At 55.0% G+C, this 57,671-nt stretch carries 54 protein-coding genes, 1 tRNA gene and 1 other RNA gene (1 of these 56 running past the window's edge); 13 read left to right on the plus strand and 43 right to left on the minus strand.

Annotated elements, in window-relative coordinates; genetic code table 11:
- Nucleotides 1-170: 170 nt before the first annotated feature.
- Nucleotides 171-719 carry a hypothetical protein gene (locus tag BOW52_RS11235; protein WP_078484170.1) on the plus strand — a complete coding sequence of 183 codons (549 nt, stop codon included), beginning with the start codon at nt 171-173 and terminating at the stop codon, nt 717-719.
- A gap of 4 nt (nt 720-723) precedes the next feature.
- Here the strand turns inward: BOW52_RS11235 and BOW52_RS11240 are convergent, their stop codons facing one another.
- The 5 genes from BOW52_RS11240 to BOW52_RS11260 are packed head-to-tail and all read right to left on the minus strand — an operon-like array spanning nt 724 to nt 5,624.
- Entirely contained in the window at nt 724-1,923 is a 1,200-nt protein-coding gene (locus BOW52_RS11240; protein WP_078484171.1) for a class I SAM-dependent rRNA methyltransferase, read from the minus strand.
- Nucleotides 1,920-2,537: a phosphatase PAP2 family protein gene (locus tag BOW52_RS11245; protein WP_078484172.1), complete on the minus strand. Its 618-nt coding sequence runs from the start codon at nt 2,535-2,537 to the stop codon at nt 1,920-1,922. The genes BOW52_RS11240 and BOW52_RS11245 overlap by 4 nt, the downstream gene beginning before the upstream one ends.
- Nucleotides 2,534-4,150, minus strand: coding sequence for an ArnT family glycosyltransferase (locus tag BOW52_RS11250; protein WP_078484173.1), 1,617 nt, complete (start codon nt 4,148-4,150; stop codon nt 2,534-2,536). The genes BOW52_RS11245 and BOW52_RS11250 overlap by 4 nt, the downstream gene beginning before the upstream one ends.
- Nucleotides 4,151-4,864 (minus strand): TVP38/TMEM64 family protein, encoded by a 714-nt coding sequence (locus BOW52_RS11255; protein ID WP_078484174.1) that lies wholly within the window; start codon nt 4,862-4,864, stop codon nt 4,151-4,153.
- Between the two features lie 19 nt (nt 4,865-4,883).
- On the minus strand, nt 4,884-5,624 hold the full coding sequence (locus tag BOW52_RS11260) for a glycosyltransferase family 2 protein (RefSeq protein WP_078484175.1): 741 nt from the start codon (nt 5,622-5,624) through the stop codon (nt 4,884-4,886).
- Nucleotides 5,625-5,807: 183 nt separating this feature from the next.
- On the opposite strand from BOW52_RS11260, the gene BOW52_RS18005 reads away from it, so the two are divergent.
- From BOW52_RS18005 to BOW52_RS11270, 3 genes are all read left to right on the plus strand, one after another.
- Nucleotides 5,808-6,134, plus strand: a complete 327-nt coding sequence (locus tag BOW52_RS18005) for a DUF255 domain-containing protein (protein ID WP_408021570.1) — start codon at nt 5,808-5,810, stop codon at nt 6,132-6,134.
- A complete protein-coding gene (locus tag BOW52_RS11265) occupies nt 6,103-7,980 on the plus strand; it encodes a thioredoxin domain-containing protein (protein ID WP_269087652.1) in 1,878 nt (625 codons plus the stop codon). The genes BOW52_RS18005 and BOW52_RS11265 overlap by 32 nt, the downstream gene beginning before the upstream one ends.
- 124 nt (nt 7,981-8,104) lie before the next feature.
- Nucleotides 8,105-10,681: a putative bifunctional diguanylate cyclase/phosphodiesterase gene (locus tag BOW52_RS11270; RefSeq protein ID WP_078484176.1), complete on the plus strand. Its 2,577-nt coding sequence runs from the start codon at nt 8,105-8,107 to the stop codon at nt 10,679-10,681.
- Nucleotides 10,682-10,762: 81 nt separating this feature from the next.
- Here the strand turns inward: BOW52_RS11270 and BOW52_RS11275 are convergent, their stop codons facing one another.
- The 13 genes from BOW52_RS11275 to BOW52_RS11335 all read right to left on the minus strand — a co-directional run bounded on the left by BOW52_RS11275 (nt 10,763) and on the right by BOW52_RS11335 (nt 24,762).
- The gene (locus tag BOW52_RS11275; RefSeq protein ID WP_078484177.1) at nt 10,763-11,695 is read right to left on the minus strand and encodes a carbohydrate kinase family protein; all 933 of its coding nucleotides are present in this window, start codon (nt 11,693-11,695) and stop codon (nt 10,763-10,765) included.
- Between the two features lie 232 nt (nt 11,696-11,927).
- A complete protein-coding gene (locus BOW52_RS11280; RefSeq protein WP_078484178.1) occupies nt 11,928-12,935 on the minus strand; it encodes a DUF5666 domain-containing protein in 1,008 nt (335 codons plus the stop codon).
- Between the two features lie 2 nt (nt 12,936-12,937).
- Nucleotides 12,938-13,759, minus strand: coding sequence for a DUF6502 family protein (locus tag BOW52_RS11285; protein WP_078484179.1), 822 nt, complete (start codon nt 13,757-13,759; stop codon nt 12,938-12,940).
- Between the two features lie 87 nt (nt 13,760-13,846).
- Entirely contained in the window at nt 13,847-15,292 is a 1,446-nt protein-coding gene (locus BOW52_RS11290; RefSeq protein WP_078484180.1) for a DUF5666 domain-containing protein, read from the minus strand.
- A 244-nt stretch (nt 15,293-15,536) separates the two neighbouring features.
- Nucleotides 15,537-15,911, minus strand: coding sequence for a diacylglycerol kinase (locus tag BOW52_RS11295; RefSeq protein WP_078484181.1), 375 nt, complete (start codon nt 15,909-15,911; stop codon nt 15,537-15,539).
- A 3-nt stretch (nt 15,912-15,914) separates the two neighbouring features.
- Nucleotides 15,915-17,372 carry an aminomethyl-transferring glycine dehydrogenase subunit GcvPB gene (gene gcvPB / locus BOW52_RS11300; protein ID WP_078484182.1) on the minus strand — a complete coding sequence of 486 codons (1,458 nt, stop codon included), beginning with the start codon at nt 17,370-17,372 and terminating at the stop codon, nt 15,915-15,917.
- A 13-nt stretch (nt 17,373-17,385) separates the two neighbouring features.
- Nucleotides 17,386-18,792 carry an aminomethyl-transferring glycine dehydrogenase subunit GcvPA gene (gene gcvPA / locus BOW52_RS11305; RefSeq protein ID WP_078484183.1) on the minus strand — a complete coding sequence of 469 codons (1,407 nt, stop codon included), beginning with the start codon at nt 18,790-18,792 and terminating at the stop codon, nt 17,386-17,388.
- Between the two features lie 8 nt (nt 18,793-18,800).
- On the minus strand, nt 18,801-19,190 hold the full coding sequence (gene gcvH / locus BOW52_RS11310; RefSeq protein ID WP_078484184.1) for a glycine cleavage system protein GcvH: 390 nt from the start codon (nt 19,188-19,190) through the stop codon (nt 18,801-18,803).
- Between the two features lie 36 nt (nt 19,191-19,226).
- Nucleotides 19,227-20,318 carry a glycine cleavage system aminomethyltransferase GcvT gene (gcvT, locus tag BOW52_RS11315; protein WP_078484185.1) on the minus strand — a complete coding sequence of 364 codons (1,092 nt, stop codon included), beginning with the start codon at nt 20,316-20,318 and terminating at the stop codon, nt 19,227-19,229.
- 116 nt (nt 20,319-20,434) lie between these two features.
- Complete coding sequence (locus BOW52_RS11320; RefSeq protein ID WP_078484186.1) at nt 20,435-21,652, minus strand: UbiH/UbiF/VisC/COQ6 family ubiquinone biosynthesis hydroxylase; 1,218 nt, start codon at nt 21,650-21,652, stop codon at nt 20,435-20,437.
- Nucleotides 21,652-22,890: a 2-octaprenyl-6-methoxyphenyl hydroxylase gene (gene ubiH, locus BOW52_RS11325; RefSeq protein WP_078484187.1), complete on the minus strand. Its 1,239-nt coding sequence runs from the start codon at nt 22,888-22,890 to the stop codon at nt 21,652-21,654. The genes BOW52_RS11320 and ubiH overlap by 1 nt, the downstream gene beginning before the upstream one ends.
- Nucleotides 22,883-24,187 carry a Xaa-Pro aminopeptidase gene (gene pepP / locus BOW52_RS11330; protein WP_078484188.1) on the minus strand — a complete coding sequence of 435 codons (1,305 nt, stop codon included), beginning with the start codon at nt 24,185-24,187 and terminating at the stop codon, nt 22,883-22,885. The genes ubiH and pepP overlap by 8 nt, the downstream gene beginning before the upstream one ends.
- 11 nt (nt 24,188-24,198) lie before the next feature.
- Nucleotides 24,199-24,762: a UPF0149 family protein gene (locus BOW52_RS11335; protein WP_078484189.1), complete on the minus strand. Its 564-nt coding sequence runs from the start codon at nt 24,760-24,762 to the stop codon at nt 24,199-24,201.
- A gap of 136 nt (nt 24,763-24,898) precedes the next feature.
- On the opposite strand from BOW52_RS11335, the gene BOW52_RS11340 reads away from it, so the two are divergent.
- The 5 genes from BOW52_RS11340 (at nt 24,899) to BOW52_RS11360 (ending at nt 27,225) form a co-directional block, all read left to right on the plus strand.
- On the plus strand, nt 24,899-25,132 hold the full coding sequence (locus BOW52_RS11340) for a TIGR02449 family protein (RefSeq protein ID WP_236725723.1): 234 nt from the start codon (nt 24,899-24,901) through the stop codon (nt 25,130-25,132).
- Complete coding sequence (locus tag BOW52_RS11345; protein WP_078484190.1) at nt 25,129-25,443, plus strand: cell division protein ZapA; 315 nt, start codon at nt 25,129-25,131, stop codon at nt 25,441-25,443. Before BOW52_RS11340 ends, BOW52_RS11345 begins: the two co-directional genes overlap by 4 nt.
- A 68-nt stretch (nt 25,444-25,511) precedes the next feature.
- A non-coding RNA gene (gene ssrS / locus BOW52_RS11350) (6S RNA) lies at nt 25,512-25,695 on the plus strand.
- 35 nt (nt 25,696-25,730) lie between these two features.
- Nucleotides 25,731-26,333: a 5-formyltetrahydrofolate cyclo-ligase gene (locus BOW52_RS11355; protein WP_078484191.1), complete on the plus strand. Its 603-nt coding sequence runs from the start codon at nt 25,731-25,733 to the stop codon at nt 26,331-26,333.
- Between the two features lie 514 nt (nt 26,334-26,847).
- Nucleotides 26,848-27,225 carry a hypothetical protein gene (locus BOW52_RS11360; protein ID WP_078484192.1) on the plus strand — a complete coding sequence of 126 codons (378 nt, stop codon included), beginning with the start codon at nt 26,848-26,850 and terminating at the stop codon, nt 27,223-27,225.
- Between the two features lie 208 nt (nt 27,226-27,433).
- On the opposite strand, the gene ilvA is transcribed toward BOW52_RS11360, so the two are convergent.
- On the minus strand, nt 27,434-28,954 hold the full coding sequence (ilvA, locus tag BOW52_RS11365) for a threonine ammonia-lyase, biosynthetic (protein WP_078484193.1): 1,521 nt from the start codon (nt 28,952-28,954) through the stop codon (nt 27,434-27,436).
- A 105-nt stretch (nt 28,955-29,059) separates the two neighbouring features.
- Between ilvA and rpiA the strand changes: the two genes are divergently transcribed.
- Both rpiA and BOW52_RS11375 read left to right on the plus strand, forming a co-directional pair.
- The gene (rpiA, locus tag BOW52_RS11370) at nt 29,060-29,716 is read left to right on the plus strand and encodes a ribose-5-phosphate isomerase RpiA (protein ID WP_078484194.1); all 657 of its coding nucleotides are present in this window, start codon (nt 29,060-29,062) and stop codon (nt 29,714-29,716) included.
- A gap of 74 nt (nt 29,717-29,790) precedes the next feature.
- A complete protein-coding gene (locus tag BOW52_RS11375; RefSeq protein WP_135622305.1) occupies nt 29,791-30,459 on the plus strand; it encodes a hypothetical protein in 669 nt (222 codons plus the stop codon).
- A gap of 80 nt (nt 30,460-30,539) precedes the next feature.
- Here BOW52_RS11375 and BOW52_RS11380 read toward each other — a convergent pair whose 3' ends face one another.
- The gene (locus BOW52_RS11380) at nt 30,540-34,385 is read right to left on the minus strand and encodes a DUF3683 domain-containing protein (RefSeq protein ID WP_078484196.1); all 3,846 of its coding nucleotides are present in this window, start codon (nt 34,383-34,385) and stop codon (nt 30,540-30,542) included.
- A gap of 166 nt (nt 34,386-34,551) precedes the next feature.
- Here BOW52_RS11380 and BOW52_RS11385 point away from each other — a divergent pair, with 166 nt between their 5' ends.
- Nucleotides 34,552-35,646: a cyclic nucleotide-binding domain-containing protein gene (locus BOW52_RS11385; RefSeq protein WP_078484197.1), complete on the plus strand. Its 1,095-nt coding sequence runs from the start codon at nt 34,552-34,554 to the stop codon at nt 35,644-35,646.
- Nucleotides 35,647-35,744: 98 nt separating this feature from the next.
- Here the strand turns inward: BOW52_RS11385 and BOW52_RS11390 are convergent, their stop codons facing one another.
- The 10 genes from BOW52_RS11390 to BOW52_RS11435 form a co-directional block, all read right to left on the minus strand.
- Nucleotides 35,745-36,785 carry a porin gene (locus BOW52_RS11390; protein WP_078484198.1) on the minus strand — a complete coding sequence of 347 codons (1,041 nt, stop codon included), beginning with the start codon at nt 36,783-36,785 and terminating at the stop codon, nt 35,745-35,747.
- A gap of 216 nt (nt 36,786-37,001) precedes the next feature.
- Entirely contained in the window at nt 37,002-38,921 is a 1,920-nt protein-coding gene (locus tag BOW52_RS11395; RefSeq protein WP_135622307.1) for a tetratricopeptide repeat-containing sulfotransferase family protein, read from the minus strand.
- A gap of 155 nt (nt 38,922-39,076) precedes the next feature.
- The gene (locus BOW52_RS11400) at nt 39,077-40,795 is read right to left on the minus strand and encodes a tetratricopeptide repeat protein (RefSeq protein WP_078484200.1); all 1,719 of its coding nucleotides are present in this window, start codon (nt 40,793-40,795) and stop codon (nt 39,077-39,079) included.
- A 125-nt stretch (nt 40,796-40,920) separates the two neighbouring features.
- A complete protein-coding gene (locus tag BOW52_RS11405) occupies nt 40,921-41,943 on the minus strand; it encodes a porin (protein WP_078484201.1) in 1,023 nt (340 codons plus the stop codon).
- Between the two features lie 186 nt (nt 41,944-42,129).
- Nucleotides 42,130-42,203, minus strand: a tRNA-Gln gene (locus tag BOW52_RS11410).
- Nucleotides 42,204-42,218: 15 nt separating this feature from the next.
- A complete protein-coding gene (gene rpsI, locus BOW52_RS11415; protein ID WP_078484202.1) occupies nt 42,219-42,611 on the minus strand; it encodes a 30S ribosomal protein S9 in 393 nt (130 codons plus the stop codon).
- A 17-nt stretch (nt 42,612-42,628) separates the two neighbouring features.
- Entirely contained in the window at nt 42,629-43,057 is a 429-nt protein-coding gene (rplM, locus tag BOW52_RS11420; protein WP_078484203.1) for a 50S ribosomal protein L13, read from the minus strand.
- Nucleotides 43,058-43,293: 236 nt separating this feature from the next.
- Complete coding sequence (locus BOW52_RS11425) at nt 43,294-43,524, minus strand: hypothetical protein (RefSeq protein WP_078484204.1); 231 nt, start codon at nt 43,522-43,524, stop codon at nt 43,294-43,296.
- Between the two features lie 143 nt (nt 43,525-43,667).
- Nucleotides 43,668-44,510, minus strand: coding sequence for an HDOD domain-containing protein (locus BOW52_RS11430; protein ID WP_135622309.1), 843 nt, complete (start codon nt 44,508-44,510; stop codon nt 43,668-43,670).
- 237 nt (nt 44,511-44,747) lie between these two features.
- Nucleotides 44,748-45,641 (minus strand): phosphoribulokinase, encoded by an 894-nt coding sequence (locus tag BOW52_RS11435; protein WP_078484206.1) that lies wholly within the window; start codon nt 45,639-45,641, stop codon nt 44,748-44,750.
- A gap of 327 nt (nt 45,642-45,968) precedes the next feature.
- Between BOW52_RS11435 and BOW52_RS11440 the strand changes: the two genes are divergently transcribed.
- Nucleotides 45,969-47,756 (plus strand): SulP family inorganic anion transporter, encoded by a 1,788-nt coding sequence (locus BOW52_RS11440; RefSeq protein ID WP_236725724.1) that lies wholly within the window; start codon nt 45,969-45,971, stop codon nt 47,754-47,756.
- Nucleotides 47,757-48,001: 245 nt separating this feature from the next.
- Here BOW52_RS11440 and BOW52_RS11445 read toward each other — a convergent pair whose 3' ends face one another.
- The 13 genes from BOW52_RS11445 to BOW52_RS11505 form a co-directional block, all read right to left on the minus strand.
- Nucleotides 48,002-49,708 (minus strand): Na(+)/H(+) antiporter subunit D, encoded by a 1,707-nt coding sequence (locus BOW52_RS11445; protein ID WP_078484207.1) that lies wholly within the window; start codon nt 49,706-49,708, stop codon nt 48,002-48,004.
- A complete protein-coding gene (locus BOW52_RS11450) occupies nt 49,701-50,015 on the minus strand; it encodes a hypothetical protein (protein WP_078484208.1) in 315 nt (104 codons plus the stop codon). Before BOW52_RS11450 ends, BOW52_RS11445 begins: the two co-directional genes overlap by 8 nt.
- Complete coding sequence (locus tag BOW52_RS11455) at nt 50,012-51,472, minus strand: proton-conducting transporter transmembrane domain-containing protein (protein WP_078484209.1); 1,461 nt, start codon at nt 51,470-51,472, stop codon at nt 50,012-50,014. The genes BOW52_RS11450 and BOW52_RS11455 overlap by 4 nt, the downstream gene beginning before the upstream one ends.
- Nucleotides 51,469-52,947 (minus strand): monovalent cation/H+ antiporter subunit D family protein, encoded by a 1,479-nt coding sequence (locus BOW52_RS11460; RefSeq protein ID WP_078484222.1) that lies wholly within the window; start codon nt 52,945-52,947, stop codon nt 51,469-51,471. Before BOW52_RS11460 ends, BOW52_RS11455 begins: the two co-directional genes overlap by 4 nt.
- A 46-nt stretch (nt 52,948-52,993) precedes the next feature.
- On the minus strand, nt 52,994-53,368 hold the full coding sequence (locus tag BOW52_RS11465; RefSeq protein WP_078484210.1) for a cation:proton antiporter subunit C: 375 nt from the start codon (nt 53,366-53,368) through the stop codon (nt 52,994-52,996).
- Nucleotides 53,365-54,327: a DUF4040 domain-containing protein gene (locus tag BOW52_RS11470; RefSeq protein ID WP_078484211.1), complete on the minus strand. Its 963-nt coding sequence runs from the start codon at nt 54,325-54,327 to the stop codon at nt 53,365-53,367. Before BOW52_RS11470 ends, BOW52_RS11465 begins: the two co-directional genes overlap by 4 nt.
- Before the next feature lie 2 nt (nt 54,328-54,329).
- Nucleotides 54,330-54,680 carry a monovalent cation/H(+) antiporter subunit G gene (mnhG, locus tag BOW52_RS11475; RefSeq protein ID WP_078484212.1) on the minus strand — a complete coding sequence of 117 codons (351 nt, stop codon included), beginning with the start codon at nt 54,678-54,680 and terminating at the stop codon, nt 54,330-54,332.
- Nucleotides 54,677-54,940 carry a monovalent cation/H+ antiporter complex subunit F gene (locus BOW52_RS11480; RefSeq protein ID WP_078484213.1) on the minus strand — a complete coding sequence of 88 codons (264 nt, stop codon included), beginning with the start codon at nt 54,938-54,940 and terminating at the stop codon, nt 54,677-54,679. Before BOW52_RS11480 ends, mnhG begins: the two co-directional genes overlap by 4 nt.
- A 5-nt stretch (nt 54,941-54,945) precedes the next feature.
- Nucleotides 54,946-55,413 (minus strand): Na+/H+ antiporter subunit E, encoded by a 468-nt coding sequence (locus BOW52_RS11485; protein ID WP_078484214.1) that lies wholly within the window; start codon nt 55,411-55,413, stop codon nt 54,946-54,948.
- A 112-nt stretch (nt 55,414-55,525) separates the two neighbouring features.
- Entirely contained in the window at nt 55,526-56,209 is a 684-nt protein-coding gene (gene trmB, locus BOW52_RS11490) for a tRNA (guanosine(46)-N7)-methyltransferase TrmB (protein ID WP_078484215.1), read from the minus strand.
- 36 nt (nt 56,210-56,245) lie between these two features.
- Nucleotides 56,246-57,046 (minus strand): thiazole synthase, encoded by an 801-nt coding sequence (locus BOW52_RS11495; protein ID WP_078484216.1) that lies wholly within the window; start codon nt 57,044-57,046, stop codon nt 56,246-56,248.
- Between the two features lie 38 nt (nt 57,047-57,084).
- Nucleotides 57,085-57,291 (minus strand): sulfur carrier protein ThiS, encoded by a 207-nt coding sequence (gene thiS / locus BOW52_RS11500; RefSeq protein WP_078484217.1) that lies wholly within the window; start codon nt 57,289-57,291, stop codon nt 57,085-57,087.
- Between the two features lie 67 nt (nt 57,292-57,358).
- Nucleotides 57,359-57,671 carry the final stretch of a sulfotransferase gene (locus BOW52_RS11505; RefSeq protein WP_078484218.1) on the minus strand. Its footprint extends 632 nt past the window's final position, so only the last 313 of its 945 coding nucleotides appear in the window; its start codon lies off the right edge, out of view; the stop codon is at nt 57,359-57,361.

Here is a 57,671-nt window from a genome sequence, read left to right on the forward strand (position 1 = left end):
GTCGTTCGCTCTCGCTCTCAACTACGAATAGGCAGACGGCGTCGACTATCGCGGACTAACCGCCTTCGCTTCGCTATCCATGGCGGTCAGCGGAGGAGACGCGCAAGCTGCTTCTGAACCGCTGGCTCCATCTGGAGAACGCCGGCTTTGCCAAACTACTGATCGCCTTCATGGCCTATATTGCCTTGACCGGCATCTATCTTTATCTGGATACGGCAACCCTGTTTAACTGGAAAGCGTTCGGCCTCGCCATCTCAGCACTCACCTTGATCGTCGTGCTCTGGGCAGGATTCTGGGCACTGATTGGGCGTCTCTTCCGCCATCAGGCGCACTTCAAGGGACAATTACTAGCGACACTCCTCGCCTTTGGCCTCTCTTCCCTAATAGAACCACTCAGCGACTATTTCGACTATTTCAGCAGCAGTACGCTTGTTGGCACCATCTCGGAGCACCTCGTCTCACTGCTCTACCTGACCCTGCTGCTGAAACTCAACCTTCTGCTTGCCACCAATGTGAAGCGCACTACACAGGCGGCATTTGTCGGTGCGCTCTCCATCGTGCTCCTGTCCTATCTATATACTTCGGCCGAGCAACCCGAGTTCAGCACCCAGCCGAGCTATTCGGCGACGATCAAGCCGCCCTACGCCAAGCTGGGTAGAGATATCGAGATGGAGAGCCATCTGGATGCGCTCTCATCAATGATCGATACGATCGAGTAGCGCCTTAGCGCCACAACACGCGGGAGAAGATCGCCTTGATGTAGGCACTCTCGGGGATTGCCGGGTGGACCGGGTGATCGGGGCCCTGATGGCCCTGCTCGAGCACTTGCAGGGTACGATCGAGGTGGACCGAGGACTGCAGCATCAGATCCTGCAGTTTTTGATGGGGCAGATGGTGCGAGCAGGATGCAGAGACGAGGATGCCGTCTTTCTGTAGTACCTGCATACCGAGCTGATTGAGACGCCGATACCCCTCTACACCCTGTTTGAAATCCTTTTTCCGTTTGATGAATGCGGGCGGATCGAGGATGACTACATCGAACTTCTCGTGATCGAGACGCAGTGATTTGAGCGCCTCGAAGGCATCGCCCTCAACGCCGACAAACTTGTCAGCGACACCGTTAAGCTCGGCATTGTGGTGCGCCATATCGAGTGCGCTCTCGGAGCTATCGACGCAGGCCACCTCGCTTGCGCCGAAGGCGGCCGCCTGCACACCCCACCCACCGACATAACTGAAGACATCGAGCACGCGTTTGCCCTGCACATAGGGAGCGAGTCGTGCGCGGTTCATACGGTGGTCGTAGAACCAGCCGGTCTTCTGCCCGCCGATGATCGGTGCCTCGAACTGCACGCCGTTCTCCTCTAGTGCGACCGTCTCCGGCACCTCACCCAAGGCGGGTTCAACATAGCTATCGAGCCCTTCGAGCTTGCGAATCGAACTGTCGTTACGCCACAGCACCGCCGTCGGCTTGAGTACCTTCTCCAGTGCAGCGAGCAGTGCATCCTTCATCCGCTCCATTCCGGCGGTGGTGATCTGTACCACCAGCACATCACCAAAGCGGTCTACCACCACACCCGGCAGACCATCGCTCTCGCCAAAAATCAATCGATAACAGGGTTTATCGAACAGCGTCTCTCTTAGAGAGAGGGCCACCTTGATGCGGTGCACCAGCAGTGAATCGGAGAGCGGGTGTTTACGATCACGACTCACCAAACGTGCCGTGATCAGCGAGTTGGGATTGGCGTAACCGGTGCCAATCACCTTGCCGCTATGGCCCTGAATCTCAACCGGCTGACCCGCCTCGAAACCACTCAGTGGTGTCTGCGCTGTATCGATCTCATTACTGAAGACCCAAAGGTGTCCGGCACGCAGACGACGCTCCTCATTCTTTTTCAGACGCAATGGTGCAAACGTTTCACTCATAACCACTCACCCTTTTTAATTCTGATTGCACCACCCGCGCGCTGATGAAGCGTGCGCAGATAGGGGATAAATCGCACCACTAACCAACCCAGCACAAAACCGTAACTCACACCCAGCAGCAGACCCACACCGACCTGACTCGGATAGTGCTTGGCGAGATAGATACGGGAGATCGCAACCAGTAGCGAAACCCCGATCAGGGCCGTTCGCCAACCCCAGCCGCGCAGGAAGAAACTCATGAAGAGCGCCATCGCAAAGAAGTTGAAGGTGTGGTTAGAGGGCAATCCCTTGGTGCTGTGCTCACAACGCTTAACTACTTCGCTGCCCCCCGGCTTGCGCAACTCGGCTGAGAGCTCATAACAGGGACGCGGTTCGGCGAAGTGGTTCTTTAATACATTGCCGATGCGATCACTACCGATCACCACCAGCACCATCGTCAGCCACAGCAACAGACCGCGACTACCAAATTTCCACAGCGAGATAACCAGCAGCAGACCGACCAGCGGTAGCGAGAAGGTTTTACGATCGGAGATCCAGCTAAAGAAGAGATCGAGCCAGGGATGTGCCCAGCCCTGATTGATCCAGAGCAGCAGCTGGTCGTCGAGGCCGCTCACCGTTCAGCCGCCCAGGCGGCAAGCAGTCTATCGGACCGATAGAGAGCGACTCCACCGGTGTGATAATCACGCACGAACTCCGCCCCCTCAAGTGACTCAGGCCACTTATCGTCGTAGACCACGGCCCACCCCTCTGGATTATTGGCAACCCACGTCCTCAGCTGACGCCGTTTGAAGATCGCCAGCGGCTGTTCGAGTCGACCAAGAAAATGGTACTGGCCGTGGTACTCATCGAGGTGTGCGATCGCAACACCCTGTTTCTGCAGCTCACCGAGTCGCTCGGCCATAGAGTGCAGATCGTAGGCGGGTCGTGCAGCACCCAGCACGGCGATATTGATCACCACCACCATAACGATCGACCCCGCCATCAGCGCCACCATGCGCGGCGCCAGTGAATCCGGGTTAAACCAGGCGAGTGCCAGACCGACAACCACCAGCAGCGCCCCCCACCCGGTTTCGATCGAACCGCTCCAGTTGGGTAGCTCTCTGCCCTCTACCAGCTGCGGCAGTATCAGCAGCACCACACCAGCAGCCGCAAGCAGCAGCCCAGGCAGCCAGAGATCACGCCACAACGATCCCTGCTCAGAGAGCAGGCGTGCCGCGAGCAGCGCGATGGCAGGAAAGAGCGGCAATAGATAGTGGACCTGCTTACCGCTGATCAACGATAACGCCAGATAGAGCGGTACGATCCAGCTCAATACAAAACGAATCCCCGACTCACCCATCACACCCGGTAGACGTTTGAAACTGCGCCACAGCGTCGGCCAGAGCAGCCAGGGGAAGAGCAGAATCGGTAGGTAAGGCAAATACCAGAAGAAGCCACGACGGTGCGCAAAGGAGTTGACCATGCGTTTGGCCGTCTGCCCCCAGAAGATCGCATCGGCGTAGGCCTCACCACCCGCAATCGCAGCGGGAATCGCCCACGCAAGCGCAATGGCAGCCCCACCGAGCACCGAGGCGAAGATCGCCAGATACCAGCGCGGCAGACTGACGATGCGGCCCGCGCCCATCCACCACGGTGCCAGTAGCGCAGTCGGTAGGGTCAGCAGCAGAATCACCGGTCCCTTGGCCAACACACCCAGACCGATGGCAACGGCCAGAATGAGCCAGCCACGCAGGCCACCACGCTGCCAGGCGTCGATCACACCACTCAGGCCGAGCAGGGTGAAGAAGACCATCATCATGTCGAACATGGTGGCGGTGGTGTAGAAGGCCCAGAAGAGTGAACCGAGCAGCATCAGTGGTGCGAGTTGAGCCACCACCTCGCGCTCGGGCCAAAGGCGACGCGCGATATGTATGGTTAGAAAGAGTGACCCGAGACCAAACAGCGGTGGCACCAGTCGCGGCCACCACTCGTTCACACCGAAGATCGACCAGCCGAGATTGAAGAGCCAGAAGAGCAGCGGCGGTTTGTGGCTATAGGTCTCGCCATTGAGGTGCGGCACCAGATAGTCGCCACGCAGCCACATCTCCCAGGCAACCGTCACATAGCGCGTCTCATCAATCGGTGCATAGCTGCGCGACAGCAGTGAGACGATCATCAGCAGTAGCCAGCCGCCAAGCAGCAGCCAGGGTGTTGAGATCCGCAGCCTCATTGAAGTGAGCTCGCTCATCTACGCCTTCTGCTGCTCTTCAACAGCCTGTTCCTCACCCAGTTCCCGATCGATCTCACGATCGAGGCTACGACCGTGACGGAAGCGTCGGTAGAGATAGGCGCCGAGCACTCCAGAGATAACAAACAGGGCGATAGCGAGACCGATACGCAGCACGGGATCAACCTCAATACCACTTCCAGCCAGCGCGAACACCGCCGTCTGTGGGATGTAACCGAGCGCCGAACCGGCGATGAAGGCAAAGGCGGGTACATGGGTCACACCCGCTGCCAGATTGGTCGCGAGGTTACTACCGATCGGCAGCAGCCGAATCAGTACCGTCATTGAGAAGGTGTGGCCACTAAGAAAATCATTAACGCGGCGAATGCGTCGTTCGAAACGCGCCATCACCAGCGCCCGTCCGAAGAGTCGCGAGTAGTAGAAGGCGATCACACAACCGAGGCTAGCCGCAATCAGTGCAGCGAGAGTTCCGAAAAGGAAACCGAAGGCGTAACCACCGAGAAAACCGATCAGCTGACGCGGTAGACCAACAGCGGTGGCGAGTGCACCGATGGCAATAAAGATCAGCTCACCGTCGAGCCCCTTGCCGCGGATCTCACTATCGATCCAGCCCTTATCGAGCAGACTGCCGAGTTGAGTCACCTCAAACAGATAGCCCAGCGCGACCAGTGAGCCAATCAGCAGTAGGCCACGCAGCAGTATTCGGGGGTTCATGCAATGCGGCCCAGCAGTACTACTGCCCGCCCGACTCCCGAGGCTGTTCAACCACTTCGGGCAGCTTGGCGCGTTTGAGCAGCCAGCGCACACCGAACAGATCAACCAGACCGACCCAGAGGCGGTTGTGCAGACCGTACTTGGAGGTGCCCATGGTACGTGGACGATGGTTCACCTTGACCGTATCGATCACGCCACCGTTGCGGATGATCAACGCCGGCAGAAAGCGGTGCATGTGGTTGAAGTAGGGAAGTTCCAAAAACGCCTGACGGGAGAAGACCTTCAGGCCACAACCGCTATCGGGGGTGCTGTCGCGCAGCATTGAGGAGCGCACCTTGTTGGCGACCCGCGAGGAGAGTTTGCGCAGCCAGTTATCCTGACGCTTGTGACGCCAACCGGCGACCATCTGCAGATTGGCCGGGGCATTGTCGCCCTGAATTACCGCGAACATGGCCGGTATGTCGGCCGGGTCGTTCTGTCCATCACCATCGAGGGTAGCGATCCAGTCGGCCTGTGCAACACGCACACCACTGCGCACGCTGGTACTCTGTCCACAGTTGACCACGTGCCGCAGCACGCGCAGCTGCGGCAGCTCTGCCATCATCTGCTGCAGACGCTGAGGGGTCTCATCGTCACTGCCATCATCGATGTAGATGATCTCGTACTCGATCTTTCCCTGCAGGGCGTCTCGAATTTCCTCGATCAAAGGGCGGATATTGTCGGCCTCATTACGGACCGGAACGACTACCGATAAGTCCATGATTCTTTAGGTTTCTCTGCGGGTGAGCCAATAGTAGCCGGCTATTATCGCAGGATTGCATACCATTTTCCTCATTAATTGGTTACCCCTCAAAAGCAACAGATTTCACATGGACAAGCGCCGTTATCGCTCTGCTATAGTTAGCCGTCCATAACCAGTCAGGACAGCGGAGAGAACTGCGCAATGAGCAGCTCGCAAAACGCACTCACCAGCGAAACCAGCCCCTACCTTTTGCAACACGCGGATAACCCGGTGCAGTGGTATCCCTGGGGTGAAGAGGCGTTGCAGCTGGCGCATGAGACGGGCAAACCGATCCTGCTCTCAATTGGCTACTCCGCCTGCCATTGGTGCCATGTGATGGCACACGAATCGTTTGAACACGACGATACCGCCGCCCTCCGGGGAGTCGCTATTTTTGCGAAAGTTTGTTTTGGGCATCCAAGCCCAAGCAAACAGCAAAAACTTCACGCGACCGTTTATGCCTGCGGCGCCCCGACAGCGGATGAATGAGCGTTTTATCAACATCAAGGTCGACCGTGAAGAGCGCCCCGACCTCGACAAGATCTATCAGACCGCCCACCAGCTGCTGACCAATCGTCCCGGCGGCTGGCCACTAACGATGTTTCTCACCCACGATGCTCAGGTGCCCTTCTTTGGTGGCACTTACTTCCCACGTGAGCCGCGCTATGGCATGCCATCCTTTGCCGACATTCTCAATCAGGTAGCCGATTTCTATCGTGACAACCGCAGCGATATCGACAAACAGAACACACCACTGCTCGATGCACTGGAGAAAATTAATACCCCGCACCTCTACAGCAGTGGCAGCAATGAGATCACCATCGAGACCCTCGACCAGGCCTATCGTGAGCTAAAAAAGAGCATTGAGCCGGAACATGGTGGCTTTGGTCGCGCCCCTAAATTCCCCCACTGCACCAGCCTTGAGCGGCTTCTGCGCCACTGGTCGGCCACTGGTGATAATGAGGCACTGGAGAGCGCTACTTTCACCCTGCGCAAAATGGCACTCGGCGGTCTCTTCGACCATCTCGGCGGGGGCTTCTGCCGCTACTCGGTCGATAACCAGTGGATGATTCCCCACTTCGAAAAGATGCTCTACGACAATGGCCCACTACTGAGCATCTACAGCGAGGCGTGGCAGATCACCCACGAGCCGCTGTTTCGCCGCACCGCTGAAGAGACCGCGCGTTGGGTGATCCGGGAGATGCAGTCCCCCGAAGGTGGCTACTTCTCCACCCTTGATGCCGACTCCGAAGGGCACGAAGGGATCTTCTACGTCTGGCACCCAGAGACGATCAAGGAGGTACTCGAGACCGAACAGTATGAGCTCTTCTCCCGCCACTTCGGGCTCGATCGCAAGGCCAATTTTGAGGGGAGTTGGCATCTACACTGCTACGCCGATGATGAAACCCTGTCGAAAGAGTTCATGCTCGATATCGACTCAGTACGGCAACAACTCGATGGTGCTCGCGAGACACTCTTTAGACTTCGCGAACACCGCGTTCATCCCGGGCGCGACGAGAAGGTACTCACCGCCTGGAACGGCCTGATGATCAAGGGCATGGCGGTTGCCGGTCGCATCTTCGATAACAGCGCCTTCATCGATTCAGCCGAACGGGCGCTCAACTTCATTCGCCACAACCTGTGGAAAGATGGCCGCCTCTTTGCCAGCCACAAGGATGGACAGGCGCGCCTGATGGGCTATCTCGACGACTACGCCTTCCTGCTCGACGCGTTACTCGAGTTGTTACAGGTACGCTGGTCACGCAACGATCTCGACTTCGCCATCGCGCTGGCCGATGTCTTGCTGGAACACTTTGAAGATAAAGAAAATGGTGGTTTCTTCTTTACCGCTGACGATCACGAGGCGTTGATCCAGCGCCCCAAACCACTCGGTGATGAGTCGACTCCGGCCGGCAACGGTATCGCCGCCTACGCCCTAAATCGTCTTGGCCAGCTACTGGGGGAAGAGCGCTACCTGAACGCCGCCAGACGTACCCTCGATGCCGCCGCGCCGATGATCAGCGAGATGCCACATCGCCACAACGCACTGCTGCTCGATGTTGAGTCTTCGGTCTACCCCTCGCAGATGTTGGTTCTTCGTGGCAACGAGGAGGAGCTCCGCTCATGGCAGCAGCTGGTGGCACGACAATACTCGCCACGTCGCCTCGCCTTCCCTATCCCCTCCGACGAGACGAATCTTCCCGGCGCACTCGCCGAACGTACCCTGCGCGGCGATTTCACCGCTTACCTTTGCAGTGGCAACGCCTGCTCCTCACCGATCACTGCCAAGGGCGCGCTGGCCACACTCAAACAGCAGCTCGACACCCCTGACTAGCCAACACCCCTCAACTGACACAGATCAAGCATTAAACCACTAAAAGTATGGTAATTTGAGCGCCAATTTATGCGCTACAGTTTTCCTATTAGCGCACAGCGGCTGACGGGAGCGTGGCGCATCAATGCAAGCACTAAAGACCATCAAGGGATTCATCCTCGCTGCGGCACTACTCGTCTCGCTGATTCTGCTGGTCGGGCTCTATTTCACCACCAGCCACGCCTATAGCAGTGCCGTTCGCGATAACGCCATCTCCAGCTCCGAGTCACTGGCGCGCAACACCTTCAATGCGATGTACCAGATCATGCGTCAGGGCTGGTCGCGAGCGCAGCTGGAGGAGTTCATCGCCTCTCTTGAGCAGACCTCGAGCAAAACCAGCCACACCACCACCATCTATCGCGGCGAACTGGTCAACCATCTGTTTGGCTCCATCGGAAGCCAACCGGGCGACACGATGATTAACGAGACCTTTAGCAGCGGGCAGGCGGTCTCCATCGTCAGTGACACCTCCATCCGATACAGCTACCCACTGACGGCCAAGGATGAATGTCTGCAGTGCCACACCAATGCCAAGACGGGCAATATTCTCGGCGTGATTGAGGTTCGTCAGGATCTGACACCACTGCTCTCAAAGGCCGAGAGCCAGCTGCTGGCACCACTGGCGCTGATCGCCCCCATTCCCTTCATCATGGCGCTGCTGGTCGCCTTTATGCTCAACAAGCGGATCAACCGCTCACTGGCCATCCTCGATACCAATATCGATCAGGTCAACCGCGTCTCGGACCTGAAGAACATCGATCTCAACGAGGTCGATCTCGGTTTCACTGAACTCAACAACATCTTCCATAAAGTCGCAATGCTCGGTACCAAGCTAAAATCGGTCGCCGTCGACAAGGAGCTGCTTGAGTTTGAGATCCGACTGCTGGAGAAGTTTGTCATCACCTCCGATGTAGTGCGTGACTGGCGCGAGTATGTCAGCACCATGCTTGGTGAGATCAATCGCGTCATCGATGCCTACACCCTCTTCTCCATCTTCAAGGTCGATGATGAGCTGTTCGATCTGGAGATATTCTGGATCTCACCCCCCTCAGAACGGACCCGCGACTCAATGGAACGCGCGGTGAAGAAGGCGCTGGAAAACCACCCCAGCTTCTCCTCATTCCCCAGCCTGGTGATTAACCACAACATCTCCGATCCTGCTGGTGAGATCATTGAACTCGACAACGACCAGATCGAGCTGCAGACCAAATCACTATTTGTCGACACCCCCAAGATCGGCGGCATCGTCGGTATCGGTGTGCAGTCGGGACTGGGCGATGATGAGGTACGAATACTGGTAATGGAGAGCATTCTCTCCACCCTGCTCAACGTGGTGGGTTCGGTTAAGGCAATCTACAAATACACCAAGGACCTTGAATACTACGCCACCCGTGACCCGCTCACCGATCTCTATAACCAGCGCATCTTCTGGGAGCTGCTCGGCTATGAGATCAATCGCGCCGAGCGCCACGACTACGCCTTCAGCCTGTTAGTCATCGACCTCGACAACTTCAAGTCGGTCAACGACAGTTACGGCCACAGCTTTGGCGATCGCTTCCTGCAGGAGTTTGCCTCCGCCATTGACGATGCGATGCGAAACGGTGACGTGCTGGCGCGTTACGGTGGTGATGAGTTTGTCGTATTGCTACCTGAAAGTGATCAGGAGCACGCCCTACCCGTGTGCGAACGCATCTTGCAGAACGCCAACCGTCTCACCCTCGAGGCCCCCGATGGCAGCGCGGCCAAGGCGACCGTTTCCATTGGTCTGGCCACCTACCCAGCCCACGCTACCGAAGGGAAAGATCTCTTCATGTTCGCTGATAACATGATGTACAAGGCGAAGACCGAGGGCAAAAACCGCATCGGTGTTCCTACCGATCAGGATGTGGTGGAGGTCTTTAAAAAGATTGGCGAGAAGAGCCAGATCATCAACGATGCGATTCAGCAGAAACGCATCATCCCCTTCTTCCAGCCGATCTATAACGTACAGGAAGATCGTGTCGATGCCTTTGAGGTGCTAAGCCGTATCCAGCTCGAAGACGAGACAATCATGGGTGCCTTCGAGTTCATCGAGATCGCTGAGCGCATGGGTGTGATCCATATGCTCGACATCATCGTGATCGAGAAGGCGTTCGCCAAACTGCAGGAGAGTGGCTACGGCGGCAAGCTGTTTATTAACCTCTCGCCACGCGCGCTGGTACTGAGCGACTTTATCCCCGAGATTCGTCGTCTGACCGAAAAGTACAACATTGAGCATGATCGTATCGTCTTCGAGATCACCGAACGCGACACGGTGAAAAACATGAGCCTGCTGGAGAAATTCGTTAACGAGCTGAAGAGCGATGGCTACCAGCTGGCAATCGACGACTTCGGCTCCGGCTTCTCCAGCTTCCACTATCTGAAGCGTTTCCCGATCGACTTTGTGAAGATCGAAGGAGACTTCGTTGCCAACATGTTAAATGATCCTCGCGACCTGGCGCTGGTCCACTCAATCTCTGCACTGGCGGGGGACCTCAACCTCTACTCAATTGCTGAATTTGTCGAGGATGCCGAAGTGCTGGATGAGGTACGCAAAGCGGGCATTACCTATGCGCAGGGTTATCACATCGGCAAACCATCACCGGAGATGGTAACCACCATCGGTACCATTGCTCACAGCTGATCAGTTGTTCGAAATATCCTGACAGTAGACCACCAATAAAAACGGGCTCCGAAGAGCCCGTTTTTGTGTCAACGATCGCGCCTAGAAGCTACTGGAGAACTCCTTGGCATAGAGCGCCTTGAACTCATCAATCGTGAAGCGGTGGTTCTGGGTTCCGTGATGAGAGATCTTGATCGCCCCCATTAGCGAAGCGATACGTCCGGTAGTCTCCCAGTCGAGGTCGTTCATCAGACCATAGAGCAGACCGGCACGATAGGCATCACCACATCCGGTTGGATCACTGATCGCTGACGCGGTGGCGGCGGGGATCTCCAGACGTTTCTCAGCGGTGTAGATATGCGAACCCTCACCACCACGGGTAATGATCAGCGCTTCTACCCGCTCGGCGATCTCATGTGGCGACTTGCCGGTACGATCCTCCAGCAGCTGTGCCTCATAGTCATTGACCGTCACCCACGTCGCCTGATCGACAAACTTGAGCAGATCCTCGCCGTCAAACATCGGTAGGCCCTGGCCCGGATCGAAGATAAAGGGAACACCCGCCTCTACAAACTGCTGCGCGTGCTCGATCATGCCGTCGCGACCATCGGGGGCGACGATACCGATGGTGACACCCTCGGTATCTGCAACACTGTTCTCGTGGGCGAAGCTCATCGCGCCGGGGTGGAAGGCGGTGATCTGGTTGTCGTCCTGATCGGTGGTGATGAACGCCTGCGCGGTGTAGGTATTCTCCAGCACCCGCATATGGGTGGTGTCGATACCGCAATCCTCCAGCCACTCACCATAGGGATCGAAATCGCGTCCTACCGTTGCCATCGGCAGTGGATCACCACCGAGCAGCTTCAGGTTGTAGGCGATGTTACCGGCACAGCCGCCATACTCACGGCGCATATCGGGCACCAGGAAGGAGATGTTCAGCATGTGAACCTTGTCGGGCAGGATGTGATTCTTGAACTGGTCGTGGAAGACCATGATGGTATCGAATGCGATCGAGCCGCAGATCAGTGCTGACATGGAGCGGTTCCTTGTTGTTGTCAAAGTGGAAGAGGGACAACTTACCCGCAGCACGAGAGCAACACAAGGGAGCGTTTAGGTAGGTGCGGCGCGCCCGCCGCGAACTGTCACTGCCTGTAAACCGCCCTGAAAACCGTATGAATTTAATCGGCACCTTCGCAGAAGCCACCCATAGCCACGCATCCGTCTGTTCGCAGCGGGGAGGCCGCTCCTACAGAGTCAACCGTTTCCGTTAGTGGAACTCGATTTCACTGGCGACCAGGGCACCAAAGGCATCGAATTCACCCTCGACCGTTACCAAAACCCCAGCAGAGAGATCACTCAGATCACCATTCTCATATTCCGGCGAATCGCTGATATCGACCAGCTGACCATTCACCTCGATCTGCTCAGAGTTGATGATGGTGTTGATGACACCTTCGAGTTCATACTCTTCGCCATCATCACCGTCATGGCCCCACTCACCATCCTCATCCTCGAGCTCAACCTCATCTGCATCCATCACACCACCAACAATTGCTGATTCGCTCTCGACCTCGACATAGAGACCATTGGTGAGCGGCGTCGCTCCCAGCTCACTCAGATCCGCACTGCTGTAGTCGATGATCAGTGCGCCAATCTCAAAAGTCTCAGCACCTGTATTGAGATTGTCTACGACACCTTTCAACTCAAGCTCCTCACCTGTCCAGGCACCCGCTTTAACCTCAACCCGAGTCGCGACAATGTTGCCCTGCCCATCGGAGAATCCACTGACCTCTACCACGGCATTGACCGGTATATCGGCAAGTGATGCGATGGAAGCACCGCTATCATCTTCAAAACAGGTTGAGGCAGTGACTGTTACCGTCTGTGACATTACCGTCAGAGTATTGCTGGCCGCCACATTATTGGCATCAACCGTCCCCTCCATCTCATCAGCAAATCTGACGACATCGGCGGTGCCGCTGACACCATCGGCATTAACCGTTCCGACGACCGTTACGACCATGCACTCATCGAGATGATCCTGATCATCTCCAAACTCCTCTGTCCCTTCGACGAAGATTGAGGCCGAATCGGTTTCAAACTCGATACCATTCACCCAGATCGATCCAAATGCCGTGATCTGCCCTGAGGTGGTGATGCCGGTACCACCGATACCACCTTCGGCGACGTTGGTCGAGCCGCCGGAATTGCACGCGCTCAGCACCGTCACCAGTGCGATCGCGAGCAGATATGAGATATGTCGTATAGCCATCATTACTATTCCTCTTCGGAAAGATCCTCTTCGAAGTAGTAGATGGCGTAACCAGCACGCATACGCCCCTCTCCCTCCGCCTCACTATTCATGTCGCGATCGTGGGCTACCAGGAAGCGGTTCACACTTTCCAGCAGATTCTGAGCTCGCTTGTCACCCAACTTGCGTAGTTTTGGAATCACATCGCGTGGCAGGTTGTCGTAGGCGACCTTGCGTTGGAAGCGCAGCTCGCCACCGCTATTTTGCAGATTGTGATCGATGGTTGTTACCAGATCGGCCGCATCGCTACCGAGAATAAAGAGTTTGCCCGCCTCATCACCGTGCGGTGTATAGGCGCGCACCTTGAGATGTACACGTCCCTCACCATCACGCGCCACCGCCCCGACACGCTCCATCTCATCGAAGACCGAACGCACCGGCATGTCGCCACTATACTGTTTTACCAGTTCGCTGAAACTCGCCTGTCCGCCTTCGAAGTCGAGCACTCTTGGCTCCTCCTCGCTGGAGAAACGCTCATCGGTCATCCAGCCACTGATAACGCGCGCGGCCCGGTTATGTTTATGTTTCGCCAGATGGTCACTCGGGGCGTCGAGCTTCTGAATACGTGCAACCTCCTTGCGCGACAACCCAGTCAGTATTGATATGCGAGAAACGGTCTGTTTTTTACCCGGCAGGACGAAGTCCCTCTCCGCCACGTCGATATAGACCTGCTTGGATAGATCGGTGAACTCGCCGTAGGAGATACCGTTGCGTAGCAGAATACGCACCAGCGGGCGTAACAGCCTGAGAACTGCCGCCGTTAACGCCTTGTGAAGATCAACGCTCATTTGGGCATTCTATCCCATATCAACGCCACACAATAGAACAGGGCGCGATCACTTCTGACCACGCCCTGACTCTTCCGCAAGGAGAATTTAGTCGTCAATCTCACCTTCGGTTGCGGTCAATACGCCGGCATCGTAACTACCTTCGACCTCAACAAGGTCACCTACGATAGGTGAGAACCCACCCACACCCGAGATGTCGACCGTGATACCGGCCACCACGATATAGGGCGCATCGACCGCCGTAACCTCACCCTCCACCTCGGACTCACCATCATCCTCGACACGTTCGATCTTGGTAGCGACAAAAATCTCCTCACTCGCGTTCCAGTAGAGATCCATCTCGACCATATCGCCCGTGCCTTCAAGTTCGCTGACGATCATATCCAGATTGAAGAGGTGCTCTTCGTCGCGCTCATCGACAAACACGGTATTACTCTCCACCAGCACCGTGATATCCATCACCATGATCGCCGAACCCGCCCCTGCATCGACCGCTTCAACAACGCCCTTGATCTCGGTCTCACCATCCTCATCTTCCTCTTCGAGACCCACCTCTGCTGCGAGCAACATGCCATCGGCATTGAGCTCGCCCTCGACCTCAACAGTGACACCGGCGACCAGATCGGCAAAGGTAAAACCGTCTTCAAACACGGTCGCACCACTGATCTCTACCAACTGACCGTTAACCCGGAACTGCTCTGGATCACCCTCATTGGTACCCTCGGTGATGACACCGCGAATCTCTACCTCATCACCATCTTCACCGTCAAAATCCATATCACCATCATCTTCAATCTCGATCTCACTGGCGATTAGCTCACTGCTGCCGTTAAAGCCATCTTCGCTCTTCACCTCGACATAGAGGCCGTCAGCCAAGGTTGTCGAGGGCAGTGTGGCAGTGGCGTAATTCACCACCTGAGTACCGATGGAGAAGGTTGTGGCACCAGCATCGAGTGAGGTGATAATGCCTTTGATCTCGAGCTCACTATCACCGATATTCCAATCGTCATCCTTCACCTCCACGCGGGTTGCATAGATCACACCGCTACCATCGGAGTAACCACTCACCTCCACCGAGACGGTCGAATCACCAGGGATATCCTCAAGTGTCGCGAAGCCGGAGTCGTTGGCATCATAGACCAGACGGGAGTCGGTGATATTGACCGTCATACCCATCACTGTCAGCGTGCCACTTGCCGCCACATTATTGGCCTGAACCAGCCCTTCCAGCTCATCGTCATACTCGATGCTCTCCGCCTCACCGCTCTCATTGACCTCAAGCGTGACCACCATGCCCTGAGCCAGCGCGGTGTCATCACCCACCGGAGCATCATCCATAGTGATAGTGGATCCTGTAGTGGGATAGCGCACGCCATTCACGTAGACGCTACCAAAGCCGGTAATCACACCCGACACCGTGGTGGTAGCCCCACCACTGGCTGCGGTTCCCGATGAGCTGCCGCCACCGCAGGCGGTCAATCCGAGTAGTGCCGTCATTACGGCTGCGCTAAGCGCTGCATTACGTGGTTTCATATCCCTTCCCCCTGGTATTGCGATTTATTGCCTGCCAATGTGAGCGCCTACCTAGCCGCCTAATTGGGATTATTTTCCCATATAGATAACAAATCAAGGGAGCATGTGCAAATCTGTGACCGTGTCGAGGTTTCCTCAAATCAAAGAATTTGGCCTTGAGGGACAGAGCGATTGATTAAATTCTCGCCAGAAACGGCGATGGAAATAGAGAATCGCACGGGAGAGAGCCTCACCCGAACGCGAGTTATGCAGCGAAACGCTCCAACAGGAAGAGCAACCAGATCACAGCCACATTGATAAGCGCGATCATCACCGCCGCAGAGCCAATATCCTTGGCGCGCCCCGAGAGCTCGTGACGCTCCGTACCGGTACGATCAACCACCGCCTCAATGGCGGAGTTGACCAGCTCAACGATCCAGACCAGCAGCAGCGAGCCGACCAGCACACTGCGCTCCAGCGCGGTGGTACCGAGCCAGAGAGCAACAGGGATCAAAACAATGGAGGCGATCAGCTCTTGACGAAAAGCGGCCTCATTCTGCCAGGCGGCACGCAGTCCCTGGGCCGAATAGCGACTGGCATTGATCAGTCGTCGCCACCCCTGTCCGGTCCCGCCCGCCATCGATCAGCTCTCGCTGGCCGGTTTCCAGGCGAGGTCGAGCTCGCGAGCCGCACGCACCTCATCGAGACGCCGAACCGGCAGGGTGTGGGGCGCCTCTTTAAGGGTATCGATATTCTGCTGTGCCTCTTCACGGATCGTAGTCATCGCCGCAATGAAACCATCGACCGCCTCCTTCGACTCCGACTCGGTCGGTTCGATCAGCAGACACTCCGGAACTAGTAGTGGGAAGTAGGTCGTCGGCGCATGGAAGCCGTGATCGAGCAACCGCTTGGCAAAATCCATCGCCGTGGCGTTGAGCTCCTTCGCCTCCTTGCGCAGGGTGATGATAAACTCGTGTGTGGCACGACGATCGGGAAAGGCGAGTTCAAAACCGGCCTCGCTCAGCTTAGCCAGCATATAGTTGGCATTGAGCGTGGCGTACTCGGCCACCCGCTCCATCCCCTCGCGCCCGACCATGCGCGCGTAGACGTAGGCACGCAGCAGCACACCCACATTACCCATAAAGGCAGAGAGTCGACCGATGGTATCGGGACAATCCTTCTCGGTCAGCAGGCGGTAGTTTTCACCCTCACGCTCAACCATCGGCACCGGCAGATAGGGGATCAGTCGTTCGCTAACGCCAACCGGACCCGCGCCCGGTCCACCACCGCCGTGCGGGGTGGAGAAGGTCTTGTGCAGATTGAGGTGAATGACATCAAAACCCATATCACCGGGGCGTACCTTGCCGAGGATTGCGTTGAGATTGGCACCATCGTAGTAGAGCAACCCGCCCGCCTCATGCACGATGCCTGCGATCTCGGTGATCTTCTGTTCGAAGACACCGAGCGTTGAGGGGTTGGTCAGCATAATACCGGCAGTCTGAGGACCAACCGCCGCACGCAGCGCCTCGATATCGACATCACCATGACTATCGGTTGGTATCTCACGCACCTTGTAACCGCACATCACTGCGGTGGCAGGATTGGTGCCGTGTGCCGCATCGGGCACCAGAATCTCACACCGTTCACTATCCTCACGGGCATCGTGATAGGCGCGAATCATCGCCACACCGGCAAACTCACCCTGCGCACCGGCCGCCGGGGTCAGCGAGACCGCCTGCATACCGGTGACATCCTTAAGTATCTCCTGCAGATCGTGCAGACAGGCGAGGATGCCCTGACCAAACGACTCCGGTGCCAGCGGGTGGCGTCCCAAGAAGCCGGGCAACATTGCGAGCCGGTTAGAGGCGCGCGGGTTGTATTTCATGGTGCAGGAGCCGAGCGGATAGAAGTGTGTATCGATCGAGAAGTTCTTCTGCGACAGGCGCGTGTAGTGGCGCACCACCTCCATCTCCGAAACCTCGGGCAGCGCCGGTGGCTGCTTACGCAGCATCTCAGCAGGAATATCGGTGACCGCAACCGCTTCGAGCGGTGCCTGTGCTGCAGCGCGTGCTCCGCTACGGGAGTGTTCAAATATCAACATCTGGCATCTCCCGCTAGAGCGGCTCCTTCGGTCTTAGCTTGGTACAGATCGGTCCGCCCTGGCGCTCGATAATACGTGCGATGTTCTCGGCGAACTTGGTGATATTGCCCTCGCTCTTGGTCTCGGTGACGCAGACCAGCAGACAGTTCTCCAGCTCCGGATAGTGCTCCTCAAGCAGATAACCGCCGAGCAGGTTCTGCGCCTCAAGGGCACGCAGAATTGGTTTCAGTTTGGGTTCGAAACGCAGCACCACCTCGTGGAAAAAGGGGCGATTGAAGATCTTCTCTACACCCTCAACAGCCGCCAGCTTCTCAACCAGCATCGCGGTATTGGCGTGCGATGCCGCAGCAGTCCTGCGCATGCCCTCACCTCCGACCAGCGCCATGTGAATCGTCGCCGCCGTGGTCATCAGACCCTGGTTGGTACAGATGTTCGAGGTCGCCTTGGAGCGACGGATATGCTGCTCGCGCGCCTGCAGGGTGAGGGTGAAACCCTCCTTGCCCTCGATATCAACGGTACGACCGACAATACGCCCCGGCATCTGTCGCACGTAGGCCTGCTTGGCGCACATGAAACCGAAGTAGGGACCGCCCGAGGAGAGCGGAATGCCGAGCGGCTGCCCCTCACCGACAGCGATATCAGCACCGCTCTCGCCCCACTCACCGGGTGGGGTGAGCAGCGCCAGCGCCAGCGGGTTGACCACACCAATCACAAGCATCTTGTTGGCATGCGCCCAGTCGGTCAGCTCGTCGACCGCCTCCAGCGCACCGAAGAAGTTGGGCTGCGGGATGATCAGTGCGGCGAAGTCCTCACCCTCGTACTGGCTCAGCGAGTCGCGCAGCGTGTTGCCCCCATCGCTGCAGTAGGGGAGATCGACCAGTTCGATACCCTGATTGCGCACAATCGCATCGACCGTAGCACGGTAGTGCGGATGAACGGTGGCTGGCATCAGAATCTTCTTCGATTTCGATTTACGGTTGGCACGTACCGCCATCAATACCGCTTCGGCCAGCGCCGAGGCACCATCGTAGAGCGAAGCGTTAGCCACCTCCAACGCGGTGAGCTGGGTCAGCATCGACTGGAACTCATAGAGTAGCTGCAGCGTGCCCTGACTCGCCTCGGCCTGATAAGGAGTGTAAGCGGTATAGAACTCGCCGCGTGTTGCCAACTCCCACACCACGGCAGGGATATGGTGCTCATAGGCACCGGCACCGATAAAGCTGAGTGGACGTCCATCCTGCGCAGCGCGATCGCCCATCAACCGTGAGCACTCCATCTCGCTCAGAGCGGCGGGGATCGACTCGGGTGTGGCGACACGAAGATCGGCAGGGATCTCATCAAACAGCGTTTCGATATCGGAGACGCCGATGGCGGAGAGCATCTCGCGCACCTCCGCCTCAGTGTGGGGGATAAATGGCATAACGGGGATTACTCTTCGCTGATCTGGGTCTCGTAGGCTGAGGCATCGAGCAGTGCATCGACGTCGGCCATATCGGCAGGCTGCAGACGCATGATCCAACCCTCATCGTAGGGTGAGCTGTTGATCAGCTCAGGTGCGCCGTCGAGTGCTTCATTAACCTCTACTACCTCACCCGCAACGGGGCTGTAGATATCAGAAGCGGCCTTGACCGACTCAACCACGGCACACGCCTCTTCGGCCTCAACGCTGTTACCCACCTCGGGCACCTCAACGTAGACCATATCGCCTAGCAGCTCCTGGGCATGCTCGGAAATTCCGACGGTGATGCTGCCATCATCATTCTTGCGAACCCACTCATGGCTCTTGGCGTATTTCAGTTCGGCTGGCACGTTACTCATGACGTCCTCTCAAAATTCTGTTGTGTTAGTTATTAGTTAATTACCCGGCAGCTCAATACACGCCTTGCCATCGCGTACGAAGGGTGGCCTGACCACTCGGGCGGGCAACATTTTGCCACGAATCTCTACCGTGCACGAGGCGCCGGTCGCGGCGGGGACACGGGCGAAGGCGATTGAGACACCGAGCGTCGGCGAGAAGCTGCCGCTGGTGATCTCACCCTCGCCTCCCCCCTCAACCTCAATACGCTGATGACCACGCAGCACACCCTTCGCCTCCAGCACCAATCCGACCAGCTTGCGCTCCGGCGCGGCGGCCTCCAGCGCACTACGACCGATAAAGTCGCGCTCAGCGGGCTCCATCGCCACGGTCCACTTCAGACCCGACTCCAGCGGTGAGGTGGTCTCATCCATATCGGTGCCGTAGAGGTTCATGCCGGCTTCAAGGCGTAGCGTGTCGCGCGCACCGAGTCCGGTCGGTGCGACACCTGCATCGAGCAGCGCCTGCCAGAAACCACTCACCTCACTCTCGGGCAGCATGATCTCGAAACCATCCTCCCCGGTGTAACCGGTGCGGGCGATAAACCAGTCGCCACACTCAACACCGAAGAAGCGCGCCAGCGCCTCGGCCGCCTCACGTCCCGCCTTGGGCAGCAGCGGCAGCGCCTTGGCACGGGCATTGGGCCCCTGCACTGCGACCATCGCCAGATCGCTACGCTCATTCAGATCGACCGCCATGCTGCCGAGCTTGGCGCGCATCCACTTCAGGTCCTTGTCACGGGTGGCGGCGTTGACCACCACGCGGTAGTAGGCGTCGTTGATGTAGTAGACAATCAGATCGTCGATCACCCCACCCTCATCGTTGAGCATGCAGCTGTAGAGCGCCTTACCGCTCTCTTTAAGACGGCTCACATCATTGGCGAGCAGTTTGCGCAGGTAGTCACCCGCCTCACACCCCTTCAGATCGACCACAACCATGTGCGAGACATCGAAGACACCCGCATCGCGACGCACCTGGTGGTGCTCCTCAATCTGTGAACCATAGTTGATCGGCATCTCCCAACCGGCGAAGTCGACCATCTTGCCGCCCACGGCGAGGTGCTGCTCATAGAGTGCTGTTCTCTGCGTCATGAACTGTTCCTGTTTATCTCAATGTATCGGTCAGGGGTCGAGTACCCGAGCCGTATAGTAGGGATTGTTTTCGACGAGGTCCAATAACCCTAATCAGGTTACTGGGATAGCTGAAATCAGTAGCGCGGCGGCTGCGCCAATTTGGGCAGATCACCACCGAGCCCCATCGCACGGCGCATAATTGCGCTCTTCAGCGGGGTAATGCGATCGGCGATGGCGAGCCCCAGATTACGCGCCAACCGTATCGGTGCCTGCTGGCTGCCAAAGCTTCGTTTAAAGGCGTCCATCGAACCCATCATCAGCAGGTTCTGCCCCTTGCGCCAGCGCTCATAACGACGCAGCAGCGCCACCTCACCGATATCGCGCCGCTGCTCGACGCCCTGCAGCACCACCTCAGCCAACGATGCCGCATCGAGCAGACCGATATTTACGCCCTGCCCCGCCAGCGGATGAATCGAGTGAGCGGCATCACCAACCAGCGCGACGCGTGGATGCACGTAGTGATCAACGTGGCGCAGACGCAGCGGGTAGACACCACGTCCCTCAACCGCTGTAATCTGGCCCAGTCGGTGATCGATATCCTCACCCAGCGCTTTGCAGAAGCTCGCCTCATCGAGTTCGGCCAGAGCCTCTGCACGCTCGGGCCGACAGCTCCATACGATTGAGGCACGTCCATCTGAAATCGGCAGGAAGGCGAGCGGACCCTCGGGCAGAAAACGCTGCCAGGCGGTGTTGAGGTGGGAGTGTTCGGTACGCACCGTGGCGACCAGCGCATGTTGGTCATACATCCAGCCACCGACGCTACTACCGGCGATCTCCAGCACCTTCGAATTAGCACCATCGGCACCGACAATCAGTTTGCTGCGTAGCCGCTCACCGTTATCGAGTAGGAGATCGACACCCTCACCATCAACCTCAAAGCTCTCGAGTCCAGCAGGGAAGATACGAGTGACGTTATCGATCGATTCAAGACGCTCCCAGAGCGCGAGTTGAATCACCCGGTTCTCGATGATGTGTCCCAGGTAAGGCTGCCCCACCTCGGCCGCATCGAAGTGGATCGAGGCACCACCCATCGCATCCCACACCTCCATATCGGTGTAGGGGCTAATGCGCCGCTCGGCCATCCCCTGCCAGGCGCCGAGCGCCTCGAAGATATGCTGTGAAGCGCGGGTAATCGCCGAGACGCGAAGATCAACCGACTCGGCTGACCAGCTGGCATCGGCGGGAAACTTCTCAACAACGGCCACGCGCAGCCTGCTGCCACCGAGTGCGCAGGCGAGTGCGGAGCCGACCATGCCGCCACCGATAATCGCCACATCGTATTCGTTCTGCATTACTTCTCCTGCAGTGGCAGACCACGCGAGAGGCGCGGCAGCTTTCCACCCAGGCCCATCGCGTGGCGTGTCAGCCAGCGCTTCAGCGGTGGCAGTAGATCGAGCGCAACCAGCCCGGCGCTACGCGCCGCCTTGATCGGAAGCAGTGGACTGGCAAAGAGGCGCACCAGTGAATCGGTAAATCCGATGATGTAGCGCTGATCGTTGCGGCGCCACTCGGCGTAATCTGCCAGCAGCGTGGCTGAACCAACATCCTCACCACTGACAGCAGCCGTGTTGATCAGATCGGCCAGTACCGCAACATCACGCAGACCGAGATTAAATCCCTGCCCAGCAACGGGATGGAGTGTATGGGCCGCATTACCGATCAGCGCCAACCGATCACGCACCTGCTCCTGGGCGACGATCTGCATCAGCGAGTGCGCCGCACGATTGCCGACCTTCTCGAAGCGTCCCAGGCGGTTACCAAAACGATCCTGCAGTTCAGCCAGAAAGGCTTCGTCATCAAGCGTCAGCAGCTCATCGGCACGCGCCTCACTCACGGTCCAGACCAGTGCACAGCGGCTCTCATCCATCGGCAGCATCGCCATCGGCCCACTATCGGTAAAGCGTTCGAAGGCGACGTTGTCGTGGTGACGTGATGGGGTGACGTTGGCGATAACACCGCGTTGTCCGTAGTCGTGACGATCTACCGCTACCTGCAGCTGTTCGCGAATCGCCGAGTGGGTTCCGTCGGCCACCACCAGCAGCCCGCTCCGTAGCATCTGCTGTTCACCCTCGCGTTCGATCACAATGGTGGCAGCGTGTTCATCCTGCTCTAGCGAGGTCACCCGTGCTGGGCAGAGCAGCTCAACATTATCGAACTGTGCCACCCGCGCCATCAACACCTCACCCATGCAACGACTCGGCACCACATAGCCCAGCGCCTCGCAACCGACATCGTTACAGTCGAGTCGCGCCGCACCAAAGTGACCTCGATCGGAGATATGGATTCGTTTAATGGCAGTGACATCAGCAGCCAGCTGCTGCCAGACGCCCATCGCCTCAAAGATAGGACGCGCACCGTAGGCGAGCGCGATGGTGCGATCGTCGTAGCTTGCGCTACGGTTGGTTTCGAACGGCAGCGCTTCAATAACCGCAACACGTAGTGGTTGATCACCCAGTGCGCAGGCGAGTGCAATACCGACCAGCCCTCCGCCAACAATCACCACATCGTAGCTGTTCTGCGTTTCAACCATTCATCAATGCCTCAATCTCATCGACGTGTTTCGGAGCCTTCTCACTCAGCACCAGATGACCATCCTTGGTCACCACCACATCATCCTCGATACGGATACCGATTCCCTGCCACTTTTTCGCCACGCCTTTACTGCCGATTGGAATATAGATGCCCGGCTCGATGGTCAGCACCATGCCGGGCTCGAGCATGCGCCACTCGTCACCAATCTTATAGTCACCCACATCGTGCACATCCATGCCGAGCCAGTGGCCGACACGGTGCATATAGAAACGTTTGTAGGCCTCACTCTCAATCATATTATCGAGCTTGCCCTTGAGCAGCCCGAGTTTGAGCAGTCCTTCGGTAATTACCCTCACCGTAGCATCGTGTGGATCGTTCCAATGGTTGCCAGGCTTGACCGCCTTAATCGCCGCTAGCTGTGCATCGAGCACAACCTCGTAGAGTGCACGCTGAGCCGGAGAAAATTTTCCATTAACGGGGAAGGTGCGGGTAATGTCAGCGGCATAACACTCCACCTCAGCTGCAGCATCAATCAGTAGCAGATCACCATCGCGGAGTTCATCGCGGTTATCGACATAGTGGAGCACACAGCCGTTGTTACCACCGCCAACAATCGAGCTGTAGGCCGGTACGCTGTTGTGACGACGAAACTCGTGTAGATACTCCGCCTCAATCTCATATTCATACATGCCCGGCTTACAGATCTTCATCGCGCGTTTATGCGCCTTAACCGAGATAGTGGCCGCCTCACGCATCGCCTTCAGCTCGGCGCGGCTCTTAAACAGTCGTAGCTCATGCAGCAGGTGATCGAGCGAGACAAACTCCTCGGGCGCGTGCACACCAGAGCGCGATTTGCTGCGCACCTGGTTGACCCAACCCATGACACGTTGATCGAAGTCAGGACGTGCGCCCATGGTGTAACAGACCGTCTCACGCTCCTCGAGCAGCCCCGGCAGAATCTCATCAAGATCACTAATGGGGAACGCATCATCGGCGCCGTAACTCTCTACCGCACCCTCCAGCCCCGCCATCGGTCCATTCCAGAGCGTCATACTGGGATCCTGTTCACGACAGAAGAGGATGCACTGCCCCTGTTTGCGACCCGGAATCAGCACCAATACTGCCTCAGGCTCAGGGAAGCCGGTCAGATACATGAAGTCGCTATCCTGGCGATAGTGATGCTCCGCATCGCGGTTACGAATCTGCACCGGTGCAGCAGGCAGTAGCGCTATCGCGCCCTCACCCATCATCGACATCAGATGCTTACGACGGCGAACAAACTCTTTTGGACTCATAGTGACTCGACCTACTGCAGACGTGCAGGGGCTTTAATTGGATGGAGTTCTTCATTCATCAGAAGTACCCCCATACGCAGATACTCAACCAGCTCGGTATAGGCGGACTCATCAACCTCAGGATCGTCCTCATCATCGATCGCCGCACGGGAAATCTCAGCGATGTCACGCAAGAGATCACGACTATCATCGGGCATCGATTCAGCCTTGTTGCCACCGGCGATGCCAAAGCCGTAGAGGAAACCCTGACACCACTCCGCCAATGCCTCGACCCGGATTGAGATCACATCACCCTCCACAGGCAGAAACAGCGCAAACTCGAGCACCGTATCGTTGAGCTGCTGCTGAGTCTGCTCGAAAAGCTGATCGAGTAGACCATCACACTCCTTAACCAGTAGGTTGTTCATATCGACCTCATCGAGCACCTGCTCCCCCCAACCACGACGATTACCGTGGCCCTGGCCACAGATCATGCCACACAGCAGTCCGTGTGATTCGGCTGCCCCCATAGGCGCACCGACACGTTGTAGCGCATCATCAATGCTGTCGAAATCTGGAGATTGTTGTTCGCTCATTTGAAGTTGTATCGACCTGATTTGAAGTATTAAGAGAGGGTTTAAATAGACAATAGGCGACTATATTAGCATCGCCACCTTTAGGTCGGAACCGAGCGACATTGACCCTGTTCCCACACCGTCTTATATTGGGCCGATGACTGGCAAGACACCCGCAACCAATCTTGAGATGGACCTTCAGCGCCTGGAGCAGTGGCTCGACGACCTGATCGGCACCTGTGAACGACTCAACGAAGAGAACTATGTGCTGCGCAAAGAGAACGATCTGCTCAGCACCGAGCGCGATGAGTTGCGCGAGAAGGGTGATCAGGCTCGTTCGCGCGTAGAGACCATCGTCACTCGACTTAAGGCGATGGAAAACTCCGTATGAGCGAAAAGAGTAGCCCCGTTACCGTCAAGATCCTCGACAAAGAGTATCGAGTCTCCTGCGCCGACAACGAGCGCGAAGAGCTGCTCGCTTCCTCACGCTACCTTAACGAACAGATGCTCGAGATTCGTCGTGGTGGCAAGGTGATCGGCGCTGATCGCATTGCCGTGATGGCCGCACTTAACATCGCCCATGAACTACTCAGCTGCCAGAAACAGCTCGAAGGTGTCGACAAGACTCTGCATAGCCGTATCAAACAGATTCAGGACAAGATCGAAGTCGCTCTGAATCACAACAAACAGATGGAACTCTAGTTCCCTGCAACCGCAACACTTTCCCACTCCATCGTTTTCCGCTACGCTTTACCCTTAGAAGCTTTCGGCACCTCCTGCTGTGTTCGTGAGTGGACCTAAGATCTCTTGAGCCTATTTATATGCCCGGGGATACTACTGTCGGGTGCGTTGTGCATATCCGTTACGTGCGGAGAGCCTGAACGCTCACAGCCGTCCCCACCTGAACCTTCTGGTTCAAGGGCAAGTGTCCACAACGGCATTGGTGGGAGGTGCCTCCTAATTAATCGATCGGATCGAACCACTCCAGCATGACAGAGCCCAACGCGACGCGTGCCGACATCCGCCGCGAGATCCGTAAACGGCGTCTTGCAATCACCCCCGAACTTCGTGCCCAGCATAGTCGTCAGGCCGCCGCGACAATCGCCTCACATCAGATCTTTAAACGCAGCCGCAATATCGCCATCTATCTGGCCAACGACGGCGAGATAGACCCGGCACCTCTGGCTGCAATTGCCCGTCGCTGTGACAAGAACCTGTTCCTGCCGGTTCTAGCACCCAATCGCGCCAACCGACTCGACTTTGCCCCCTACCACCCGCACTCACTGCTACGAGCCAATCGATTTGGTATCGCCGAGCCAGTGGTCTCACGCTCGCAGATGATCTCAATCCACACACTCGATCTGGTACTGACACCGCTGGTCAGCTTTGACAACAATGGCAACCGTCTTGGCATGGGCGGCGGTTTCTATGATCGCTCTTTCGCCTTTCTACACCACCGTCGTCACTGGCAGAAACCAAGACTGCTTGGCTTTGCATTTGCCTGCCAACAGATCAACACACTTCCTCATCAGGAGTGGGATGTACCACTAGCAGGCATAGCAACCGAACAAGGCGTTGCACTCTTCGACTAAACAACCAAGCACAACGACTCGTCAACATCGATCACTCATTCTCTTCATAACCATCTTCGCCATCATCCAGCAATAGCATTTACTGCCAACAAACAAACAACCCCTTACAAACATTCATACACACTTTTGCGCAAATTCATTTCACCACTCATATTTTCATCTCAACCTCACAGCAACAACGCACACAGAACCTCCAAACACATCTCAAGCACTGCTACGTATAAGACAACATAACCAACAACCGCTCATCGCTATCAGAACCGAATCACAACCAACCTCTCGCACTACTATACAAGCACGAAACAACCACCCTTCCCCTTGCCAACACTTACCACACGAGCCAACAAACCACACACACAGAGACCAACAATGATGCGAGCTTAGCCATTAAGAAACCGCACCACAGAGCGAGTCAAACAGAGGCCTTATTAACCACATTCGACAACTAGCATTTTGCAAACAGTTGTTTATACTCAATTGCGTTAATGGAATTTCACTATTGGAGGATCGATTAATGGCGACGAAGAAGAAGGCCGCTTCCAAGAAAAAAGCGACTGCAAAAAAGAAGGTAACTGCCAAGAAAAAGGTAGTAGCTAAGAAGAAGGTAGCCAAGAAAGCAGCACCAAAGAGAAAGGCCGCTGCTAAGAGGAAGGTTGCCAAGAAGAAGGTAGCTGCTAAGAAGAAAGTAGCTAAGAAAAAGGTTGCTAAGAAGAAAGTGGCTAAGAAAAAGGTTGCCAAGAAGAAGGTAGCTGCTAAGAAGAAAGTGGCTAAGAAAAAGGTCGCCAAGAAGAAGGTAGCTGCTAAGAAGAAAGTGGCTAAGAAAAAGGTTGCCAAGAAGAAGGTAGCTGCTAAGAAGAAAGCAGCTAAGAAGAAGAGCGCCAAAAAGCGTTAATCACTTCACCTTCCCTTCAGGTTGATCGATTATCCGGGGAGTCGCTATTTTTGCGAAAGTTTGTTTTGGGCATCCAAGCCCAAGCAAACAGCAAAAACTTCACGCGACCGTTTATGCCTGCGGCGCCCCGCTATCCATGGCGGTCAGCGCCTGACAAAAAAGCCCGCAATCGCGGGCTTTTTTGATGCAACAAACCATTACTACAGCTTCAGAGCGTCCCCAGAAAGAGATTATAGGCCGGGTTATCACTCTCATCCCAATAGGGGTAACCGAGATTATCAAGAAATCCCTGGAATTGGCCCTTCTCCTCAGCAGGCACCTGAATGCCGACCAGTACCCGGCCATAGGCAGCACCATGGTTTCGGTAGTGGAACAGACTGATATTCCACTGCTGTCCTATCTGATTTAGAAACTGCATCAATGCGCCGGGGCGCTCCGGGAACTGGAATCGATAGAGTATCTCGTTCTCAACACCCGATGATCGTCCGCCAACCATGTATCGAATATGCAGCTTGGCCATCTCATTGTCGGCCATATCGAGCACCCGATAACCCCCATCACGCAGACGCTGAATCAATTCACGCTTTTCGCTCTGTGCATTCGCCAGTTTCACACCTACAAAGATGTGCGCACTGCTCGCATCAGCATAGCGGTAGTTAAATTCGGTAATGCCCTGTTTACCAATCGCCTTACAAAACTTACGAAAGCTACCCGGCTGTTCTGGAATCGTGACGGCCAGTACCGCCTCTCGCCGCTCACCCACCTCGGCCCGTTCTGCCACATGACGCAGGCGATCAAAGTTAATGTTGGCACCACTGGTAATCGCAACCAGTGATTTACCCGTGATCCGGCTCTTGGCGACATGTTTTTTTAGACCCGCCAGAGCAAGCGCACCTGCCGGTTCGGCGATCGCACGTGTATCGTCGAAGATATCCTTAATCGCCGCACAGGTCTCATCGGTGGTTACGGTAATCACCGAATCGACCAGCTGCTTGGCAATGCGAAACGGTTCCTTGCCCACCTGCCTCACTGCCACACCATCGGCAAAGATGCCGACCTGATCAAGCACCACTCGTTTGCCCGCCTTGAGCGCCTCACCCATGCAGGCTGCCTCTTCAGGCTCAACACCGATAATACGAATCTTTGGATTGAGGTACTTGGCGAACACCGCCACGCCAGCAATCAGGCCACCGCCTCCGACCGGTACAAAGATGGCGTGAATATCCTGCGCATGCTGACGCATGATCTCGAGTGCCACCGTACCCTGCCCCGCGATCACCTCTGGATCATCGTAGGGGTGAATAAAACAGGCACCCTTATCATCCGAGATGATGCGAGCATGCTCATAGGCATCATCATAGGTATCGCCATGCAGCACCACCTTGCCACCAAGGCGTTTGACCGCTTCCACCTTGATGCCCGGTGTGGTTCGGGGCATCACGATCGTCGCTTTGATACCCAGCCTATCTGCCGAGAGCGCGACACCCTGCGCATGATTACCCGCTGATGCTGCGACCACACCTCGTTCACGCTGTTTCTGCGTCAGGTTTGCCATCTTGTTATAGGCACCACGCAGTTTGAAGGAGAAGACCGGCTGCAGATCCTCTCGCTTTAGCAACACCTCATTATTGAGACGTTTTGAAAGCAGCGGCGCAGGGTCCAGCGGGGTCTCGCAGGCGACATCATAAACACGCGATTTCAGTATTTTTTCTATATATCGGTCACTCATGTCGCTAACTTATCAGCTCCTCTCAGCCCTGCCTAGCGGCATGACATAACCAGGCGGCACGGGTATCATCACTGCAAATTTTAATTACGCAGAAGGAAAATGGCCATGACACCAGATGAGATGAAAAAACAGGCCGCGGAAGCCGCTATCGAATATGTAGAGTCGGGCACCGTGGTCGGAGTCGGTACCGGCTCAACCGCCAACCACTTTATCGACCTACTCGGTGCGATGAAGGGAAAAATCGACGGCACCGTTGCCAGCTCCGAAGCGAGCGCTGAGCGACTGCGCGGACACGGCATCCAGGTGCTGGATCTCAACAGCGTCGGTCAATTGCCGCTCTATGTGGATGGGGCTGATGAGTCGAATCGCCACCTACACCTTATTAAAGGCGGCGGTGGCGCACTGACGCGCGAGAAGATCGTCGCCGCAGCGAGCGACAAGTTTGTCTGCATTGCCGATGACTCAAAACTGGTCGACGTGCTGGGTGCCTTCCCTCTACCGATAGAGGTGATTCCGATGGCACGCAGCTATGTCGCTCGCGAAATCGTCAAACTTGGTGGCACACCTATTCTTCGCGAAGGTTTCACCACCGATAACGGCAATATCATTCTCGACATTCAGGATCTGAAAATCATGGAACCGGTGAAGTTCGAAGAGCAGATCAACAGCATCGTCGGCGTGGTCACTGTGGGCATCTTTGCCATACGCCCAGCCGATGCACTGATCCTTGGCTCCTCATCAGGCATCAAACAGCTACCGTAACGCTGGCTAAAGGTAACCCGCGATCGGCCGACACTGTTCTACATAGCCATTGGCAAACACACTTTGAGGAATAGATGATGAAGAGGCTGTTAACGATCGCAGTTACTGCGCTACTCGCAACCCCATTCAGCACTCAGGCCGAGGGAACGGCCATCGGCGGACGCATCAGTACCCTCGGCATGGGCGCAGAGATGACCCAGGAGCTCGCTCCACATCTCAATGCGCGCGTCGGCGTCAATGGCTGGTCCTATGACAAATCTATGGGTGAGGGCGGTATCGACTATGACGCTCGTGTCGATCTCTTCACCGGTAGTGCACTACTCGATTGGCACTTCTTTGAAGGGAGTTTCCGATTTACCGGCGGCATAATGCTCAATGCTAATGAGTTTGGTCTGACCGGAAAACCAGAGGCGGGCACTCTCTGGGAAGTAGGCACCACCAGCTACGATAGTGAGCTGGTCGGCACCCTGGAGAGTACCATCGATTTTAACGACATCGCGCCCTATGTAGGCATCGGTTGGGGCAACCCAATCGGTAACAAGGGGGTCAACATTGTCTTCGATGTGGGCGTGCTCTACCAAGGCTCTCCCAGCGCCACACTCAAGGCGGTCGGCACCGATGCAACTATCGTCGATGCTCTACAGGCCGATCTCGCCATCGAACGCGCCAACCTTGAAGATGATCTAAGCGATTTCAACATCTGGCCGGTCGCCTCCATCGGTCTCTCCTACCAGTTCCAGTAGACAACAAAAAAGGGCGGTAGCTATTTCAGCTGCCGCCCTTTTTATTGTCCTTTTCCACGCAACCAATCCAGCACCAGCTTCTAGAGCAGCACCTTCTCAATACCACCAGCCTTGATTCGCCCAACAAACTCATCCATCCACTCTTCGCCATAACGAGTTCTGGCCATCTCAACAACGACATAATCACTCTGCAGACCGGTGCTGCCCTCATAACGCGACAGCCCCTGCTGACAGGCGGGGCAGGAGGTCAGTAGCTTAGCCGGTGCATTGCCCCAATCTTGCTCCATCTCTCTAACACCCTTCAATAACTCCTCCTCCTTGCGGAAACGAAGCTGAGTACTGATATCGGGACGCGCCACGGCCATGGTGCCCGCCTCGCCACAGCAACGATCAGAGAGCCGTACCTCACTGCCCAGCAACTTCTCTGCAACCGAGACCGGATTGTGATGCTTCATCGGCGTGTGGCAGGGGTCGTGGTAGAGGTAACGCTGATTATTGCCCTTGAGGGTAACGCCCTGCTCCATCAGATACTCATGGATATCGAGCAGTCGGCAACCGGGGAAGATCTGCTCGAACTCATACTTGAGCAGCTGATCCATACAGGTACCGCAGGAGACGATCACCGTCTTGATATCGAGATAGTTAAGCGTATTGGCGACGCGGTGGAACAGCACCCTATTCTCGGTAGTGATCTGCCGACCCTTGGCCAAATCACCGCTGGCAGTCTGTGGATAGCCGCAGCAGAGGTAACCAGGCGGCAGCACCGTCTGTACACCATGCTCATAGAGCATCGCCAACGAGGCCATACCAATCTTGCTGAAGAGCCGCTCCGAGCCACAGCCGGGGAAGTAGAAGACCGCCTCTGACTCCTCACTGACCACCTTGGCATCTCGGAGAATCGGCACATAACTGCTATCTTCCAGCGCCAGCAACTGTCGCACGGTCTGACTCGGCGCCGTCTTCGGCATCGGCGTCTTCATGATCTCCCGCACCTGTACCGGAATACTCATCTTACCGGCCGTCGCCTTGGGGTGACGCTCCTTTTTCACTAGCCCCAGACGCTTCAGGAAACCATGGCCGAGTCGCTGTGCCCCATAGCCCCACTGGATCAAACCCTTTCGCATCAGCTTAACGGCCGTCGGGTCAGTCGCATTCAGATAGGCCATCGAGAGCTGAGTGCCAACGTTGCTTCGTTTCTGGCCACGGTTACGCAGAATGGTGCGCATCGTTACCGAAACATCACCAAAGTCTATATTGACCGGACAGGGGGTTACGCACTTGTGACAGATGGTGCAGTGATCGGCCACATCGTTCATCTCATCGAAATGACGAATCGAGAGACCGCGCCGAGTCTGCTCCTCATAGAGGAACGCCTCGATGATCAGCCCGGTGGCAAGAATCTTGTTGCGTGGCGAGTAGAGTAGATTGGCGCGCGGCACATGAGTGCTGCAAACCGGCTTGCACTTACCACAACGCAGGCAGTGGCTGATTGCATCATTAAGGCTACCGAGCTCGCTCTCCTCAAGTATCAATGCCTCCTGCTGAACCAGTCGTAGTGACGGTGTATAGGCGTTATCCAGCCCGCTACCCGCCAGTAGCTTGTCGCGGTTGAAACGCCCCTCAGGGTCGACCTTCTGCTTGTACTGGGCAAAGGCATCGACCACCGATTCATCAAGATACTCCATCTTGGTCAAACCAATACCGTGCTCACCCGAGATCACACCACCGAGCGCAATCGCAAGCTTCATCACACGATCGACAATGCGATCTGCCTCTTGCAGCATCTCATAGTCGTTGGAGTTGACGGGGATATTGGTGTGCACATTGCCATCACCGGCGTGCATATGAGTCGCTACAAAGAGACGACTCGAGCGCACACGCGCATGAATTTTATCGAAGCGTTGATGGGTCGCCTCCAGATCGTGACCAGAGAAGATCTCCTTGAGTGGATGTTCTATCTCGGCACGGTAGGAGATATTGAGCTGACGGGTAAGCAGCAACCGTATCAGGGTATCGTTTGTATCTATCTGCTCACGAAGCACCTCTGGTAGAAGCTCCAGATGGCCTCCAGCGCCCTCTTCCTGATGTTCAAGCAGCTGCTGCCAACGCTCGCGCACCGCGCGGATATGCTCACAGGCTGCGGTGCGTTTATGCTCGACGATTTCGCGGATCTCTTCGCTATCCTCAAGCCCCGGCATGCCACTCAGCTCGGGTATATCACCTGTCAGACACTGCTCGAGCTCGTCGATCATCGTCAGTTTGTTACGCATCGACTGCTCGATATTGATGCGTTCGATCCCTTCGCTATATTCGGCCAAACGGTCGAGCGGGATCACTACATCCTCGTTAATCTTAAAGGCATTAGTATGAGCGGCAATGGCGGCGGTACGACTGCGGTCGAGCCAGAAACGTCGACGCGCCTCGGGGCTGACGGCAACAAATCCCTCCGCCTCGCGTGCATTGGCCAGTCGAACAATCGTTGAGGCCGCCTCAGCAACTCGGTCTTCTCCATCGCCTGAGATATCGGCTAGTAGCACCATCTTCGGTCGTTCGCCTCGAGAGGCCTTACTCGAGTAGTTGATGGCGCGCACATAGCGCTCATCGAGGTGTTCCAGGCCCGAGAGCACCACACCCTCGGTTGCATCGAGGTAGTCCTTGATCTCTACAATCGCCGGCACCGCTCGACGCAGATCGCTGCCGAAGAACTCGAGACAGACGGTGCGGGTATGGTTTGGCATACGGTGCAACAGGAACACCGCTGAGGTGATCAGGCCATCACACCCCTCCTTCTGCACACCCGGTAGACCGGAGAGGAATTTATCGGTTACATCCTTACCGAGACCACGTTTACGGAAATCGGCACCGGCAATCTTCAGCCGCTCAGGCTCACCACACGGGGTAACGCCATCGGCTTCAAATCGGCGAATACGGAACTCGACCCACTCCTGATCATGGATCTTGCCCAGATTGTGGTTGAGGCGTTCGACCTCCAACCACTCTGCATCGGGAGTCACCATGCGCCAGGAGAGCAGATTATCGAGTGTGGTACCCCACATCACCGCCTTCTTACCGCCAGCATTCATGGCAATATTTCCACCGATGGTGGAGGCATCCTGCGAGGTGGGATCGACAGCAAAGACATAACCGGCGCCAGCCGCACGCTCTGAGACTCGACGTGTCACCACACCCGCCTCAACCCTAACTGCCGCCACATCGACACCTGATACATCATCGCGACGCGACTCGACCTCACCCAGGCCCTCGAGCTTCTCGGTATTGATCACCACGCTCTCGGCATGCAGTGGAACAGCGCTACCGGTATAACCGGTACCGCCACCACGCGGAATGATAGTTAATCCAAGATCGATCGAAGCTGCGACCAGTGCGGCGACCTCAGCCTCACTATCGGGGGTAAGAACAACAAAGGGGTACTCAACACGCCAATCGGTTGCATCGGTGGCGTGCGAGACACGGGCAAGCCCACCAAAGTCGATATTGTCTCGACGGGTAAGCCCCGCCATGCGATCTGAGACACCACGCCGCAACTCCAGCTGACGTGGAAACCACTCCTTAAACTTGGCCACCGCACTGCGCGCCATCGCCAGTAGCTCAAGTGCATGTTGGTTACTATCAGCACGCTGCTCTATCTGATCGAGACGGTGGTTGAGTGCACCGACGAGTGCATCTCTACGCCGTTCATTTTCAAGAAGATCGTCCTGGATAAAGGGGTTGCGACTGATAACCCACATGTCGCCCAGCACCTCAAACAGCATGCGCGCTGAACGCCCCGTCTTCCGCTCGCCACGCAGATTATTCAGCACCTCCCAGGCACGTTCTCCCAGAAAACGGATGACAATCTCACGGTCAGAAAATGAGGTGTAATTGTATGGAATTTCGCGAATGCGAGCTGCTTGCGATTTACTCATGACGAATGGGGGTAAGTACCTGATGCAGAAACTATCGGGTTAAGTTAATATGCGGCAGAAGTGTAGCATGGACTGCGAACCATAGCCTCAGCAAAAGGCACCGCAAACAACATAACAACACCCTTAACAAGGGGATCCCTATGCGGGACTGGAACTCCCTGAATGAATGAATGAAGAAAGCGAACACGTCGATGTAGATACGCTAAAGGGGCTGGAGCCAGTCTCTTCGCTCTCGTCTGAGCGCTTGCAAGAGCTTGCAGACCAAACAGTCATCGAATTTGTTGAACCCGATACCACTCTGTTTACAGAGGGAGATCGAGATCGACGCCTCTTCTATCTCCTTGAGGGTGAGATCGAACTAAGCTCAAGTATCGGTAATAGTCAGCGCGTCATTACTGCTGGTATGCCTGAGACATGGCATCCGATCGGTCACAAACTACCGCGCCAGGCCACGGCCAAAACACTTTCCCATGCGGAGGTCATCCGTATTGATGCCGATATCTTCGACAATCTATTGACCTGGGATCAGATGGCTGGCGTTGATGACAGCAGCACCGCTGAAGATGACCACAGCAATGATGCTTCCACAGAGCCTGGAGTCAGCAACCAGACTCTTGGGCAACTGCACACCTCCAGCATCCTGCAGCAGCTACCGGCCGCCAATCTCGAACAACTGCTGGCAAGGATGGAGCGCATAGAGGCCAAGCCCACTGAGATGGTCATCAAGCAGGGCGATCCCGGCGACTACTTCTATCTGCTCGAAAGTGGCGTGGTATCCGTTACCCGCTCCAACTCACCTGGCGAGGCCCCTGTCGAACTGGTGCAACTTGGTGAAGGCGCATCCTTTGGCGAAGAGGCACTGATCTCCGACAACCCTCGTAACGCTAACGTTGTGATGGTTACCGATGGAACACTGCTACGACTCAACAAGCAGAACTTTGTCGAACTGCTCAAGGAACCGATGCTTAACTGGCTCAGTTTCGGGGACCTACTTGAGGAGCTTGAAGAGGGGGCAGAGCTGATTGATGTTCGGGTCCCTGCGGAGTATGACCAAGGCCATCTGCCAGGCGCAATCAACGTCCCGTTACAAGAGATTCGCCAACATCTCGCTGGTCTCGACCGCGAATTGCATCACCTGATCTACTGCAACACCGGCCGCCGTAGCTCAGCCGCCGCCTTCCTGCTCAGCCAGGACGGATTAAAATCGAGCGTACTCACAGATGGTCTTAAGGATGTACCGAGTGCCTATCTGATTCGCTAATTCACCAATCAAAATGCTGACAACCACTCAGCACCAAACAAGCAATAAAAAACGGGCGCCATTGGCGCCCGTTTCTTTTTTCACACAACAACCAGATCTTAGAAGCTGTGAACGATACCCATCGAGAAACCGCTCTGGTCTGCGCCAGAGTTGTAAGTGAGGATATCCCCGTGATCAACGCCACCCAACGAGCGCTGAGAGTTATCATCGTTCTCAAGCGAAGCGTACATACCGTATACAGAAGTACGCTTGCTCATAGCATGATCAAGACCAATCGCCCACATTGACGCCTCGTCAAGGTTGTTACTTGACTCGTTGACAGTAGTGTAAAGGACCTTAGCAGTATTGTTGCCGAAGCCCTGGGTCAGGTAGACAGCCCATGCGTCACGGTCAGTATTTGAGTCACCGTCGAGGTTCTCCCAAAGCAGACCAACACTGGTCTCACCCATGGTCATTGACGCACCCAACTCGATACCATCATTGGTAACACCACCATCGTGGTTATGACGCTCAAATGCACCACCTACCATCAGTCCACCACTACTGTAGCTAGCAGACACACTGAACGCGTCGGTGTTGTTATTATCCTCTGCACCCGCAGCGTCCCAGTCGGTAACATAAGCACCAACGACAGAGAAACCACCCATATCTGGTGAGATATAAGCAATCGTGTTCTGCGTGGTCAGATTGAAGTTATCACTCCAAGCGTTCGTGTTACCACCACCATCGGTACCCATGGTGGTAGCGAGATCGGCCAGCGTACCATCAAATACGTCAAAGCCAGACTGGAAGGTAAAGTAAGGGGTATCTGCCTTACCCATGATTACAGTACCGAAGTCGCCTGCCAGACCAAGGTAAGAAGGACCAGTTGCCCACTGCGCACCATTTGACTCATCAAGCACGGTAACATTCATCACCTGCCAAACCGCCTTCATGCCATTACCCAGATCCTCATCGCCACTAAATACGATATTGGAGAAGTTGCTGGAAACAGAAGTATTGTCACTATCAGACGCATCGCCACTGTCAGTTGCATCGATAGACATGTGCATAGTGCCTGAGATACTTACGTCCGCCACAGAAATTGCTGGTGCTGCCAATACTGCAGCAATCGCCATCGAGATGAGCTTTTTGTTCATTTAGATTTCCTCTAATAAGTAATTTCCGACGATTGGAGATTACTACGAAAACACAAATAAACAACAGCAATTATCAAAATAGCAACACTAATTCGTAATTAGCACACTCATGGTGCAATGAAGAGCACTAGGCACCATGAATGTGCCATTAACTCGCAGAAATGTACGCTATCAACAATATGAATGCCTTATGTGAATAGCTCCTACGAAAACCTCTTACTCCCATCTATACCCGTAGTGCCGAGCCCACAGCTCTAATACAGGCAGCACCGACGCCATCTCTTCTCGATAATGCTCCCATCTACCGCTTGCACGCGTATAGATCGGCTCAATCACCTGATCGTAACTTGGGGTATTAATCATTCCTCGTTCGCGAGCAGTTTCAGCATAATTCTCAACCTCGCTACTCCAATCCACATTTAAATATTCCAGCAAGGGCTTAACGGCACCTTCAAAATTTTCAACCAGTTCTTCATACTTAAGCTGATATGAATTAAGAGGCAGAAGATCACAATAGTGACTCCAAAGACGCATCACATGATCGTATAAGGCGGCCGCATCCTTCAATTCGAGAAAATTCACCATTGCATCATTCAACGCAAAGTCACGCATGAAGCAACTAAGCACACAGTCATACGGATGCCTTAGCGCTAGGATGAACTTTGCATTAGGGAAAACACGGTGAATAATACCAGCCCGCGCAATATTCAAAGGCAGCTTATCGATGACAACATCAGTCTTTCGCTCACCAACTGAAAGGTGCTGATCCAACTCTTTAAAATACACCTCTCTCAGAACGGCCAAACCATCACTATCTAGTGAGGCGAGATTATCTGCTGTACTTCCAGCAGACGATTCTAGTTTATCCACCATGGCCTCGACGGCAGGAACCTCCTCTGCCACTGATATCTCAGGATGACTTCTTAGCACTGTATCCAATAATGTTGTGCCCGAACGCGGAAACCCCACCAGAAAAACAGGATCATCACGATCATCTACTGGAGAAACATCAGTCCAATTTGCCACCCAATCTTCGGAAAAGAGCTGCTCATATTGAGTCAAGCTACTTATATATCTCTTTTTGTTATAGCGCTTAGATGAGACAGATCGAGATGCGAGCTGATTACCCACCTTAAAGTTTGAAAAGGCCGTCTTATAATCACCCAGCCGATCACAGACCTCGCCGAGCAGCTTTGCACGAAGTGCTCGATGCGCCTCATCTAAGCTCTCTTCAGATATCGCTTCAATAACTTCACGCGCCGACTGGTACTCACCATCTCTTCTTAATACTTGTGCCTTCCACAGCATAAGACGCTGATCATCCGGGCAGCTCTTCACCCCCTTATCAACAGCATCTTTCAGTTGGTCTAGTTGATTCGACTTTTCAAAGAGATCGGCAAGGTTACAGTGCACATCCGAAAAATCTGGCTGCAACTCTAATGCCGTTACGCAGCGCTCAATCGCATCATCATATTGCCCTCTCTTCAGAAGAGCATAGGCCAGATTGTTATGCGCATCTGCGTAATTCGGATTCACCTCAAGAACCCTGTTAAAACATTCTGTTGCTGCTTCATATTGCGACAACTCACTCAGTGAAACACCCAGATTATTTCGGGCCTCAAGATACTCATCAGTAATATTCAGAGCCAGCCTATAACTTTGAACAGCCTGTTCCAATCTTCCCAGGCAACGCTGAGCATTTCCTAAATTATTATATGCTTCAGCAAAATCTGGTTTTAGCTTAATCGCCTTTTTATACTGCTTTTCAGCTTCATCAAGCATTCCTCTTTCAAACAACACTATTCCAAGATTATTGCGTGCCTCAACATAACCAGGACTTACAAGGACCGTCTTATGCAAATAATCTAAAGCAGATTCATTGTCTCCAATCTGATAGGCTAGCATTCCTAGAATGTGTAGTGCGACTGGGTGCTCCGGCTGCACTTCGAGAACTTTTCTACATAGCACTTCTGACTTCTGCAATTGGCCTTCGACATGATATTTAACAGCAAGGTCTAATGCGTGCTGAACCTCTTGCTGCAAACTCTGTGAAGCCATACTAGGAATACCACGACTCTCTTTCCTTGCCTCTTTCTCAGATAATTTTTTCTGTCGTCGCCGTTCTGCTCTATTCATTCCCTCTAGGATCTCCGCATAAGGACTCGGGTTAGCATCAAAACAGCCTATCAATCACCTACTTTTTATAACCGGGGAGTCGCTATTTTTGCGGAAGCTTGTTTTGGGCATCCAAGCCCAAGCAAGCGGCAAATACTTAACGCGACCGTTTATGCCTACGGCGCCCTAACCGCCTTCGCTTCGCTATCCATGGCGGTCAGCGTGTGAGATAGGTTTTCTGCAAGATTAATAGCAAGACTATCCCAGTCACCAGCAGCAGACTGTCGGAATATCTTAACTGATGGATACCAAGGCATTGACTCTCCAGACACTCCAAAACGCCACTCTGGCACTTCTGGCGTCATTACCCATGCCCGCTTGCCAACAGCACCACAAAGATCAACAATCGCCGTCGTTACGGTAATTACTAAATCAAGCGCCTCAACCAATGCCGCCGTTTCATCATAATCATCAATAGCATCCTGCCAGTGATGAATTGTTATACCTGTGCTCTGTGAAAAATCATCTATCTCATGCTTACAATCAGTGTATTGCAGACTAACGAATGTCGCACCACTACAACGTAAGATCGGTAAAATTTGATTCAAACTGGTAGAACGCAAATGCATTCCGGTCTTTGGTGTACCACCACGCCAACTAATCCCGACTTTCAACCTCTTATCAATTAATCCGAGACGGTCACCCCAGAATGCAACCCGCTCATGATCCGCAAATAAATAGCCGTTTTGACGAGGAAATTCTTCTCTCTTTCGACGCCTGAAACAGGCCAAACTTCCAACAGCTACAAAATAATCAACGTTTTTCAGAGTCTCACTAGGTGGAGGATAGTCGTCCCTACTTATTATTGTTACCAACGGAAACGAGCGTTCGTAAAGCGTGATCAACTTTGAATCGCACTCAATTACACAGCTATCTGCCTCTTCAATTATTTCCTGAATTATTGAGGCGAAAATAATCTCATCACCCAACCCCTGCTCAGCACAAATAAGAAGCCCTTTTCCCGTTAACTTTTCCCCCTTCCATGCTGGAAATTCAAACGAATGTATCTCTCGCTCACCAATAACCAAGCCATACTCATAATCATCCCAACCAGCACTGTAATTTCCCAATAGTAAATTAACACGGGAACGACTAAATCGACTTTTCGAATACACATGGTCAATCTTTAGCGCCCGATCAAATGCCTGAACTGATTGCGAAAACTCGCCGAGCTTATGATATACAACTCCAAGGTTATGATGCGCATCGACCAGATCAGGATTAATCTGGATAGCCTTCCGATAACACTCTATAGCATCTTTATATTGCTCACGACTTAGCGCCACCACACCAAGCAAGTTAACGGCCTCTGCATTTTTTGGCTGTAGTAACAGGATATCCCTACATATCTGCTCAGCTTCTGAATATCTTTCACTTACGACCATCGCTGCGGCTAGATTATTTAGAATCGTAATATTCTTAGAATCATACTTAAGCGCGATTAGATAGAGGTCTAACGCCTCATCGACACACCCTCTCTTCTGTAGCAGAGAACCAAGATTAGAGAGTGCTACCACATGGTTGGGACTACGCTCAATCTCGACTTTAAATGCCTGCTCTGCCTCGATCTCTCTTCCAAGCTCAAGCAACGCAAGCCCTAGGTTGTTGTGATAATGCAACGTCTTCGGGGCGTATTTGATAGCTCTTGAAATATAATCCTGGCTTTTTTGATGGTCGCCTTGAGTTGAAGCGATCACACCTAGCAAATGCAGCGCATCTGGATTATCTGGCGTCTCATTCAATACTCTTTGATAAATCACTTTTGCCTCATCAAGCCTACCAGCCCGATGAAGCTGCTTTCCATCAGCAATTTCTTGTTCCAAATTGTCTGCCATATCTCTTCTATCCAATAAAGGCTTCAACTTTTATATGAGAGATAGCATCAAGGAAACCAGGTTATTAAGTCAAAAAAAACGGGCGCCGAAGCGCCCGTTCTTTATTACACGTTTTCTAAGAGAACTTAGAAAGTGTGTACGAGACCCATAGAGAAACCACTCTGGTCGCCGCCGCTGACTGAAGTCAGCTTGTCGCCGTGACCTGCAACACCCAATTGACGTGCTGAGTTGTCATCATTGGTCAGTGAAGAGTACATACCGTATACGGTGGTGCGCTTGCTCATCACGTGGTCAAGACCGATTGCCCACATTGAAGCCTCATCAAGGTTATTTGAAGACTCGTTTACAGTGGTGTAAGCAGCCTTGATTTTGTTGTTACCAAAACCCTGGGTCAAAGCAACAGTCCATGCATCACGGTCGTGGTCAGTCTGACCGTCGGTGTTCTCCCAAACGAAACCAGCCATGGTAGCGCCCATGGTCATGGAAGCTGCGAGACGCAGGCCGTCAACAGTCCCAGAAGTGCTGAAGTTGTGACGCTCGAAAGCACCACCCAGCATCAGGCCACCGCTCTTGTACTTAACGCTTGCGCTGAATGCGTCGGTGTTGTTGTCATCCTCAGCAGAGGTATCATTGGTGTGATCGGTTACGTATGCGCCGATGACTGAAACACCACCCATGTTTGGTGAGATGTATGCGATGGTGTTCTTGGTACGCATGTTGAAGGTGTGGCTGGTGTCGTTGTTGGTACCGAGCAGTGCGCGGTTATCACCAATAGTGTCGCCGAAGGGGTTAACGTTCATCAGCTTGAAAGGAGTTTCGAGCTTACCCATTGCAACGGTACCGAAGTCACCAGCAAGACCGAGGAAAGACTGGCGAGAAGCCCACTTGGCGCCATCCGCCTCATCAAGAACAGTGTCATTCTCAACCTGCCATACAGCCTTCAGGCCGTTACCCAGATCCTCAGAACCCTTGAAGCCAATGCGTGAAGAGTTGCTTGAGATAGAGGTGTTGTCGCTGTCAGATGAATCTGAGCTATCGGTAGCATCGATAGAGACGTGCATCTTGCCGTAGATGGTGACGTCTGCGTTAGCAGCCATAGGTGCGGTCATTGCAGCTGCAACTGCGAGAGCGAGAAGCTTCTTGTTCATGTAGATCTCCTTAAAGGATTTAATAAAAACAGTTGTTGTGTATTCATCGGACGAGAGTGATATTAGTCGCTCTTTTTCTCCAATGCAACACTTTTTTCAAAAAAAACTACAAAAAGTTCAATTGTTGATTTTTTGCAACACTTGGAGATAAAAATAGCCGGTACATCGCTGCACCGGCTTCTCTTGTGGCTGGGGAACAAGGATTCGAACCTTGGTTGGCGGAGTCAGAGTCCGCAGTCCTGCCGCTAGACGATTCCCCAATATATATAGTGTGCTTAACGCTTGGAGAACTGGGTGGCACGACGCGCCTTGCGCAGACCGACCTTCTTACGCTCAACCTCACGTGCATCACGAGTTACATAACCCGCCTTACGCAGCGAAGGACGCAGCGACTCATCAAATGCCATCAGTGCGCGGGTGATACCGAGACGGATTGCACCGGCCTGGCCTGAGCCACCGCCGCCACAGACGCTAACCTTAACGTCAAACTTCTCCTGCATCTCAACACACTCGAGTGGCTGACGAACAACCATCCGTGCGGTCTCACGACCAAAGTACTCATCCAGCGAGCGACCGTTTACCACGATATCGCCCTTACCCTGGGTCAAATAGACACGCGCCGTTGAACTCTTGCGGCGACCGGTTCCGTAATTCTGCTGTTCAGCCATCTGCTATGCGTCCCGTATTAAATTTCTAGAGGCTTGGGCTGCTGGGCGGCATGGTTATGCTCAGACCCTGCGTAAACCTTGAGTTTGCGATACATTGCGCGACCCAGTGGGTTCTTTGGCAACATACCCTTCACTGCCAGCTCAATTACCGACTCAGGCTTCTTGGCAACCAGCTTCTCGAAGCTGATTGATTTGAGGTTACCGATGTAGCCGGTGTGGTGATAATACATCTTGTCCTTGGCCTTGTTGCCAGTGACACGAATCTTCTCCGCGTTGATAACAACGATGTAATCACCGGTATCAACGTGGGGAGTATATTCTGCTTTATGTTTGCCACGCAGGCGGTGAGCCACTTCGCTCGCGAGCCTACCAAGGGTCTTTTCGCTAGCGTCGACTATGAACCAATCGCGCTTTACTTCTGCCGGTTTTGCACTAAACGTCTTCATGTTGCCTTATCCCGTAACAAGAGCCTGAGAAAGAGCCGGGTATATTACCCAAGACCCCCCCTTCACACAAGATCTTTCTGACACCTGAATTTCAGACAAAAAAAAGCGCGGCCAAAGTGAGGAGCCGCGCGTAAAAAATATCCACCAAAGGAGGATGGAGGAGTCAGCTGAAAGATCAGCATGTAAGAATTTTCTAATATTCCACTCCTAGTGTCAACCCCCAAGTTGAATTTAATCTAATTTCCCTCTAGATCACGCATCAGCCCCAAAAAATGATCAGGATCTACAGCCGCTAGAGGGTGCGATATGGAGGGACTTTCGTGATGCAGATGCGCTTCTGGCTCTTGCATTGCCAACCGAGCCAGCTCAGGCACCCAGCCATTGCCATCGATGTAGGCAATTTCACTCTTCTCACCCCCGGAACACTCAAGCGGAAGATCACTCTCAGCCATATCAAAATGAGCCATCACACACCTCCAAATCAGAATCGACTTCTAATATGAATATCGGCAGCTTCTCCGCGAGGTTGAGGCGTGATGAATTGAACGAGACCGTTGTTATGTTGTCATATCGCGCGGCAGCGCAAGATCTGATCGGTTACCAGGAACTCTTAAGCAAACAATTTAACCATCGCATCAAGTCCGTCACGCTGTTCCAGAAGCCCATCCCAGACCCTATTGATCTGCTCTTGAGTGAGGCCAAGTGCCGCAATCACCTGCTCTGGCAGCTCCACTCCCTCAGCATCGCTCTGCTCAATTTGCATCAGCAATCGATCAGAGAGCAACACTATCCTTGTGATCGCCTCATGCTCACCAGAAAAGAAACAGTCATGATGATATCGGGCTGCGGCGACCAACTCCTGTGGCAGCCCCCAGACATCAAGCAACAGGGCACCACACTCTGCATGGCTCATTTCAAACAGTGATGCCTCACGCTCCAAGACCGTCTGCTCTGGATGCTCATTAATTGACGCAGAGAACTCTGCCATTCGCTCAGGGAAAAGATAGGCAAACATCAGATGACCAATATCGTGCAGCAGCCCCGCCAGATAGACCACACCCGGCTGCGGCCGATGCGACATTGGCATCTCCTCAGCCAGCCGCTGCGACAGTTGCGCGCTGTAGACTGCATGCTCCCATAGCGACATACCGGCAATCTTCACGGGCGCTGTTTTCATGCTACTACCAACCAGCATGCCCAGCGCGAGATGCAGCACAAAATCAAAACCAAGCACCCGCGCAACTGCGGCCTGGATAGAATCGATATCACCGCGACGTGCAAACATGGGGGAGTTGGCGTAACGCAGCACCTGCGCTGTCAGCGCCGGGTCCTGCTCTATGATCTGGGCAAGTTCGTAGGCACCCGCGTGCGGATCATTCCGTATATAGAGCAACTGACGCGCAGCATCAGGCATGATCGGAAGCCCATCAAGGGAGATAATTTTGTCGTGCAAACTGGAGATCAAACTGCTGTCCTAACTATCTTATTGTTGTTCTCAACCAATCCGTAGTCCGTTCCTGCTTCCTAAGACCTACTTCGTAAATGGATAATACACTAACTCATCGTCGTACCCATAAATCTTTACTAAAAAAGCCACTAAAACACCCAGCAATTGTGTTAACTAACTATCAGCAGGCAATAAAAAGGCCCGTTCAACCTGAGCTGAACGGGCCTTTTTAAACGGAAGCGATTAACCGCGCTTGGCCATCATCTCTTCCATAATTGGGGTCAGGATGATCTCCATCGCAAAGCCCATCTTGCCACCCGGAACAACCAGGGTGTTACGACGAGACATAAAGCTGTCCTTAATCATGCTCTGCAGATACTGGAAGTTAACGTTGTACTTCTTCGGATCCTTAAAGCGGATAACCACAAAGCTCTCATCAGGCGTCGGGATATCGCGCGCGATGAAAGGGTTTGAGGTATCAACAGTCGGTACACGCTGGAAGTTGATGTCGGTGCGTGAAAACTGCGGGGTAATGTAGTTCATGTAGTCAGGCATGCGACGCAGAATAGTATCTACAATTGCCTCAGCCGAGTAACCGCGCTGTGCATTATCACGGAAGATCTTCTGGATCCACTCCAGGTTAACGATCGGTACAACGCCGATTTTCAGATCTGCGTACTTGGAGACATCCGCGTTGCCATCCTTCGCACAACCGTGCAGACCCTCATAGAAGAGCAGGTCGGTCTCTTCAGTAATATCATCCCAGGGAGTGAACTGACCGGCAGTGTAGTCGGTACCCCCAAGACGTGCGTTGTGCTCAACCGCCTCTTCATCGCTGTGGATGTAGTAGCGACGCTTGCAGGTACCGGTCTCGCTGTAGGACTTGAAGGTCTCGGCGATCTTATCGAAGTGGTTGGCCTCAGGACCGAAGTGGCTGAAGTAACGGTTACCCTCAGACTCAGCCTTGGCCATCGCCTCTTTCATCGCAGCACGATCAAAGCAGTGGAACGAGTCACCCTCAACAACCAGCGGCTTGATGTTCTCACGATAGAAAATGTGCTCGAAGGCGTTCTTTACAGTGGTAGTACCTGCACCGGAAGAACCGGTAACCGCAACAACGGGATGCTTGGCAGACATATCAATCTCCTTAACTTTTTATTCAATTCAAAACTAATAATTGGGTACGCGGAATATCCAGCGTGCTCCCAGTGCACCCCCAAACATATTTACTATGGAGGCCACCCAAATTCGGTCTGTGCCGCACTAGACTGCGACACGAAGCCGTCAATTGAACCATTTTCGGCCACAAAAATACACCAAATTCTGACTTTTAAACTGGGTTATGAGCGATGCAATACTATCTCCGAGGAGACAACCACTATAAAGAGGCGGGCTACTAGTTTAAGATACGCGGTTAACCGAAACCCTTTGATCGATAACTTAAAAACGCATAAGAGGCCCATAGTGAGCGAGTCAGAGCAGTCCGAAACAAAACCCTGGATGAAACTCCTGCCATTCATGAACTGGTTGGGAGAAGCAAAAAACCCAACCACCATCCGTGCTGATCTGATCGCAGGCATTACCGTTGCCTTGGTACTGATCCCCCAGTCGATGGCCTATGCGCAGCTGGCTGGACTCCCCCCATACTACGGTCTCTACATCTCCTTTATGCCGGTGATCATCGCGGCACTTTGGGGCTCTTCAAAGCAGCTGGCTACAGGTCCGGTGGCGGTGGTATCACTACTGACCGCCTCGGCGATCATCCCTCTGGTTGGAGATCCGGGTGCCATGACCGAAGCGCAGATGATCAGCATCTATGCGCCGCTCGCTATCCTGCTCGCCTTTCTGGTCGGCACCTTCCAACTTTTCCTCGGCGTGTTTAAGCTTGGCGTTATCGTCAACTTCCTCTCCCACCCCGTTATTGTCGGCTTCACCAACGCTGCCGCGATGATCATCGGCCTGTCGCAGCTAAACAAGATCTTCGGCGTGAGCAAAGAGCGCAGTGAAAGCTTCGTTAACGATATCTGGGGGGTGATTCAGCAGGTTCCCGATCACACCCACATTCCAACGTTCCTGTTTGGTGCTAGCGCGATCTTGATCCTGTGGGGTTTCAAGAAGTATCTGCCGAAGATTCCCGGCGTTCTGGTTGCCGTTGCCGGTACCATCGTAGTGAGCTGGATGGTCGGTTATGAAGCAATGCGCCCCGGTGCCGTGGTCGGCACCATCCCCGAGGGTCTGCCCTCCTTCACCATGCCAACCTTCGATCTCGACATGATGGGCACCCTCATCACCAGCGCAATCGTGATCTCACTGGTCGGTTTCATGGAGGCAATCTCGATTGCCAAGGCGATGGCTGCCAAGACCAAGGATCGTATCGATCCCAATCAGGAACTGATCGGTCAGGGGCTCGGCAACATCACTGGTAGTTTCTTCCAGTCCTACCCGGCATCCGGCTCCTTCTCCCGCTCTGCGGTCAACCTCGGCGCAGGCGCGAAGACCGGTATGTCCTCAGTCTTCACCGGCGTAATCGTGGTCATTACCCTGCTCTTTCTTACCCCACTGCTCTACCACCTGCCCAAGGCGGTACTGGCTGCTGTAATCATCATGGCGGTTATCGGCCTGATCAACTTCAAGGCTGTAATCCACGCCTGGCACGCCAGCAAGCATGATGGTATTGCCTCAATCGTCACCTTTGTCGCCACCCTTGGCTTCGCTCCACATCTCGACAAAGGCATCATGGTCGGTGCTGGTCTAGCCATCCTGCTCTACCTCTACCGCACCATAAGCCCACGCGTTGCCCAACTTGGTCGTTTTGAGGATGGCACCCTGCGTGACCTACGAGTCTATCCGGAGCTTCCCACCGATGAGCGTATCATCCTGATTCGCTTCGACGGTTCACTCTACTTCGCCAACGTCGCCTATTTCGAAGACACCATCCTCGCCGCAGTAGCTGACAAGCCCAGCGCACGTTATGTTTTGGTTGTGGGTGATGGCATCAATGAGATGGACGCCTCGGGCGAAGAGGTGCTGCGTCACCTGATCGAACGCCTGCGTGGTAACGGCATCTTCATGGTGGTCTCTGGCCTCAAACGCCAGGTACTTGATGTGATGCGCCACACCGGCCTTTACGAGATACTCGGCAGCGGCAATATCTACGCCACCGAGGACCAGGCACTCTCTGCTATCTACGACCAGATCAATCCTTACGGCGATGAGGGCAATTTCTGTCCATTGATGCCTGAGAAGGCGTGATCAACAGATAGATCACAACATGCACAAAAAAGGGGCCAAATGGCCCCTTTTTTGTGGCTCTCGACATCTGACAAGATCAGGGCAACTCGCCCACCACCAACCATCTTCTCAGATAAACCTCGGGTATCCTCATTACAACAGACCAATAAGTAGATAACCACCTGCACCACGCCGTGCACAGGAGAACACAGGCAGATAGACAGCCCCCGCCAAATTAGCGGTGGGCCAGGATCTATACCATTTGCTTACAGGTAGTAGAGCACCAGAGACAGACCCAACAGCACCGCCACCCACATCACCATACTGCCGGTAGGCCAGGTACGGGCGAGAATGCCATAGGAACCGTGGTGGTGGACGAGGCCCTTGATGCACGACTCGATCACCCTTAGCCCACCCGTCCGCAGATTGCGGTCGATAGGGGCCAAACGAGCCAGGAGCAGTTGCACAGAATCGGGCATTATGCGGCGGTAGAGCCAATCGATATCGACATTCACCGACTTCAGCTCCGGCGGGTAGATGTGCGCCAGTTTGAGCCAGGTGAAGGCAAGTGCCGAGAAGGCGAGCAGCTGCAGCTGTGCCAGTACGTGACTGACGTCATAGGGAGAGTAGTCGAGCTGGTATGGCAGCAGTGCATAGAGATAGTGCGGGAAGCTGCCTATACCGATACAGAAAAAGGCGCCGATAGTCATCGCGATGAGCATATTGGTCGGGGCCTCATGCGCGGTAGCGACATGCTTCGAGTCGTGATGGAAGAAGGCGAAGAACGGAATCTTGATGCCAGCGTGGTGGAATACCCCTGCGGCGGCAAACAGCAGCGCCAGCCAGATCGCTTCATAACCTTGATTCAAGGCCGCAGCGACAACCATCGACTTGCTGACGAAGCCGCTGAAGAGCGGGAAGGCGGAGATCGATGCCGCACCGATCATGCAGAGGATCGCCGTCTTCGGCATTTTCTTATAGAGCCCGCCCAGCTCGGAGCCTCGGATCTCGCCGGTGACATGGAGCACCGCACCCATGCTCATCATCAAGAGGCCTTTAAAGAGCACATCATTAAACGCGTGAGAGACCGCTCCATTCAATGCCAGCTCGGTGCCGATACCGATTCCGACCACCATGAAGCCGAGCTGGTTGATCAGACTGTAGGCGAGTACGCGACGCAGGTCATTCTCGATTACCGCATAGAAGATCGGGAAGCAGGCCATCAGGGCGCCGATGTAGATCAGGATCTCGGTGCCTGCATAGCCACGCGCCAGGGCATAGATTGCCACCTTGGTGGTGAAGGCACTGAGAAAGACGGTACCGGTCGGGGTCGACTCCGGGTAGGCGTCGGTCAACCAGCTGTGCAGCATGGGGAAGGCACTCTTGATGCCGAAGGCGAGGAAGATCAACAGACCACCCGGCGCATCCAGGCCGATGTGGTTGAACTCAAGCCCATTCCCCTGACTCGCATAGATGATGGCACCGGCCAGCAGCAGCACACCAGAACCGACCTGCATCAACAGGTAACGAATACCGGTGTGCAACGAGCGTTCAGTACGACGTGCGAAGACCAGGGCCGCCGAGGTGACGGCAAGCAGCTCCCAGTAGACAAACAGCGTGAGCAGATCACCAGCAAACACCGCACCAACCGCACTGCCCGCGTAGGCCAGGGCGGAGACATCCTGAAGCTTGTCCTTTACATGCAGAGCAAAGACCACACCGATGAAGGCGGCGAGATGGAACAGGTAGCCGAACAGGATGGAGAGCTGATCGACGCGCACTGGCGTCAGCGCCAGCCCCATCAACTGCGCCTGCGTGGCCATACCGGCATCGAGGGAGTAGACACCGAAGGCGCCGACCAGCGGCGTGATCAGCATTACCAGGTTGCGAAGCATGCCGCGTGTCACGGCGACCAGCAGCGCACCGATGAACAGCGGCAGTGCCGGAGTAATAGAGGTGAGCGACTCAAGCATGGTCCTCTTCCTCCCTTTCCTGTTTTTCGCTCTCCAACTCTTCGTTCTCTATAGAATCACCGTAATAATTCTCATCACGCATCACCAACTTGCGCATCTCCTTTGCCAGTAACACCAGCAACACGCAGGCGACAAAACCGTAAATAGCGTAAAAACCGAACCACGCCTCCCAGGGGTGAGCCACATGACGATGCAGTACTGCATCCAGAGCAAACAGGATCACGCAGACAGCGAGCAGGGCGCGCACTACCAGCTTCACATTCCTCGGCTTGTCGAAGAGATACTCTCTCTTATCATCGTCGCTCATTTCACTATCTCTCCAGCCAGCTGATAGAGGGAATCGGGATAGAAGAAGAGCAGGACGCAGCCCACAGACGTAATGCCAATAGCTATCAGACTGGCAATTGGCGCCTCCTTGATCCCACCCTCGGCTGCATAGCTACTGGGCTTGGCGAAAAAGGCGCGTAGTGGCACCGCCAGCAGGTAGGCGATATTCAACAGCGAGCTAACCAACAGCACTGTCGTGAGAATCCACGCTTCGGTATCCAGCGTACCCTGCACCAGCAACCATTTACTCCAGGTACCGCCCATCGGTGGCAACCCGATGATCGAAAGTGCACCGATCAGGAACGCGAACATGGTGAGCGGCATACGGCGGCCTATCCCGTTGAGGTCACTCACCTTGCTCTTGTGAGCGGCAACCAGAATAGCGCCTGCACAGAAGAAGAGGGTGATCTTGCCGAAGGCGTGCATGGCGATATGCATGCTGCCACCGACCACACCGGCGGCCGCGCCAAGCATGGCACCCATGACGATATAGCCGAGCTGGCTGACCGTCGAGTAGGCCAGTCGCGCCTTGAGGTTGTCCTTGGTCATCGCCACCAACGAGGCAGCCACGATGCTAAAGGCTGCGATATAGGCCAGCCAATCGGCACTGGCCAACGACGAGATCTGATCGAGACCGAAGATGTAGACCGCCACCTTCAACACGGTAAACACACCCGCCTTCACCACCGCTACAGCATGCAACAGGGCCGAGACGGGCGTTGGCGCCACCATCGCTGCAGGCAGCCAACGGTGGAAGGGCATCAAAGCCGCCTTACCGGTACCAAAAACGAAGAGCAGCAGCAGCACACCAAGAACGGCGCTATCACTGCCAGGCGGGAAGATTCCGCCCTTGGTGAAGTCAAGTGTACCGGCGATCAGCCACGTCCAGACCATAGCCAACAGCATGAAGGCGACCGAGGTCCCCATCAGCAGGCCGAGATAGACCCGCCCCGCCCTGCGCGCCTTCTCTGTACCGGCGTGGGTCACCAACGGATAGGTGGCGATGGTCAGTATCTCGTAGAAGACAAACAGCGTCAGCATGTTACCGGCCATGGCGATGCCCATGGTGGCAAAGATGGAGACAGCGAAGGCGGCGAAGAAACGGGTCTGGTGATGCTCGTTATGGCTGCGCATATAACCGATGGCATAGCCCGCCGTGATCGGCCAAAGGAAGCTGGCGATTAACGCGAACAGGATACCCAGCGGGTCGGGGCTCAGCACTAGCCCCAGACCGGGGAAAGGTTCAGCCATCATCCAGGTAGGCGGCTGGTCCCACTGCATGCCAGAGGCCAGAATCGCCACCAGAATGAAGAGCAGCCCCCCCGAGAGCAGACTCACCGCCTCGCGCAGATTCGGCGAGAAACCGGTGTAGACAATACCGATGGCGGCCAGCAGGGGCAGCAACAGAATTGCCGGCAGCAGTAACTCCTGGCTCATCCTCCTGCCCCCAGCAATAGATTCGCAATCCGTTCGGCAACACCCACAGTCAGATCCGTGTGAATGCCGAAATAGAGATTAGCGCCCACCAACACCCACACCGGCAGCAGCAGTGAGAAGGGCGCCTCCGCCACGGCTGCGGCCTTTTTGTCACGGGTAGAGAGGTAGGCCGCCTCGATAATCTTCCAGACGTAGATCAGGGCGAGGAAGGAGCCGATCAGGATCAACACCGCCAGGGGCCACAGATTCTGCTCCAGCACACCGAGCACCAGATACCACTTGCTGACAAAGCCGGCGGTAGGCGGAACACCGATCAGGCTGAGGCCACCGATAACGATCGCCGCCATGGTCCAGGGCATGTGTCGCCCAAGACCCTTGAAATCATGCAGTGAGACGACACCGATCCGGTAGACCACTGCACCCAGAGCGAGAAACAGCGCCCCCTTCATCAGGGCGTGATTGAAGAGGTGCAGTACCGCCGCGGTCACGCCGGTGGCCGAGGCAAGGCCGATACCAAGGGCGATATAACCGATTTGCGCAACACTGGAGTAGGCCAGCAGACGTTTAATATTCTCCTGAAACACCGCCACCAGTGAGGCGGTCAGGATCGCCACCATACCCAGGGTGATCAGGATCAGACCCAGCGGCATCGCATCGAAAGCGAACTCCACACCGAAGATGGTGAACATGAAGCGCAGCATGGCGTAGACCGCCACCTTGGTCGCCGTCGCCGCCAGCAGTGCGCTCACTACCGAAGGTGCATAGGCGTAGGCGTTGGGCAGCCAGAGGTGCAGCGGGAAGAGCGCCAACTTAAGACCGATGCCGACCACCAGGAAGGCGAACCCAGCGCGTACCGTGCGCGTATCGGTCAACTCAGGCAGGCGCGTGGCAAGATCCTGCATGTTGAGGGTGCCGGTCATCATGTAGAGGAAACCGATACCGATAAGGATAAAGGTGGCACCAATAGTCCCCATCACCAGATACTGGAAGGCTGCGCTGAGGGCGCGTCGGTCCTTGCCCATACTGATTAGCGCATAGGAGGCGAGCGACGAAATCTCGAGGAAGACGAAGACATTGAAGGCATCACCGGTGGTGATGATCCCGGCCAGGCCAGCCAGGGCCAGCAGCAGCGCCGCATAGAACTGGGCATGATTCTCTTCCGGGATCTCACGTTCCACGCTGAGGCGGGCAAAGCACATTACCAGCGCGGCAATGGCGGTGACGATGAGCAACACATAGCTGCCGAGCAGGTCAACGCGATACTCAATGCCCCAGGGTGCCGCCCAACCACCGAGCAGGTAGCTGACCGTACCCGAGTCCATCACCTGTGCATGCAGGGCAACTGCGGCGAAGAAACTGCTCCACGTCGCCACCAGGGCGACCAGCCAGGCGCCCCCCCCACGGGCGACCAGCACGCAGAGCGGTGCCGCCAGCAACGGGATTATAATAGCCAGGACGGATAGATGGTCTGTCAGATTCAAACCATTCCCCTTCTCAGATAGAGCCTGTCACTTGCGCTACTCATAACTCCTCACGCTCATCCGCTTCGTTATCCATCGCCTGTATCTCATCCTCTTCCACGCTGTTGTAGGCCTCACGGATACGCACAATCAACGCCAGCCCCACCGCGGTGGTGGCCACGCCGACGACGATGGCGGTGAGGATCAGCACATGGGGCAAGGGGTTGGAATAGAGGGTTACAGCTGGATCGTAAATGGGCGCACTACCGCCGGCCACCTTACCGATGGAGATATAGAAGATGAAAACCGAAGCCTGAAACAGGCCAAGGCCAACGACCTTCTTCACCAAATTACCCTGGGCGATGACCACATAGAAACCTGCCATCATCAGGAAGATCGCCACCCAGTAGTTGAACAGACCGGGAATTTCACTCATGGCATACGCCTCCGTCCAGAGAAGGCGTAGAAGATCGTCAGCACCACCGAGAAGACAGTAATGCCAACCCCGAGCTCAACCAGCAGGATACCCAGATGCTGACCGGCAACCGGGTCCTGCGCCAGGGCCGAGTAGTCGAGGAAGTTTTTCCCGGCCAGAAGGCTGTATATGCCTACGCCGCCGTAGATCAATACGCCCAGGGCGGCCAAGCGCGCTAACATGCGCGGCGGCACCACCAGTCGGGTGTCACCCTCGCCGAAGATCAGATCGTAGAGCACAAAACCGGTAGCGAAGATCACTCCCGCCTGGAAGCCACCGCCAGCACCATAGTCGCCGTGAAACTGTACATAGAGCGCGTAGAGAAAAATAAACGGCATCAAGGCCTTGGCCACCATACGCAGCACCACCTGATCACCAATTGCGCTACGGCCGGGGCGAGTTTGCGGCCCCTCTCGAATACCGAGCAGAAGCAGTACCGCCAGACCAGCAGTGAAGATCACCACCGTTTCACCCAGAGTGTCATAACCACGGTAACTGGCCAGTACCGCCGTAACCATATTCGGTACCCCAACCTCTTGTGGTCCCTGTTCGATATAGCGTGGCGCCACATGCTGATTAGCGGGCGAGTTGGCATCCCCCAGCAGCGGGGCATCCAGAGTACCGTAGATAAGGGCCGCACCCGTCACTGCCACCACGATCAACGGTATCAGGCGTCCATGTTTTGGGCGCTGTTCATAACGGTACGTCAGACGCAAAGCAGAGAGCATCAATACCGTTGAGACACCAGCACCCACTGCTGCCTCGGTGAAGGCCACATCTACGGCATCGAGACTCATGAACAGCACCGCAGATAGGAAGCTGTAGATACCAAACAGCATCACCACCACAAATAGATCATGGTGACGAATAGCTGCCACAGAGGTGATCACCAGAAAGCCCAGCAGGACCATATCGAGCATCGCTACGATGACGCTTTCTCCTCATCCGTTCCGGGCACAGCATCCTGATCATCCGCCAACTGCGGTTTATGCCCACCGTGTAGTGCCGCTTTGGCCATGGCATGGCTGGCCGTCGGGTTGGTCGCCAGCACAAAAACTAGCACCATCAACAACTTGGCGGCATCCAGGGTGAAGCCCATCTGCAGCATCACTCCCAGTAGCAACAGCGGTGCTGCCAGGGTCTCGGTCACACCGACAGCGTGCACACGCGAGAAGAAATCAGGGAAACGCAGCAGACCGACCCCGCCAGTTATACAGAGGAAACCGCCGCCGAGCAGACAAATCCAACTGGCAAGATCGATCACCGCACTCATGAGCGATCCTCCGAAACGCCGTATTCGAAGAAGCGCATAACCGCGATGGTACTGACGAAATTGACCATGGCGTAGAGCAGGGCCACATCGACAAAACTGGGCCAGCCCATGGCGTATCCGCCAACGGCGATCAGGAGCACGGTTTTGGTGCCGAACATGTTCGCCGCCAACATGCGGTCATAGACGCTAGGACCACTAAAGGCCCGAATCAGGGCCAGGACCATGGTGACAAGGATAGCGATGACGGCGGCTAAGAACATCGGGATTAGAGCCCCAACCGTTGGATGCGTCTTTCCATCTCACCCTCTTCCAGATCTCTGATCCCCTCCTCCGAGAGGGCGTGAACCAGAAAGTGGTCCTCACACACTTCGGTGGTGAGGGTGCCGGGAGTGAGGGTGATGGAGTTGGCATAGAGGGTCTTGTCCAGATTTGATGTCACCTTGATATCAAGGCGACGCCAGCGCGGATCGATCGGCATCTCCGGGTCCCAGATGCGGCGCACCACATCGACATTTGCCTTGACCACAGCCCAGAGCAACCAGAAGATATAACCGAAAAAGCTCAGCGAAACCTTGGCCTTCACCGATGCGCCATCCACACGGTTCATGCGCCGCGCAGTCCAGAGTACCAGCAGCACCGAAAGCACACCCAGGCTCAGCAACAGCCCGGTATAGTGACCGGAGAGCAGTAACCAGAACAGACAGAGCAGTACAGCTGAGGCAAGGAGAGGCATTCTTCTTGTTATCCATTAAAGCAGGCACCAATGCCTTGGGCAGTTATCTTATGTGTTCAGGCAGCAGATTTCTACCCACGCCATTTCGCACAGAACAAGCAGGCGCACGATGCTACAAGCGTCGACGATAGTGTAGATCCCACACCCCGTGACCAAGACGCAATCCACGCTGTTCGAACTTGGTCAATGGGCGTTCTTCGGGGCGATCGACGAAGAGCGCCTTATCTGCACTGTTCTCCAGCAGCGGCTCTGCCTCGAGAATTTCGACCATATGGTACGCGTAATCCTCCCAGTCGGTTGCCAGATGGAAGAGACCATTCGCCTTCAGCCTCGATGCGATCAATGTCACAAAGGGTGGTTGGACAATGCGTCGTTTGTGATGGCGTTTCTTGTGCCACGGGTCGGGAAAGTAGAGCAACACCGCATCGAGCGACGCATCGAGCACCATCCTCTCCACCACCTCAACCGCATCGTGACAGATCACCCGCACATTGCTCAGCTCCAGCTCCTCGATACGGCGCAACAGTCGTCCGACACCAGGGCGATGAACCTCAATACCGATGTAGTCGTTTTCAGGATGGGCGGCAGCCAGGGTGACTAGTGTCTCGCCGTTACCGGAGCCGATCTCCAGTGTGACGGGGGCATCCCGACCGAATAGCCGCTCAAAATCGAGAGGCTGGTCGCTAAACTCAATGCCGAACTGCGGCATCAAGCGCTCCCACGCCTGCTGCTGCCCCGGGGTAAAGCGTCCCTCGCGGCGAACAAAGGAGCGGATGCGTCGAATGGTGTCACTCATGGGAGGATATCTGGCACATCCTTGTGCCAAGCAGAATCAGAAGAAGGTTCCGTCGATAGGACTGGAGGCACTTGCATAGAGCTTGCGCGGCATACGCCCAGCCAGATAGGCCTCACGGCCCGCCTCAATCGCCTTTTTCATCGCAGAGGCCATCAATACCGGATTACCTGCCCCGGCGATGGCTGTATTCATCAGCACACCATCACAGCCAAGCTCCATCGCCACAGCCGCATCGGAGGCGGTACCGACACCGGCATCGACCAGAATCGGCACATTGGCGTTCTCGATGATCAGACGGATGTTATAGGGGTTGCGGATACCGAGCCCAGAGCCGATTGGCGCAGCCAGTGGCATTACCGCCACACACCCCATCTCCTCGAGACGCTTGGCAGTGATTGGATCGTCGGTAGTGTAGACCATCACCTTAAAACCGTCATTGATCAGCGTTTCGGCCGCCTTCAGTGTCTCGACCACATCAGGGAAGAGGGTCTTCTCATCACCGAGCACTTCGAGCTTGACCAGGTCGTGGCCATCAAGCAGCTCACGTGCCAGACGACAGGTACGTACCGCATCATCGGCGGTATAACAGCCGGCTGTATTGGGCAGAATGGTGTATTTCTCAGGCGGCACCACATCAAGCAGATTGGGCTCATCGGGATTCTGGCCGATATTGGTGCGACGAATCGCCACGGTAATAATCTCGGCACCACTCGCCTCGGTAGCCAGACGGGTCTCTTCGAGATCCTTATATTTGCCGCTACCGACCAGCAGGCGTGAACCGTACTCAACCCCGGCAATCACCAGTGGGCTATCAGCTGAAAGTTTGGAATCTGTCATTACTCTATCTTCTAGTTAGCTATTTGAAAGACGGGTGGTTAACGGTAACCGCCACCAATGGCGTGCACAATCTCCAGCCGGTCACCATCCTGCAGCGCCTGACTCTCGTGTTCGCTGCGCGGTACGATCTCAAGGTTCAGTTCGATCGCGAGACGACGCCCATGCAGGTCCATAATCTCAACCAATCCAGCCAGTGTGCTCCCGTCGGGGATCTCACGCGGCTCGCCGTTAACTGTGATATTCATAGGTATTCAGTCGGAAATCAAAAACTCGGACGACCATTCTACAACAACACCCCGTGCCGATGGTGGGTTAATCGACGATGTAACCATACTTGGCCAACTCCAGCCCGGTCAGCGACTCAAGCTTACGGTTACTCTCCGCCAATAGCGGATGCAGTCGAGCCACGACCTGCTCCGAAGGCGCAGCAGAGTAGATCTCACTGCCATATTTCAGATAGAAGGTAGGCTTCGTCAGTCCGACCAACAGCCGAGCTACGGCACCGATCAGAAAACGTCCCGGCATCGTTAGCCAGCCGGTGCGGTGGATATTGAGCCGCCAGCGATTTTTCAGCCGCTCATACTCCACCGTACGCAGCAACTCCGGTGCCGCATTGACCGCCAGA

The organism is Solemya pervernicosa gill symbiont (assembly GCF_002020875.1).
GTDB lineage: Bacteria > Pseudomonadota > Gammaproteobacteria.

Bases quoted from the DNA above. Each gene is read 5' to 3' on its own strand.
- BOW52_RS11235 (WP_078484170.1), top strand. From the start codon at position 171: ATGGCCTATATTGCCTTGACCGGCATCTATCTTTATCTGGATACGGCA.
- BOW52_RS11240 (WP_078484171.1), bottom strand. From the start codon at position 1,923: ATGAGTGAAACGTTTGCACCATTGCGTCTGAAAAAGAATGAGGAGCGT.
- BOW52_RS11250 (WP_078484173.1), bottom strand. From the start codon at position 4,150: ATGAGCGAGCTCACTTCAATGAGGCTGCGGATCTCAACACCCTGGCTG.
- BOW52_RS11255 (WP_078484174.1), bottom strand. From the start codon at position 4,864: ATGAACCCCCGAATACTGCTGCGTGGCCTACTGCTGATTGGCTCACTG.
- BOW52_RS11260 (WP_078484175.1), bottom strand. From the start codon at position 5,624: ATGGACTTATCGGTAGTCGTTCCGGTCCGTAATGAGGCCGACAATATC.
- BOW52_RS18005 (WP_408021570.1), top strand. From the start codon at position 5,808: ATGAGCAGCTCGCAAAACGCACTCACCAGCGAAACCAGCCCCTACCTT.
- BOW52_RS11265 (WP_269087652.1), top strand. From the start codon at position 6,103: ATGCCTGCGGCGCCCCGACAGCGGATGAATGAGCGTTTTATCAACATC.
- BOW52_RS11270 (WP_078484176.1), top strand. From the start codon at position 8,105: ATGCAAGCACTAAAGACCATCAAGGGATTCATCCTCGCTGCGGCACTA.
- BOW52_RS11275 (WP_078484177.1), bottom strand. From the start codon at position 11,695: ATGTCAGCACTGATCTGCGGCTCGATCGCATTCGATACCATCATGGTC.
- BOW52_RS11280 (WP_078484178.1), bottom strand. From the start codon at position 12,935: ATGATGGCTATACGACATATCTCATATCTGCTCGCGATCGCACTGGTG.
- BOW52_RS11285 (WP_078484179.1), bottom strand. From the start codon at position 13,759: ATGAGCGTTGATCTTCACAAGGCGTTAACGGCGGCAGTTCTCAGGCTG.
- BOW52_RS11290 (WP_078484180.1), bottom strand. From the start codon at position 15,292: ATGAAACCACGTAATGCAGCGCTTAGCGCAGCCGTAATGACGGCACTA.
- BOW52_RS11295 (WP_078484181.1), bottom strand. From the start codon at position 15,911: ATGGCGGGCGGGACCGGACAGGGGTGGCGACGACTGATCAATGCCAGT.
- gcvPB (WP_078484182.1), bottom strand. From the start codon at position 17,372: ATGTTGATATTTGAACACTCCCGTAGCGGAGCACGCGCTGCAGCACAG.
- gcvPA (WP_078484183.1), bottom strand. From the start codon at position 18,792: ATGCCATTTATCCCCCACACTGAGGCGGAGGTGCGCGAGATGCTCTCC.
- gcvH (WP_078484184.1), bottom strand. From the start codon at position 19,190: ATGAGTAACGTGCCAGCCGAACTGAAATACGCCAAGAGCCATGAGTGG.
- gcvT (WP_078484185.1), bottom strand. From the start codon at position 20,318: ATGACGCAGAGAACAGCACTCTATGAGCAGCACCTCGCCGTGGGCGGC.
- BOW52_RS11320 (WP_078484186.1), bottom strand. From the start codon at position 21,652: ATGCAGAACGAATACGATGTGGCGATTATCGGTGGCGGCATGGTCGGC.
- ubiH (WP_078484187.1), bottom strand. From the start codon at position 22,890: ATGGTTGAAACGCAGAACAGCTACGATGTGGTGATTGTTGGCGGAGGG.
- pepP (WP_078484188.1), bottom strand. From the start codon at position 24,187: ATGAGTCCAAAAGAGTTTGTTCGCCGTCGTAAGCATCTGATGTCGATG.
- BOW52_RS11335 (WP_078484189.1), bottom strand. From the start codon at position 24,762: ATGAGCGAACAACAATCTCCAGATTTCGACAGCATTGATGATGCGCTA.
- BOW52_RS11340 (WP_236725723.1), top strand. From the start codon at position 24,899: ATGACTGGCAAGACACCCGCAACCAATCTTGAGATGGACCTTCAGCGC.
- BOW52_RS11345 (WP_078484190.1), top strand. From the start codon at position 25,129: ATGAGCGAAAAGAGTAGCCCCGTTACCGTCAAGATCCTCGACAAAGAG.
- BOW52_RS11355 (WP_078484191.1), top strand. From the start codon at position 25,731: ATGACAGAGCCCAACGCGACGCGTGCCGACATCCGCCGCGAGATCCGT.
- BOW52_RS11360 (WP_078484192.1), top strand. From the start codon at position 26,848: ATGGCGACGAAGAAGAAGGCCGCTTCCAAGAAAAAAGCGACTGCAAAA.
- ilvA (WP_078484193.1), bottom strand. From the start codon at position 28,954: ATGAGTGACCGATATATAGAAAAAATACTGAAATCGCGTGTTTATGAT.
- rpiA (WP_078484194.1), top strand. From the start codon at position 29,060: ATGACACCAGATGAGATGAAAAAACAGGCCGCGGAAGCCGCTATCGAA.
- BOW52_RS11375 (WP_135622305.1), top strand. From the start codon at position 29,791: ATGATGAAGAGGCTGTTAACGATCGCAGTTACTGCGCTACTCGCAACC.
- BOW52_RS11380 (WP_078484196.1), bottom strand. From the start codon at position 34,385: ATGAGTAAATCGCAAGCAGCTCGCATTCGCGAAATTCCATACAATTAC.
- BOW52_RS11385 (WP_078484197.1), top strand. From the start codon at position 34,552: ATGAATGAAGAAAGCGAACACGTCGATGTAGATACGCTAAAGGGGCTG.
- BOW52_RS11390 (WP_078484198.1), bottom strand. From the start codon at position 36,785: ATGAACAAAAAGCTCATCTCGATGGCGATTGCTGCAGTATTGGCAGCA.
- BOW52_RS11395 (WP_135622307.1), bottom strand. From the start codon at position 38,921: ATGAATAGAGCAGAACGGCGACGACAGAAAAAATTATCTGAGAAAGAG.
- BOW52_RS11400 (WP_078484200.1), bottom strand. From the start codon at position 40,795: ATGGCAGACAATTTGGAACAAGAAATTGCTGATGGAAAGCAGCTTCAT.
- BOW52_RS11405 (WP_078484201.1), bottom strand. From the start codon at position 41,943: ATGAACAAGAAGCTTCTCGCTCTCGCAGTTGCAGCTGCAATGACCGCA.
- rpsI (WP_078484202.1), bottom strand. From the start codon at position 42,611: ATGGCTGAACAGCAGAATTACGGAACCGGTCGCCGCAAGAGTTCAACG.
- rplM (WP_078484203.1), bottom strand. From the start codon at position 43,057: ATGAAGACGTTTAGTGCAAAACCGGCAGAAGTAAAGCGCGATTGGTTC.
- BOW52_RS11425 (WP_078484204.1), bottom strand. From the start codon at position 43,524: ATGGCTCATTTTGATATGGCTGAGAGTGATCTTCCGCTTGAGTGTTCC.
- BOW52_RS11435 (WP_078484206.1), bottom strand. From the start codon at position 45,641: ATGTCTGCCAAGCATCCCGTTGTTGCGGTTACCGGTTCTTCCGGTGCA.
- BOW52_RS11445 (WP_078484207.1), bottom strand. From the start codon at position 49,708: ATGCTTGAGTCGCTCACCTCTATTACTCCGGCACTGCCGCTGTTCATC.
- BOW52_RS11450 (WP_078484208.1), bottom strand. From the start codon at position 50,015: ATGAGCGACGATGATAAGAGAGAGTATCTCTTCGACAAGCCGAGGAAT.
- BOW52_RS11455 (WP_078484209.1), bottom strand. From the start codon at position 51,472: ATGAGCCAGGAGTTACTGCTGCCGGCAATTCTGTTGCTGCCCCTGCTG.
- BOW52_RS11465 (WP_078484210.1), bottom strand. From the start codon at position 53,368: ATGAGTGAAATTCCCGGTCTGTTCAACTACTGGGTGGCGATCTTCCTG.
- BOW52_RS11470 (WP_078484211.1), bottom strand. From the start codon at position 54,327: ATGCTCGATATGGTCCTGCTGGGCTTTCTGGTGATCACCTCTGTGGCA.
- mnhG (WP_078484212.1), bottom strand. From the start codon at position 54,680: ATGAGTGCGGTGATCGATCTTGCCAGTTGGATTTGTCTGCTCGGCGGC.
- BOW52_RS11480 (WP_078484213.1), bottom strand. From the start codon at position 54,940: ATGTTCTTAGCCGCCGTCATCGCTATCCTTGTCACCATGGTCCTGGCC.
- BOW52_RS11485 (WP_078484214.1), bottom strand. From the start codon at position 55,413: ATGCCTCTCCTTGCCTCAGCTGTACTGCTCTGTCTGTTCTGGTTACTG.
- trmB (WP_078484215.1), bottom strand. From the start codon at position 56,209: ATGAGTGACACCATTCGACGCATCCGCTCCTTTGTTCGCCGCGAGGGA.
- BOW52_RS11495 (WP_078484216.1), bottom strand. From the start codon at position 57,046: ATGACAGATTCCAAACTTTCAGCTGATAGCCCACTGGTGATTGCCGGG.
- thiS (WP_078484217.1), bottom strand. From the start codon at position 57,291: ATGAATATCACAGTTAACGGCGAGCCGCGTGAGATCCCCGACGGGAGC.